This is a genomic window from Pseudomonas aphyarum (assembly GCF_028657055.1).
GTDB classification, from domain to species: Bacteria; Pseudomonadota; Gammaproteobacteria; order Pseudomonadales; family Pseudomonadaceae; genus Aquipseudomonas; species Aquipseudomonas aphyarum.
The window spans coordinates 57,672-99,281 of sequence record NZ_JAMDGS010000018.1 but is presented as its reverse complement, the minus strand read 5'-3'; the positions used below and the strand labels follow the sequence as shown (position 1 = coordinate 99,281).

The following is a 41,610-nucleotide window of genomic DNA, read 5'->3' as shown; positions in this document are numbered from 1 at the left end:
ATGCCCTGCTCCCTTTCCCCCTCGCCCCCCCTGGGGGAGGGGGCTGGGGTGAGGGGGTAGGCTTTTGACTTTGATCTGGCATCGGAGAGGACTACAATCCCCACCCCGCCTCGATGGCCGATCTGCCCCGCCCATGCTGACCTGTTCCGTACACCCGCTGCCCTACCGCGCCAACCCCGCCGACTATTTCGCGGCCGTCCGCCATGCGCCCGGCGCCGTGCTGCTCGACAGTGGCCGGCCGAGTGCCGACCGTGGCCATTACGACCTGCTCAGTGCCTGGCCGCTGGAACAACTGGCGGTGTTGCCGGACGAGCGCGGCGACGATTTCCTGCAACGTCTGCGGGACAATCTGACCCGCTTGGGCGACGCGCAATTACCTGACGGGGACGAATTGCCCTTTGCCGGCGGCCTGATCGGTTACCTGAGCTACGACTTCGGCCGGCATCTGGAAAACCTGCCGAGCCAGGCCCGGGATGACCTGCAATTGCCCGATGCGCGTTTTGGGCTGTACGACTGGGCGTTGATCAGTGACCACCAATCGGCCACCAGCCAACTGGTGTTTCACCCGTCGGTCAGCGCCAGCGAGAAACAGCGGTTGATCGATGTATTCAGCCAACCGGTGGGTGCCGAACTGACCCCGTTCAAGCTGAACAGCCCGATGGCGGCAGATCTCTCAGCCGACGAGTACCGTCAGGCATTCGAACGCATCCAGCATTACATCCAGGCCGGCGACTGCTATCAGGTCAACTTCGCCCAGCGTTTCCGCGCGCCGTGCCAGGGCGATCCATGGCTGGCCTACTGCAAATTGCGTGAGGCCTGCCCGACGCCGTTTTCCGGTTTCCAGAGCCTGCCCGACGGCAACGCGGTACTGAGCCTGTCGCCCGAGCGCTTCGTCAAAGTCAGCCAGCGTCAGGTGGAAACCCGCCCGATCAAGGGCACCCGCCCCCGTGGCGCGACCCCGGCCGAAGACGCGGCGAACGCCGCCGAACTGCTGGCCAGCCCCAAGGATCGCGCGGAAAACCTGATGATCGTCGACCTGCTGCGCAACGACCTGGGCCGCACCTGCCGCATCGGCTCGGTGCGGGTGCCGGAATTGTTCAGCCTGGAAAGTTATCCGAACGTGCATCACCTGGTCAGCAGCGTGACCGGTGAACTGGCGGAAGATCGCGACGCCCTGGACCTGATCGCCGGCAGCTTCCCCGGCGGCTCGATCACCGGCGCACCGAAGATTCGCGCGATGCAGATCATCGACGAACTGGAGCCGACCCGACGTGGGTTGTATTGCGGTTCGTTGCTGTATCTGGACGTGCGCGGCGAGATGGACAGCTCCATCGCCATTCGCAGTCTGCTGGTGAAGGATGGACAGGTGTGCTGCTGGGGCGGTGGCGGGATCGTCGCCGATTCGGACTGGCAGGCGGAGTATCAGGAGTCGATTACCAAGGTCAGGGTCCTGCTCGAAACCCTGCAGAACCTCTGACGTTTGTGGCGAGGGAGCTTGCGCCCTCGCCACAATGTGACTTACAGGCTCAATTCGCGATTCGAAGCCTTGAGAAACTCCTGCTTCAACTCGGCAAACGTATGCACCGCCGGAAACTGCGGAAACTCGCGAATCACGTTATCCGGCGCATGGAACAGAATCCCCGCATCCGCTTCGCCCAGCATGCTGGTGTCGTTGTACGAATCCCCCGCCGCAATCACCCGGTAATACAGACTTTTGAAGGCCAGAACCGACTGGCGTTTCGGATCTTTCTGACGCAACTGGTAGCTGGTCACCCGCCCCGTGTCATCGGTAATCAGTCGATGGCAAAGCAAGGTCGGAAAGCCCAGCTGACGCATCAGCGGCTGGGAAAACTCGTAGAACGTGTCCGACAGAATCACCACCTGAAACCGCTCGCGCAGCCAGTCGACGAACTCCACCGCGCCGTCCAGCGGCTTGAGGGTGGCAATCACTTCCTGAATGTCCGAAAGCTTCAGGCCATGCTCGTCGAGGATGCGCAGGCGCTGCTTCATCAGCACGTCGTAGTCGGGAATGTCCCGGGTGGTGGCCTTGAGCGATTCGATTCCGGTTTTTTCGGCGAAGGCGATCCAGATTTCCGGTACCAGCACCCCTTCAAGATCAAGACAGGCAATTTCCACAAGACACTCCCGTTTGTAATGTTTATTGAGCCGAGCGAGCCCGAACTCTAGCGGCTCGACCTGGACCGCGCAACGCAGAGGCCGCCCCGGCGGCCGTTGCTTTTTGTTAACATCGCCGCCATATAGAGCGCCCAGCGCCACCGACCTGTAGGAAGCCGCCCTGATGAGCCCAACGTTCGACGTCGTGGAACTCGCCACGACCTATGCCAACAAATCCGCGCAGGACATCCTCAAACTCGCGTTCGCCGAGTTCGGCGATGACCTGTGGATATCTTTCAGCGGCGCCGAGGATGTGGTGCTGGTGGACATGGCCTGGAAGCTGAACAAGAACGTCAAGGTGTTCAGTCTCGACACCGGCCGCCTGCATCCGGAAACCTACCGCTTCATCGATCAGGTGCGCGAGCACTACAAGATCGACATCGAACTGGTCTCGCCGGACTACACGAAACTTGAACCGTTCGTGAAGGAAAAAGGCCTGTTCAGTTTCTACAAGGACGGCCATGGCGAATGCTGCGGCATCCGCAAGATCGAGCCGCTGCGCCGCAAGCTGTCCGGCGTCAAAGCCTGGGCCACCGGCCAGCGCCGTGATCAAAGCCCTGGCACCCGCAGTGCCGTGGCGGTGATGGAAATCGATACAGCGTTCTCCACCCCGGAGCGCACCCTGTACAAGTTCAACCCGCTGGCGCAGATGACCAGCGAGGAAATCTGGGGCTACATCCGCATGCTGGAGCTGCCGTACAACAGCCTGCATGAGCGCGGCTTCATCAGCATCGGCTGCGAACCGTGCACCCGCCCTGTCCTGCCGAACCAGCACGAGCGCGAAGGTCGCTGGTGGTGGGAAGAAGCGACCCAGAAAGAATGCGGGTTGCATGCCGGGAATATCATCAGCAAGGCCTGATTTTCCAGCCCCGATGATGCGACTGTGGGAGCAAATCAGCTCCCACAGTGTTACCTACCCGTCTTGAAAAATGTGTACACACGAATGTCACCATCGGTGCCATTTATGTGTGCACTTTTCATTTCTACGCCCTGAAAAGTTACATCAAGCTCCAAAAACACTCCCTCCCGATGCTCGCCAAAATCCCTCCCGAAAAATAAATACCTGTTCGAACGGTCAATTTATATCGCCCGTATTTCAGCGACTTAGCGCTCTTCAATAACTTTTCGAAATCAGCGGTGATTTTCATAGATCGCCGGCTGGCACAGATCTGGCTTTAGTGCATACATGTTTTGTATACAAAACCGCAAAACATGAACCCACACTTTCGATCCGCAAGCCTGAAGCGCCCTATCCCGTACAGGCTGCAGATGCCCCGTAACCAGTGATGTTTTCACCGCCGCGACGAAGATCTGCCGAGCCCGAACGCTCATGCACAGTCATCGTGGCTCGAACATCAGGAGCCTGCCGGAATGCGTACGAGTCTCTCCAATAACAACATCGCGCTGAATCTGCCCGCCTCTTCCACCCTCGACCACAGCGTGCCCGGTGATGGCATCGCCGAACCGCTGCAACTGAGCCCGCGTCTGCACAACAGCGACCTCGCGCCGACCAAGGTCGAAGGACGGCGCTGGGGCAAATACAGCATCTTTGCCCTGTGGACCAACGATGTGCACAACATCGCCAATTACTCGTTTGCCATCGGCTTGTACGCCCTGGGCCTGGGCGGCTGGCAGATTCTGCTGTCGCTGGGGATCGGCGCGGCACTGGTGTATTTCTTCATGAACCTGTCCGGCTACATGGGGCAGAAAACCGGTGTGCCGTTTCCGGTGATCAGCCGGATCAGTTTCGGCATTCACGGGGCGCAGATTCCTGCATTGATCCGGGCGGTGATCGCCATTGCCTGGTTCGGCATTCAGACGTACCTGGCGTCGGTGGTGTTTCGCGTGTTGCTCACGGCGATCCATCCCGGATTCGCCGAATACGACCACAACTCGATCCTCGGCCTGTCGAGCCTGGGCTGGGTGTGTTTCGTGGCGATCTGGTTCGTGCAGTTGGCGATTCTCGCCTACGGCATGGAAATGGTCCGCCGCTACGAAGCCTTCGCCGGGCCGGTGATTCTGCTAACCGTCGCCTGCCTCGCCGCGTGGATGTACACCCAGGCCAACGCGACCATCGCCTGGTCGATCCGCGAACCGCTGACCGGCGGCGAGATGTGGCGCAACATCTTTGCCGGCGGCGCCTTGTGGCTGGCGATCTACGGGACGCTGATCCTCAACTTCTGCGACTTCGCCCGCTCTTCGCCGTGCCGCAAGACGATCAAGATCGGAAATTTCTGGGGCCTGCCGGTCAATATTCTGGTGTTCGCCGGGATCACAGTCCTGCTGTGCGGTGCGCAATTTCAGATCAACGGCCGGATCATCGAAAGCCCGACCGAAATCATTGCGTCGATCCCCAACACGTTCTTTCTGGTGCTCGGCTGCCTGGCGTTCCTGATCGTCACCGTGGCGGTGAACATCATGGCCAACTTCGTCGCCCCGGCCTTCGTACTCAGCAATCTGGCGCCTAAATATCTGACCTTTCGCCGCGCCGGGCTGATCAGCGCAACGATTGCGGTGCTGATCCTGCCGTGGAACCTCTACAACAGCCCGCTGGTGATCGTGTACTTCCTGTCCGGCCTCGGCGCTCTGCTCGGCCCGTTGTACGGCGTGATCATGGTCGACTACTGGCTGATCCGCAAAGGCCGGATCCACGTACCGCAGCTGTACAGCGAAAACCCGAACGGCGCGTATTACTACAGCCGCGGGGTCAATCTGCGGGCGGTGGCGGCGTTCATTCCGGCCGCGTTGATCGCGATCGTTCTGGCACTGGTGCCGGGCTTCCACAGCGTTTCGCCCTTCTCCTGGCTGATCGGCGCCGGCATTGCCGGGATGCTCTACCTGATCATTGCCAAACGCCAGCCGCACTACGCCGATGTCGACGGTGAAGCCATCGCCGTCGACAACGTCAGCCACTGAATCTTTTGGCGGCCCTTCGCGGGGCCGCAGAACCAACCGTAATAAGGACTTCCCATGCGAATTCTCGTGGTCAACGTCAACACCACCGAATCCATTACCCAGGCCATCGCCCGCTCGGCGCAGGCTGTCGCTTCCCCCGGCACCGAGATTGTCGGCCTGACGCCGTACTTCGGCGCCGATTCAGTCGAAGGCAATTTCGAAAGTTACCTGGCCGCCATCGCCGTGATGGACCGGGTGATGTCCTACGACCAGCCGTTCGACGCGGTGATCCAGGCCGGCTACGGCGAGCACGGTCGCGAAGGTTTGCAGGAATTGCTCAACGTGCCGGTGGTGGACATCACCGATGCGGCGGCCAGCACCGCGATGTTCCTCGGCCACGCCTATTCGGTGGTCACCACGCTGGATCGCACTGTGCCGTTGATCGAGGATCGGCTGAAACTGTCCGGCCTGTGGGATCGCTGCGCCTCGGTACGCGCCAGTGGTCTGGCGGTTCTGGAGCTGGAACACGAACCGCAACGGGCGCTGGAAGCCATCGTCCATCAGGCGGAACTGGCGGTGACTCAGGATAAAGCCGAAGTGATCTGCCTGGGTTGCGGCGGCATGGCCGGGCTCGACGAGAAGATCCGTCAGCGCACCGGAGTGCCGGTGGTGGATGGCGTCACTGCGGCCGTGACCATCGCTGAATCACTGGTGCGACTGAGCCTGTCGACGTCCAAGGTGCGGACTTATGCGACGCCACGGCCGAAAACCATCATCGGCTGGCCAGCACGTTTTGCGCGTTGAAACGTTCGGCGAGGCCCAGGGTTGAAAACTGCTCGATGACAAAATCGACGAACGCCCGGGTCTTGCCCGGCAGCAGTTTGTGTTCGGCGTAATAGATGGAGATGTTGCCGTCGTCGACGTACCAGTCGGGCAAGACTCGCTGCAACGTCCCCGCCTCAAGATAGCCGACGGCAAACGGCATGCTCACCAAAGCAATTCCCAACCCCTGCGCCGCCGTGGTGCAGGCGGCTTCGGAATCGCTCATGGTCATTCGTGCCTTGAGGGTCAGCGGGCTGTGTTGCCGGGTGCGATGCGTCAACTGCCAGGAGCGCACGCGACCGGTCTGCGGTGAGCGGATCAGGATGCCGTCGTGCAGCTTGAGGTCGTCCGGTTCGCTGATCGGCGCGTACCGATCCAGATAATCCGCAGAAGCCACCAACACCCGATGCGCCGGTGTCAGCCTGCGCGCCACCACGCCTTGGGGCAGTTCGAAGCCGCCGCCAATCGCCGCATCGAAACCCTGGCCGATCAGATCGACCTGGCGGTTATCGAAGTGCCAGTCCGGATTGATCGCCGGAAACCTTGTCAGGAACTCCCCCAGCAACGGCACGATGTACAAACGGCCGAACACCGTGCCCATGCTGACTTTCAGCGTGCCGGCCGGTTGGCCTCCGGCGCTGGCCAGATTGTTCACCGCGTTCTGGATGGTGGTCAGACTGCCGCTGACCTCACTCAGAAACAGTTGCCCCGCTTCCGTCAGGGTCAATCTTCGAGTGCTACGCTGGAACAGCCTCACGCCGAGGCGCGCTTCCAGTTTCGCCACGCTTTTGCCCACGGCGGCCGGTGTCAGGCTCAGGCGTCGTGCGGCCTCGGCAAAGCTGCCGACTTCGGCGCTGCGCACGAAGCATTCGATACTGCTGAAGGTTTCCATGGCCGCCACTCTAAACTTTTGGTTTACACAGACTATAGCAACCACGGTCTACTCGCCTGGTGGCGAGGGGCAGATACTCGACACCACACCAAGGCAGCCTGCCTTGAAACTTCTGGAGATCGAACATGACCACTCAAAACCTCAGCGGTAAAGTCGCTCTGATTCAAGGCGGCTCTCGCGGCATCGGTGCCGCCATCGTCAAACGCCTGGCCGCTGAAGGCGCCGCAGTTGCCTTTACCTATGTCAGCTCGGCCGCCAAGGCTGAAGAACTGCAAAACAGCATCACCGCCACCGGCGGCAAAGCCCTGGCGATCAAGGCCGACAGCGCCGACGCCGGTGCCATCCGCCACGCCGTAAGCGCCACTGTCGAAACCTTTGGCCACCTCGACATTCTGGTCAACAACGCCGGCGTGCTGGCCGTCGCCCCGCTGGAAGACTTCAAACTGGAAGACTTCGACCAGACCCTGGCAATCAACGTGCGCAGCGTGTTCATCGCCAGCCAGGAAGCCGCCAAACACATGGGCGAAGGCTCGCGCATCATCAACATCGGCAGCACCAACGCCGACCGCATGCCCTTCGCCGGTGGCGGCGTGTATGCGATGAGCAAGTCCGCGCTGGTGGGCCTGACCAAAGGCCTGGCCCGCGACCTCGGCCCACGCGGCATCACCATCAACAACGTGCAGCCCGGCCCGGTCGATACCGACATGAACCCGGCCCACGGCGAGTTCGCTGACAGCCTGATCCCGCTGATGGCGGTGGGTCGCTACGGTAAAGCCGAGGAAATCGCCAGCTTCGTGGCCTACCTCGCCAGCCCGGAGGCCGGTTACATCACCGGTGCCAGCCTGACCATCGACGGTGGTTTCGGCGCCTGATTGATCAGATAGTCGATAACCAAAAACGCCGCCCCTCCTTTAATAGAGGGGCGGCGTTTTTTTGTCGGCGGTTTGATCAGGCCCAGTCGAGCGCCGGCAATCCGCATGCACTCGGCGTGAACGCTTTCAACGTACGAAGAATCCCGTCGGCGTGTGCGTATTTTTCATCGGCCATGGCGGCATCGGGAATCGCGATGGCGGTCATGCCGGCTGCTTTCGCCGCCGTCACGCCGAATGGCGAGTCTTCGAACACCAGACAATCTTCCGGCGCTACACCCAGGCGGCGCGCGGCGGTGAGGAAGATGTCCGGCGCCGGTTTGGCCGCGCCGACTTCCGGGTCGTCAGCGGTGACGATGAAGTCGAACAGTGCAAACCAGTCGCGATGCAAGGTGGTTTTCTGCCCGAACGACTGACGCGACGAACTGGTGCCGACGGCAATCGGAATGTTGTGCGCCTTGAGGTGGCGGATCAGTTCCTCGGCGCCCGGCATCGCTTGCGCGGTGGGAAAACGCTCGCGCATCAGCGGCTCGCGGATCACCAGAAACTCTTCGGCGGTGATCGGCAGGTCCAGAGCTTCAACCACATAACGGGCCAGATCGCCGGCGCCACGGCCGATGATGTTCTGCTTGATGCTCCAGTCGAAGGTGCGCCCGTACCGCTCGGCAATCAGCGAGGTGACCTCGGTGTAAATGCCCTCGGTGTCCAGCAGCAAACCGTCCATATCGAAAATCACGGCCTTGATCGGGCCGAACGCCTTCAGCGGTGCATTCATCATCGGATCCGTTATCAAAGACATCCCGGGCGGCGTGGATAGCGCCGCTGCTCGGATCTGATTAAAGGGTTCAGCAGCATAACGAGCCCGGCCGAGGTTGAGCAACGGGCAATGTCGGTTGTCCGCCGAACGCCCTCCCGCAGATTTAGAGAATCGCCCTACAGACATCGCCTACTCGGCTGACTTCTTTCCTGTTTGATCCCCCGCACAGTTTCGCGCCATTCCCCTGATGCGCGCGAGTGACTGCGAATGCTTCCATCTGACCAACTCCTGAAACTGAACAACAGCATTGGTTTGCTGGTGGTCGCTGCGCTGAACCCTGATCAGCCCGACGTCGAAAAGCTGTTTAAGGAGTTTCGTCTCTGCCTCAACAACTATGACACCTGGGCCGAGCAGTTCTGGACGGGCACCGCGCTGGCTGTCGAGCAAGTGTTCCAGGTCGGCAACGATGTCCGACTCAGTGCGCCGGTTGCCAGCCGCAAACCCATCAGTTCCTCCGTCGCCATGTGTTCCGCCAGCGGCTCCCTGACGCTGGTGCACATGTTCGAAGCCGCGCGGTTTGTGCCGATCGGTGATACGCCGGTGATCCTTGAACCGGTCATTTCCGATGTCGACGGTGTTCTCGGTTTCGGCGAACCGCTGCATTACACCATCGGCCCCAGCGGCATTCTCAAGGTCGAGGACTGCGACCGGGGCCAGCGTTATCGCATCACCTTCTTTCCCGATGTTTCCACCGCGCATATCCAAATGTTGTACGCCTCGTATCAGGGCCTTGTTGATGGCCTGGAAGGCTGGCTGCGTGAGGAATGGAAAGGGTTTCAACCGCAGTGGACGGAGTTTTCCAGCGCCGGTTTCACCGAGCGTTACGGGCAGTTGCAACGGGCTGACTGGCATGGCTTCGAATCCGCCCTGAATGGTGTCTGGGATGACGTGAAGCAGCTGTTTGCCCTGCTCGCCGATTTGCAGGCCAACAGCGAAAAGCTTCTGCAATACCTGTCCAGCGTTGAACTGGATGCCTTGCTCGAGGCGTCCAGCGAGGCCATTGCCAATGGCCTGCTGATGCTCGGCGATGAGCCGTTGCTGTTCATTTATCTGGCGGCCTTTACCAGTTGGCTGAAGATGTTGCCGCCGCAGTATCTGGCCGAGGTAGTGGCTGAGGTTCGGGCCGAGCTGCTGGTCAGTTTTCTGCTGATGTGTGTGTCGGGTGGCATGGGTGTGCCGCTGCGGTTGAGCACCAAGGTACTGGGCAAGATCAAGTCGCCGCGTGCGCGGGAATGGCTGGCGGCGTCGGCGTTGAGGCTGGCGGAGATGACCTCGGCGCCTGACCTGACCCGACATGCGAGCGCTTTAAAACCGTTGATGGTCAATGCGCGGCAGGCGCCGTTGCGGCCGACACCGGCTGTCCCGCTGGAGGTTCGCACGGCGGATGCGCTGGAGCTGACGGTGCCCAATCCGGCGGCCATTGCCCGCGACAAATCCCACGGCATGACGCGAATGGAACGGCATGAGCCTCGCGATGACGCTTCGGATCAGGCGAAAAATCCCAACGGTGACAGTGCTGATTGTGCGCCGCTGACCTGCACCAACGGGTGCCCGGTGTCGATGGTCACCGGCGAAGAGCTGCTGACGCTGACCGATGGCGTGCTCGATGGGCTGTTGCCGTTCGAGTTCAGCCGGTTGTACCGCACCAGCGCGGCCGAGATCGATGTCGGGCTGGGGTTTGGCTGGAGTCATTCGCTGGCGCATCGGCTGGAGGTTGATGGCGATGGCGTGGTCTGGGTTGACCATGAGAACCGGCGCACGCGGTTTCCGTTGCCGAGCGTCGAGCGGCCGGCGATCCACAACAGCTTGTCGCGGGCGGCGATCTTTCTCGGGGATGAGCCTGAGGAGCTGATTGTTGCGCTGGCGGGGGACGCGGCGCGGTTTTATCACTTTCGGGCTGGGCGTCTGACTGCTGTCAGCGATGCCTACGGCAATCGTCTGACGGTGCATCGGGATTTTTCCGACCGGATTCAGCGGCTAGATAACGGGGCTGGTCGTTCTCTGTTGCTGCGCTATGAGCGAGCGCATCTGGTTGCGGTCGATTATCAGGTTTTTCGGGAGTCTGCCTGGCGCACCGAGCAGACGCTGGCCAGTTACCGCTTTGATGCCCGCCATCGGCTGATAGAAGCGGCGAACGCGGTCGGCGAAAGCGAGCGTTACGACTACGACGATCAGCACGTCATCCTGCAACGGCAACTGGCCGGCGGCGCGAGCTTCTTCTGGGAGTGGGAGCGTGCCGGCAAGGCGGCGCGTTGCGTGCGGCACTGGGCGTCGTTTTCGCAGATGGATACGCGTTACGTCTGGGATGATGCCGGCCGTGTCACCGTGCATTACGTCGATGGGACTGAGGAAACTTACGTCCACGACGACACCGCGCGGCTGGTGCGGCTGGTCGCCGCCGATGGTGGTGAACAGCTCAAGGCCTATGATTCGGCGGGTCGGCTGGTCGCCGAGCAGGATGCACTGGGGGCGGTTACCGAGTACCGCTACGACGATGCCGGACGGCTGATCGCGCTGATTCCGCCGGACGATGCACCGACGTCCTACGAGTACCGCAATGGTTTCCTGCACAGCCGTTCGCGTGGCGATGCGGTGTGGACCTACCGGCGTAATGCTCAGGGGGATATCACCGAGGCGGTCGATCCGGACGGTCACGTCACCCATTACCACTACGACGCGCAGGGGCGGTTGCTGTCGATCCGTTATCCGGATTCCGGTCGCCATGTGTTTGTGTGGAACGACCTCGGCCAACTGGTCGAGGAAAGCTTGCCGGACGGTGGGGTTCGGAAGTTTTCCTACGACGCTTTGGGGCGGCGGATTACTGCGCAGGATGAACACGGTGCGGTCACTCGTCAGGCCTGGGACGCTGTTGGCCGGCTGATTCAGACCAGCTCGCCTACCGGGGCGACACGAGCGTTCAGTTACAGCGCCTACGGCCAGATCACCGCCGAACGCGATGAACTGGGGCGCATCACCCGCTACGAATATGACGACGACCTGCACCTGGTCAGCCGGCGGATCAATCCCGACGGCACGCGGCTGCAATACCGCTACGACCATGCGCAGCTGCTGCTCACGGAAATCGAGAACGAGTCCGGCGAAAAGTACCTTCTGGACTACACGCCCACCGGACTGATCCGACAGGAAACCGGCTTCGATGGCCGGCGCACCGCCTACGCCTACGACCACAACGGCCACCTGCTGGAAAAGACCGAGTACGGCGACGACGGCTCGACACTGGTCACCGCTTATGAGCGCGACAGCGCCGGGCGCCTGCTGCTCAAGACCCTGCCGGACGGGACCGAGGTCAGCTACCGCTATGACCGTCTCGGTCGGCTGGTCGGGGTGGATGACGGCCAGGATCACCCGCTGGCCTTCGAATACGATCTGCAGGATCGGCTGGTGCGCGAGCATCAGGGCTGGGGCACCTTGCGTTATGCCTACGACGCCTGCGGCCAGCTCACCCGCCTGCGCCTGCCGGACAACAGCAAGCTCGACTACCACTACGCCAAGGGCGGCGCGCTGACCGCGATCGACCTCAACGGCGCCTTGCTCACCCGCCACGTCTACCAGAACGGCCGCGAACAGCAGCGCCAGCAAGGCCTGCTGCTCAGCGAATACGCCTACGACGAACAGGGCCGGTTAAGCGCCCACGCCGTAGGCCATCAGCGCAACTCGCTGTACCGCCGCGACTTTGCCTACAGCGCCAACGGCAACCTCGAACACATCGCCGACACCCGCCACGGCCAGCGCAGCTACACCTACGACGCCCTCGACCGGCTGATCCGCGTACGCCACACCCGCGACGATGTGCCGGAAAACTTTGCCCATGACCCGGCCGGCAACCTGCTGATGCAGGACCGTCCCGGCCCGACACAGATCAAAGGCAACCGCCTGCTGATGCAGGGCGACCGCCACTACGACTACGACGCTTTCGGCAACCTGATCCGCGAACGCCGCGGCCGCGCGCAAACCCTCGTGACCGAATACCGCTACGACAGTCAGCACCGCCTGATCGGCCTCACCCGCCCCGACGGCACCACCGCCACCTACCAATACGACGCCTTCGGCCGGCGCATCCGCAAAACCGTCGACGGCCAGACCACCGAGTTCTTCTGGCAAGGCGACCACCTGATCGCCGAAAGCAGCCCGACCCAGCACCGCAGCTTCATCTACGAACCCGGCACCTTCCGCCCCTTGGCGATGCTCGACGGCAAAGGCCCGAAACGCGCCTGCCCGTTCTACTACCAACTCGACCACCTCGGCACCCCGCAGGAGCTGACCGACTACAGCGGCGACATCGTCTGGTCCGCCAAATACAGCGCCTACGGCAAGGTCACCTCGCTGGAACTGGCGAGCGAGGATTACCTGAACCAGCCGCTGCGCTTTCAGGGGCAGTACTTCGATGACGAAAGTGGGCTGCATTACAACCGGCACCGGTACTACGACCCGGACGTGGGACGGTACCTGACGCCGGATCCGGTGAAGCTGGCGGGTGGGCTGAACCAGTACCGGTACGTGCCGAATCCGACGGGGTGGGTGGATCCGTTGGGGTTGACGTCCAATTGTCCGCCGCCGAATAGGCCGGGTTGTGAGATTCCAGATGGAAGTAATGGGGTTAAGGTTGAAGAGGGAGAGCCGAATCTACCGACCATTGCTCACAATATAGATCCAAAAATCTTGAAGCGAGTACATACAATAGAGGGAAAAGCCTCAACCAAAAAAGTCGACGACTATAAAAACAGAATGCGTGACGGATACAACCCAGCATATCCCATTGACGTTATAGAATATGACGGCAACCTATACATTCTGGACGGACACCATCGTGCAGCGGCTGCACGGCAAACTGCGACCAATGTGACAATTAGACTTATAACCAACCTCAACACATACAACGGGTCTCTAAAAAGTATTGAGGACGTATTAGACTCAGCAAATAATGTAGGCCTAGACAGATTGGAGCACCGGAGAAGAAGATGAGCGATAAAAATGAAGCTTTGGAAATCCTGATAAATGACTTCATCTCCACGGTGGAGTCCGGCACCTTGTTTTTTGAGCGTGAATTTGGCACTCGAGATATTCGAAGGCTTTGGCATACAAAGGCGATAAAGCGATGCGGGAAAGTCACTGGAGGCGTTAAGTATGAATTACATGGCATCGGATGCTTTATCCACTTGCCGAAAGAAACCGTAGATTTTGACTATGGCCCTAACTGTGAAATTAATGGATTTGATATTTGGCGCCTATACAACTTTTCCTGCGACAGACCATCCAAATATAAAAAATACTGCGACGAAGAAACTGTTGAAAGAGAATTCAAAGAATATGTAAAACTGGAAAAAATCAAAAAAATGTCAGCCATAAGCAATCTTTATGTATTGGCTGACTCGGGAGATACAGATTAAGCGCCACCACAAAAAATGGCCTGTTGACTCAGGCCCTCAAAACCAATCCAAACTCTCCTCCCTCACTGCGCATCCAAGATGCTATCTAAACGGGCAGTACGTGAAAATTACTGCAGAAAATATTTAAGTCTCATTCGGTGTGCACCAATCTCGGTGAAGTGAGTGCCCCATCACTCATCATCATCAAAATCCTCATACTCAAGCTCTTCCTCACCCTCCAAAAGCGGAACCGTCGCATCATCCATCAACGATCCCGGATCTTCATTCCCCGGATCATTGATAAACGGCAATCCGCTCGGGCCTTTTTCTTCCTTGCCTTCGGTTTCGGGAGTCATGGCGCACCTCGTCAATCGCATTCGTATAGGACGTTCGAAAAGTATGGTCGCCATTCGTTCCTGCGCATGACGCGCAGGTACAAAAAACCCGGCATAAAGCCGGGTTTCCGTAGAACCGGTCACTCAACGATGACGGTTCTTGTGTTTGTTCTTGTGCTTGTGGCCGCCCCCGGAGTGCGACTTGCCGCCATCGTCACCCAGGTTGTTGCCGACCGCACCACCCGCTGCGCCGCCCAATCCTGCGCCGATAGTCGAACCGGTGGAGCCGCCGAGGCTGTTGCCGACCACCGACCCGCCTGCGGCGCCGAGGCCACCGCCAATGGCGGCTTCCGTGCGGTTGCGTTTGTTTGCGCCGACGGCACTGCCGGCCGCACCGCCAACGCCTGCACCCACCGCAGCGCCGGTGCTGCCGCCGAGCTGGCCGCCGACCACATTGCCCAGCGCGCCACCCAATCCACCACCCACGGCGGCTGTGCCATCACCGGCGGCCATGGCGCCTTGGGCCACGAACAATCCCAAAACCAATGCGGATAATGTCAATCGCATACAGACCTCACAGGTCCCGAGTCGGGACGGTACGCCCGCGGAGGGGGCTATGTGGCATTGGAGGCGTATCCGGGAAAAACGTTCAGCAACGAAAAGGCCCGGCATAAAGCCGGGCCTTTTCAGTCACGCGCTGGCAATCAGTGACGCTTGTGGCCCTTGGACAGATTGCTGCCCACCGCGCCACCGGCTGCGCCGCCCAGGCCAGCACCGATGGTGGCGCCAGTCTTGCCACCCAGGCTGTTACCGATCACCGAACCACCTGCCGCGCCGACGCCGCCGCCGATGGCCGCTTTGGTACGGGCACCTTTCTTGGCAGCCAATGCACTGCCGGCAGCACCCGCTACACCAGCACCAATCGCTGCACCGGTGCTGCCGCCCATTTTCTGGCCAACCACGTTACCCAGCGCACCGCCCAGACCGCCACCCAGTGCGGCGGTACCGTCGCCAGCCATTGCACCTTGAGCAACCAGAAGCCCCAGAACCAGAGCAGGCAGAGTTAAACGCATGACGAAAACCTCAACAGAAGGGATAAAAAAAGGGCGCAGATTGAATGCTGTTGTCGCGGCAATGTCCAGCGTTGCAGCGCACTTGGCGCCGATTGGACAGCGAATACGGAAAAGGTTTTATGACGGGCAAAAAAAAGCCCGCTGGGGAGACGGGCTGGAGACTTGCTTTCTAACGGATGGCTTCACCCTACTCAGCCGGGTGTGAAAAGTTTGTGAAAGAGACCAGACGAATCCGCAATTTCTGTAGGACGCTTCTCAAAAAATAGAAACAAAAAGCCCCGCTCAATGGCGGGGCTGTGTGGAATCCGATTACTTCCTGGAACGTGCTGTCACCTTGGGCAGAAATTTTGCTTTAGGCCCCTTGGGTGCTGCCGACTTGATCTTGCCGGTCTGCACCGGGTCCTCGCCGAAGCCGGCCTGATACTCCGTCTGGCCGCAGCGCACGCAATTGTTGAATGGAAATTCAGCCCCGTCGTCTTCGATGTACGGATCAGTCATCTCTTCACCCCTTTTCAAATGCGGGCCGACACCGGCAAACCCTTTTGCCTGAAAAAATATCGACCTCCAAGGCTTTTGAGACTAGCCGGTCATTCCTGGACTTGTGATTCAGATCGCCCGAAGCCCGACGAATGGCCTACAGAAACTAAACACAATGAGGAACCGTTGGTCTCACGCGGCTAAAGATTCCCGGCGACCGGCCGCTGCCCTTTTTCCTACGCAATGAATCTCAAGGAGAGAACATGGAAATCAAAGGATTCCCACCGATGCCTGTTGTAAAGCTCACGGACGAGCAGATCGCCGCTGGTAAAGCCGGGGCGGAGAAATTCAAGGAAAAAGTCGCTTCAGGTGAAATCGTCATCAAGCAGCCGACCGGCCCGAGCCCGTTGCAGCCTGGCGTCATCTACCACCCGGACCCGGTTCAGCCAGTTCAACCAGGCGATACCCCGCCTCTCGTCGCCATCGATACGCCGCTGACCTACGACTCGAAAGGCACCATCCTGCTCAAACCGCAGGGCTGATTGTCAGCAACGAGCCCATTCCGTTGAATGGGCTCACAAGCGCAAACCAATGCTCAGCGCAACTTGACCGCCGTGCCAGTCGCAAACACCACCACCATGCCACCCTTCCCTGCCGGCATGCTGATCTCGAAATCCACCCCGACCACCGCATCCGCCTGCAAGGCCCGCGCGCGCTCCTTGATCTCGTCAGTCGCCTGAACACGCGCCTCCTTCAACGCCCGCTCCAGTGTCTGCGAACGCCCGCCGAAAAAGTCCCGCATGCCCGCGAACATATCGCGTATCACATTCACGCCCTGCACCGACTCGGCACTGACGATGTCCAGATACGCCGTGATCTGCCGGCCTTCGATGGAATGGGTGGTGGAAATGATCATGGAGGTCGTCCTTTTACATGCCGGATAAAACCGCGATTGTAATGCCCTGGCAAAAAGAAGCCGAACCGATCTCTGTGACCAAAAAAATCCGGACGCCAGAATGCACAAAACCCCTGGCTTCTTTCGAAACCAGGGGTTTTGTTTACATCGAATTTGGCGGTGAAGGAGAGATTCGAACTCTCGATACAGTTTCCTGTATACACACTTTCCAGGCGTGCTCCTTAAGCCACTCGGACACTTCACCGTATCTCTTCAAACATGTTCTGTCTGTCGAGGCGCGCTAATGTAGTCGAAAGCTTTTCTGATGGCAAACTTTTTTTCAGAATTTTCATGCGGTTAAGAGAAAAAGTCGCTTCCACCTTCTAGGGGCCATGGCAATCCGGCCAATCTCGGGTGGGCGCAGCCCTTCTATATAGGTGCGCAGGCGTCAGGCGCGGGGCGTGTTGCAGTGCATCGGCCGGTTAACGGTGACTGGCGGGTCAGTCACAGTGCTTTACCTGACCGGCGACGGTGGGTAACGTCTGCCCATCTTTCTTATAAGGAATTGCGCCATGAGCGACCTGATTGCCTACCACCTCGAAGACGGTATCGCGACCCTGACCCTGAGCAACGGCAAGGTCAACGCCATTTCCCCGGACGTGATCGCGGCCTTTAACGCGGCGCTGGATCAGGCGGTGGCGGATCGCGCCATTGTGATCATCACCGGTCAGCCGGGCATTCTCTCTGGCGGCTATGACCTGAAAGTGATGACTGCCGGCCCTAAAGAAGCCGTGTCCCTGGTGACTGCCGGTTCGACCCTGGCCCGTCGCCTGTTGTCGCACCCGTTCCCGGTGATTGTTGCTTGCCCGGGGCATGCCGTCGCCAAGGGTGCATTCATTCTGTTGTCCGCCGATTACCGGATCGGTGTCGACGGCCCGTTCAGCATTGGTCTGAACGAAGTGCAGATCGGCATGACCATGCACCACGCCGGCATCGAGCTGGCCCGTGATCGCCTTCGTCGCTCGGCCTTCCATCGCTCGGTGATCAACGGCGAGATGTTCGATCCGCAAAGCGCAGTGGATGCCGGCTTCCTCGACAAAGTGGTCGCGGCTGAGGAACTGCAAGGCGCTGCCCTCGCCGCTGCGCGTCAGTTGAAGAAGATCAACATGACCGCGCACAAGAACACCAAGCTGAAAGTGCGCAAGGCGCTGCTGGAAACCCTGGACAACGCCATCATCCAGGATCAGGAGCATCTGGGCTGACACCCGGCTCATACCGATTCAGAAAAGCCCGACCGTTGTGTCGGGCTTTTTCTTACGCGACCTGTTGAAAACTCCGCGGCAGCTCTAGGACGCCTCTGACCAACAAGTCGGAAACATGCGCTTAAACATCGCCCATCTCCGGACTCTATAGCGGCAATTGCCGAAAACAGTGCACATCCGTACACTGCGCCACCTTTTGTCCCGATGGGCCTGAAAATGCTGTTTGTGTTTCGTATGTTATTGATGGGCCTGCACTTTATTCTGGCGGGGATCCTCGGAGTGATCCTCGGGCTGTGCCGGCCATTCAATCCGGACAACAGTCGCCTGTGCGCCCGCCTCTATGCGCTGCCAGCGATGTGCATTTTGCGTCTGCGAGTGAAGGCCGACGTCGGCCCGTTGATGAACAAACCCGACAGCTGCGTGATCATCGCCAACCATCAGTCCAACTACGACCTGTTCGTGTTCGGCAACGTGGTGCCACGCCGGACTGTGTGCATCGGCAAAAAGAGCCTGAAGTGGGTGCCGCTGTTCGGGCAGCTGTTCTGGCTGGCGGGCAATGTGTTGATCGATCGTGGGAACGCGCACAAGGCGCGCCAGTCGATGCTGACCACCACCGACACCTTGCAGCACAAAGACACCTCGATCTGGGTGTTCCCGGAAGGCACGCGCAACCTGGGTGAGGAACTGCTGCCATTCAAGAAAGGCGCGTTCCAGATGGCCATTGCCGCCGGGGTGCCGATCGTTCCGGTGTGTGTCAGCAGCTACATCAAGCACATGCGTCTGAATCGCTGGCACAGCGGGAAAATCCTCATACGCTCGCTGCCGGCAATTCCTACCGCCGGCCTGACCATGGACGACATGCCCATGCTCATCACCCAATGCCGCGAGCAGATGCGCGAGTGCATCGAAGCGATGGATCGGCAGCTGCAAGCCGCATGAAAAAAGAAGCCCGCCCTGTGCGGGTTTTCTTTTGCCCGGTGAACTGTGCAGATTTCACTGACTCTCAAGCAGCGACACGGCTAAGCTGAAGCCATGTCTCCCCTGCCATCTGCCAAGAAGAAGTGAATCACCACCATGGGTCGAGTTGTTGCTGCTGCGGTTTACAGCGCCGGTAAGAAAGTCACCAATATTTCCCTCGACGAAGGCGCGGCCTGGGCCGCCAAGACCGGCCACTTCGTCTGGATCGGCCTCGAAGAGCCGAACGCCCAGGAACTCTCCAACCTGCAACGCCAGTTCAACCTGCACGAACTGGCCATCGAAGACGCCCTGGAAAAGCACAGCCGGCCGAAGCTGGAAACCTTTGGCGACGCACTGTTCATCGTCACCTATTCGCCGGTGCGCGAACACGGGATTCTGCAGTTCATCGAAACCCACATCTTTGCCGGCAAGGGCTACATCATCACCGCCCGCAACGGACACTCGGCGTCCTACGCCCACGTCCGCCAACGCTGTGAGGCGCGGCCGCTATTGCTGGAGCACGGGGAAGATTTCGTACTGTATGCGCTGCTGGATTTCGTGATCGAAAACTATCAGCCGGTGGGCGAAGCGATTCACGCCGAGATTGATGAACTGGAACGCAACGTGTTGTGCAGCGCATTGAATGAATACGACATCCAGAAGCTGCACGGCCTGCGTCGCGACGTCCTGCGCCTGCGCCGTTACGCCGCGCCGATGGTGGAAATCGGCGAGGAACTGCAGAAGCTGAGCTTCCCCTTCATCGACAAGAACATGCGCCCGTACTTTCGCGATGTGCAGATCCATGTCACGCGGCAGATGGAAGACCTGACTACGCTGGCCGACATCGCCAGCCAGACCATCGAAATCGGCGTGTTGCTGGAGGCGTCACGCCAGAGCGTGGTGCAGCGCAAATTCGCGGCATGGGCGGCGATTCTGGCGTTCCCGACGGCGGTGGCGGGGATTTACGGGATGAACTTCCAGAACATGCCGGAGCTGAGCTGGCACTACGGCTATTTCGGCGTACTGGGCTTTATCACGGTCGGCTGCGTGAGCCTGTGGGCGAGCTTCAAGAAATCGGGCTGGTTATAAGAAAAAACGCCCCCGTGCAAAACACGGGGGCGCCTGGATTCAAGCAGCGGTCGGCTTGTGCGCCACGAAACGCATCATCCATTCCGCAACAGTGGTGCCGTGGTGCTGATGCTCCAGGCTGGCCACACCCTTGCTGTACACCTGCTCACCCAGCGCTTCCTGACGCAGATCCAGCAGCGCTCGCGAATAGTCGTGAATGAATTCCGGATGCCCCTGGAAGCACAGCACCTGATCGTTGATGTGGTACGCGGCGAACGGGCAGAAATCGCTGGAAGCAATCACTGTGGCGTTTTCCGGCAACGCCGTGACCTGATCCTGGTGGCTGATCAACAGCGTCAGCTCCTCGCGCACCGGGCTCATCCACGGTGCCTTGGCCGCCAGTTTGTAGTTGTGGATGCCGACACCCCAGCCTTGCGTGGCGCGTTCGCTCTTGCCGCCCAGCAGCAGCGCCAGCAACTGATGGCCGAAGCACACGCCGAGCAGTTTGTCGCCGCGCTCATAGCGGTTCAGCAGGTATTGCTTGAGGGTCTGGATCCACGGATCAGTGCCGAACGAGTCGGCCTTGCTGCCGGTGACCAGGTACGCATCGAAAGTCAGGTCATCACTCGGATAATCGCCTTGCATCACGTTGTACACCGTGAACTCGGCGGCAATCGGCTGTTGCGAGAACAGGCGCTGGAACATCTGCCCGTAACCCTGATATTCATCGACCAGTTCCGGACGCAGGATGTCGGTTTCCAGAATGCAGATGCGTAGCGACATAAAAAATACCTGACACGTGATGGGAATAATGCACACCCCAGAGCCTGCCTTGAAACCACCCGGCAAGGCAAGCCCCCGAAATGCGTCCCCGCCCCGTTAGAACAACTCGCCTTTCGCGGCCTTTTCCAACAGCAGCGCAGGCGGTGCGAAACGCTCACCGTACTGCTCCGCCAGGTACTGCGCCCGCGCGACAAAGTCCTTCACGCCATATTGGTTGATGAACTGCAACGCGCCGCCCGTCCAGGCCGCGAAACCGATGCCGAAAATCGAGCCGACGTTGGCGTCCGCCGTCGATGTCAGCACGCCCTCTTCCACACAGCGCACGGTCTCGATGGCCTGCACGAACAACAACCGATCGCGCACATCCTTCGGCGAAATCTGCCCGTCGGCTTTCTCGAAACGGGTTTTCAGTTCGGGCCACAGATGTTTCTGCCCACCCGCCGGGTACTCGTAAAAACCGCCTCCCGCTGCCTTGCCCGGCCGCTTGTATTCGTTGAGCAGCAAGTCAATCACGGCGAACGCCGGGTGCTCAATCAGCGGTTTCCCTTCTGCTTGAAGGTCTTTGGCCGTTTGCTGACGGATATGGCTCATCAGGCTGAGGGAAACTTCGTCAGAGATCGCCAGAGGCCCGACAGGCATGCCGGCCTTGCGCGCTTCAGTCTCGATCATCGGCGCGCTGACGCCCTCACCCAGCATCGCGATGCCTTCATTGGTGAAGGTGCCGAACACCCGCGACGTGAAGAAGCCGCGACTGTCGTTGACCAAAATCGGGGTTTTCTTGATTTGCAGTACGAAATCGAACCCGCGCGCGAGGGTTTCGTCGCTGGTTTGCGCGCCCTTGATGATTTCCACCAGCGGCATTTTTTCCACCGGGCTGAAGAAGTGCAGGCCGATGAACTTGCTTTGATCCGGTACTGCGGTCGCCAGGCCAGTGATGGGCAAGGTCGACGTGTTGGAAGCAATCACCGCGTCAGCCCCGACCACCTGTTGCGCTGCTGCCGAGACCTTGGCCTTGAGTTGACGATCCTCGAACACCGCCTCGATGATCAGATCGCAACCTGCCAGATCGGCGTCACTTTCAGTGGTCTGGATACGCGCCAGCACTGCTTCACGCTGCTGCGCAGTCATCTGCCCGCGAGCAACTTTCTTGTCCAGCAGCGCCGCCGAATGCGCCTTGCCCTTTTCCGCGGCAGCAAGGTTGATGTCCTTGAGCACCACGTCGATCCCGGCCGATGCGCTGACATAGGCGATGCCGGCGCCCATCATGCCCGCGCCGAGGACGCCCACGCGTTTCGTCACATAAGGCGCAAAACTCTGCGGCCGCGAACCGCCGGCATTGATTTCATTGAGCTGGAACCAGAACGTGCCGATCAGGTTTTTCGAGATCTGGCCGGTGGTCAGTTCGGTGAAGTAGCGGGTTTCGATCAGGTGCGCCGTGTCGAAATCCACCTGCGCGCCTTCCACCGCCGCACACAGAATCTTCTCCGGTGCCGGCAACGTGCCCTGGGTTTTAGTGCGCAGGATCGACGGCGCAATCGCCAGCATCTGCGCGACTTTCGGATTGGATGGCGTGCCGCCGGGAATCTGATAACCCTTCACATCCCAACGCTGCACGGCCGCAGGATTGGCCAGAATCCAGGCCCGGGCCTTGGCCAGCAGCTCATCGCGATCCGCCGCCAGCTCATCGATCAACCCGGCGTGCAACGCCTGCTGCGGACGGACTTTCTTGCCTTCGAGCAGATACGGCAAAGCCTTTTCGATGCCAAGCATGCGCACCATGCGCACCACGCCACCGCCGCCCGGCAACAGGCCGAGGGTCACTTCCGGCAAACCGAGTTGCACCGACGCATCGTCCAGCGCCACGCGGTGGTGGCAAGCCAGGCAGATTTCCCAGCCGCCGCCGAGCGCCGCGCCGTTGATCGCTGCGACCACCGGCTTGCCGAGAGTTTCCAGAGTACGCAACTGGCCCTTGAGGGTCAGCACCATGTCGTAGAACGCCTTGGCTTCGGGCTTGCCGACCTTGATCAGTTCATTCAGGTCGCCGCCGGCGAAGAAGGTTTTCTTGGCCGAAGTGATGATCACCCCGGCGATGTCATCTTTTTCCGTCTGTAAACGGGCGACGCTTTCAGCCATGGCTTCGCGGTACACCGCGTTCATGGTGTTGGCGCTCTGGCCCGGCATGTCGATGGTCAGGAGGACGATGCCGTCCTGGCCCTTTTCGTAACGAATGGCTTGGGTCATGACAGGATTCCTTGGGGTCAGAGGCGTTCGATGATGGTGGCGATGCCCATGCCGCCGCCGACGCACAGCGTCGCGAGGCCGTAGCGCAGGCGCCGGGCTTCCAGTTCATCGAGCAAGGTGCCGAGAATCGCGCAGCCGGTGGCGCCCAGCGGGTGGCCCATGGCGATCGAGCCGCCATTGACGTTGACCTTGTCCGGGTCGACGGCCATGTCCTTGATGAATTTCAGCACCACCGAGGCGAACGCCTCGTTGACTTCAAACAGGTCAATGTCCTCCACCCGCAGCCCGGCCTTGGCCAATGCCTTGCGAGTGGCTGGCGCCGGGCCGGTGAGCATGATGGTCGGGTCGGTGCTGGTGACCGCCGTGGCGACAATCCGCGCCCGGGGTTGCAGGCCCAACGCGCGCCCCTTGGCTTCGGAGCCGATCAGCATCAGCGCCGCGCCGTCAACGATCCCCGAGCTGTTGCCCGGCGTGTGCACATGGTTGATCCGCTCGACATGGCTGTAGACCCGCAATGCCGTGGCGTCGAAGCCCATCTGGCCGATCATCTCGAAGCTCGGCTTGAGTTTGCCCAGGCCATCAAGGGTCGACTCGGCGCGAACGAACTCATCGTGATCGAGCAGGATGATGCCGTTCTGATCCTGCACCGGCACCAGCGACTTGCTGAACGAACCGTCGGCCCTGGCGCGAGCGGCTTTCTGCTGCGAGTGCAGCGCGTAGGCATCGACGTCCTGCCGGCTAAAGCCTTCAAGGGTGGCGATCAGGTCGGCGCCGACGCCTTGAGGCGTGAAATGGCTGTGCAAGTTGGTCTGCGGGTCCAGCGCCCAGGCGCCGCCGTCGCTGCCCATCGGCACACGGGACATGGATTCGACGCCACCAACCACCACCAGGTCCTCGAACCCGGAGCGCACTTTCATCGCCCCCAGGTTCACCGCTTCCAGCCCCGAGGCGCAGAAACGGTTGATCTGCACGCCCGCAACGCTGACGTCCCAATCGGCCACCTGCACAGCGGTCTTGGCGATGTCCGAGCCCTGATCGCCAATCGGCGTGACGCAGCCGAGCACCACGTCATCGACCTGGCTGGTGTCCAGCGCCGTGCGCGCTTGCAAAGCGGTCAGCAGCCCTGCCACCAGGTTCACCGGTTTAACACTGTGCAGCGAACCGTCGGCCTTGCCCTTGCCACGGGGCGTGCGTAACGCGTCGAAAATCAAAGCTTGGGTCATGACGTCCTCGAACCTGTGCGGTGAGTGAAATTCGTGCTGTCACTGTTGTCTTCGCAGGCCATCGATTCAATGACCACAGCGCTCAATGACGTTGACGCGCACGCTCAGACGGACGGTCATCCGTGGCTTGATTAACCGGTTCAGGTGCGCGAGCTGTCTAGCAAACGGGCGGCAAAGAAGCTGGCAATGGGCCTCATGCCTTTTTAATCGCGACGGGTAGCAAATACATACGAAATGGATCTAAGCCAAGCGTGACGCGGGCCCTAAGGTGAAGATGTACGTCGTTGTCGTCGGGTTTTGCCGAGACAGGCGTTCGCTACAGGAAGTGCAGCGCTTGCCGTCATGGATATGCAGGCAGGCATCAGGAAATAACAAAAAAGGCGGTCAAGCCATGTTCAAACAACCGAAAGTACGGCAAGCAGGGCTCATTCTTTTCGCCACGACGCTGTTGTTGATTCTGCCGAACCTGACCAAGGTCATCGGCTGATTCAAGCGGCAGGTATTGTTTATCGCCACTGAAAATGTGACTGGCCCGCTACCCGGGCCAGCATGGCTGTGCCAACCTTTGCGCACTTCCACGACACGGACGGCGATCACTTGAAAACGCTCATTCTGTTCGGGGCCATGCTGCTGAGCATGCCCCTGTCTGCCGCGCAGCTGAACCTGGAGCTGGGCGCGAACAGCCGCACCTGGCAGACCGAGGAATTGCTCAAGCATCCTCAGGTACAAACCCTCACGATCAACAATGACGTGTCCTACAAGAAGGACATGACTTATCGCGCCGTGCCGATGGCCGCGCTGCTGACCGGCATCAAACCGGACGATCACCTGCAAGCCGTAGCGCTGGACGGTTTTGCCGCCGAACTGTCCGCCGCGCCGCTACTGAATAACAAGGGTTCCCGTGCCTGGCTGGCCATCGAGGATCCGGCGCAGCCCTGGCCGCCGCTGTCGGAAGGCAAGCACAGCGCCGGGCCGTTCTATCTGGTGTGGACCGATCCGCAGGCCGGCAATATCAGCCCGGAACAATGGCCGTTCGAAGTGGCGAGCATCAAGCGCATGGCGCCGGTGGCCGAGCGCTTCCCTGCTCTGCTGCCGGATCCTGCATTGAAGGCCGATGACCCGGTGAATCAGGGCTTTGCGCTGTTCCAGAAGAACTGTCTGGCCTGCCATCGCCTGAATGGCGCGGGGGATGCGCAGTTCGGGCCGGATCTGAATATTCCGTACAACCCGACCGAGTACTTCGGCGCGGACTTCCTCAAGCGTTATATCCGCGATCCGCAGAGTCTGCGTCAGTGGCCGCAGGCGAAAATGCCGGGGTTTACCGCCGAAGTGTTGCCGGACGCGGATCTGCAGAAACTGATCGGGTATTTGCAGCACATGGCCGGGCGCAAGGTTGCGCCGGCCAAGTAATCCAATTCCGCCGCTTACTGCTGCTGCACCGAGATGATTGGCGCTGGTGTCGGCGACACCAGCACTTTCGCGTGCATCTGCTCTGAACCGCCGCCCCGGCGCATGCCGCGCACCGGGCAGGCATCCAGATAATCCAGACCCACCGCCAGTTTCAGGTGCCGCTCCGGCCGCGCCAGTTCATTGGTCACGTCAAAGCTGTACCAGGCGTCATCGATCCAGGCTTCGGCCCAGGCGTGGCTGGCCAGATGTTCGCAATCCTCGCTGTACAGATAACCCGACACATAACGTGACGGCACCCCAAGGCTGCGCGCGCAGGCCAGAAACGCGTGAGCGTGATCCTGGCAAACACCCGCCCGACCGGCAAACGCTTCGGCGGCGCTGGTATCGACTTCGGTGGCGCCCGGCTTATAGGTCATGTGCTGGTTCAGCCCATGCATCAGGTCGATCAGTGCATTGCGGTCGCGTCGTTGCTTGCAGGATTTCTCGGCAAACGCCCGCAGCGCCTCGTCAGCTTCGGTGAGCCGGGTGAAACGCAGGAACGGCAGCGCCGACTGGCTCTCGTGCTCCGCTTCGCGCAACTCGTCGATATCGACCTGCCCCCGGGCGCCGATGATGATCGCTTCGTGAGGCTCGTCCATGGTCAGCACGTGCAGGATGTTGCCGAACGGATCGAGCTGGGCGCGCACCGGGCGCGGCAGGTCGAGCTGCCAGCTCAGCACGTGCTGACGCTCGCTGTCGTGGGGCGTCAGGCGCAGGTACTGGATGCTCGCGCGCACCTGATCTTCGTAGTGATAGGTGGTCTCGTGGCTGATGGAAAGTCTCATGCGGCCTCCAGGTAGGAACTGTGAATGGCGTTGCCCAGCTGGCGCACCAGCGGGATGAATTCGGTGAGCCAGGCGTGCAGCCCTTCCTCAAGAATTTCTTGAATGCCGGTGTAACGCAGACGCGCGTCCATTTCCGCCGCCAGTCGTTGCGCAGGACGACCGTTGGCCCCTGGCAGTTGCGCGAGGATCTGGTCGATCTCTTCGGTGCAGGCCCGTAGCGAACGCGGCACGTCGGCGCGCAACAGCAGCAGCTCGGCCACATGCCGGGCGCCCGGCGCATCGCGATAGATCTCGGTGTAGGCCTCGAACGATGACAGCGCCCGCAACAGCGCACTCCACTGATAATAGGCGTGAGCGGTGCCGTCGCTGACTGCTTCCGCCTGATCGCCGGCCATTTCGTAACGCGCATCGAGCAGGCGCAACGTGTTGTCCGCCCGCTCGATAAACGTGCCCAGGCGAATGAAACGAAATGCATCGTTGCGCATGATGGTGCCGTAGGACGCGCCCCGAAACAGGTGCGAACGCTCCTTGATCCACTCGCAGAAACGGCTCATGCCGTAGCGGCTGAGGCCCTGATTGGCGATCCCGCGAATCTCCAGCCAGGTGGCGTTGATGTTCTCCCACATGTCGGCAGTGATTCGCCCGCGCACCGCATGAGCACTGGCCCGCGCCGCGCCGAGGCAGCTGTAGATGCTCGCCGGATTGGCCGCGTCGAGGGCGAAGAAATGCAGCAAGCGCTCGGCATGCAGCTCGCCGTGGCGTTCCAGGTAATCGTCCAGCGTGCCGGTGATCAACAGCGGCATCGCCAGTTCGTGCAGACCGTCGCCACGGCCGTCCTGCGGCATCAGCGACAGCGAATAGCTGACATCGAGCATCCGTGCGAGGTTTTCCGCCCGCTCCAGGTAACGCGACATCCAGTACAGATCCGAGGCAGTTCTACTTAACATGGCAGGCTTCCTTCAATCCTCGACCACCCAGGTGTCCTTGGTTCCACCGCCCTGGGATGAATTCACCACCAGAGAGCCTTCACGCAGGGCGACACGGGTCAAACCGCCGGGTACGACCCGGGTTTCGCGGCCGGACAATACGAACGGGCGCAGGTCGATATGGCGCGGCGCAATGCCGTTTTCGACAAAGGTCGGACAGGTCGACAGCGACAGCGTCGGTTGCGCGATGTACGCGTGGGGCTTGGCCTTGATCCGCTCGCGGAACGCATCGATTTCCGCGGTCGTCGCCGCCGGCCCCACGAGCATTCCGTAACCGCCGGAGCCCTGGGTTTCCTTGACCACCAGATCCGGAAGATTGGCCAGTACATGGGAAAGTTCAGACGGATTGCGGCATTGCCAGGTCGGCACGTTCTTCAGGATCGGCTCTTCGTCGAGGTAGAAACGGATCATCTCGGTAACGAACGGATACACCGATTTGTCATCCGCCACACCGGTGCCGATGGCATTGGCCAGCACCACGTTGCCGGAGCGATACGACGACAGCAGCCCCGGCACGCCGAGCATCGAATCCGGGCGGAACGCCAGCGGATCGAGGAACGCGTCGTCGAGGCGGCGGTAGATCACGTCCACCGCTTTCGGGCCGTCGGTGGTGCGCATGAAGACCTTGTCGTCACGCACGAACAAGTCCGCGCCCTCCACCAGCTCCACGCCCATTTCCCGCGCCAGAAACGCATGCTCGAAAAACGCGCTGTTGAACCGCCCCGGTGTCAGCACCACCACACTCGGGTCGTCGATCGGGCTTGAGCTTTTCAGGGTGTCGAGCAGCAGGTTCGGGTAATGGTCGATCGGGGCGATGCGCTGGGCCGCGAACAGTTCGGGGAACAGGCGCATCATCATCTTGCGGTCTTCGAGCATGTAGCTCACGCCGCTCGGCGTGCGCAGATTGTCCTCGAGCACGTAATACGTGCCGTCGCCGTCGCGCACCAGATCGACGCCGGAGATGTGTGAATAGATATCGCGGTGCAGATCCAGCCCCTGCATCGCCAACTGGTATTGCTCGTTGGCCAGCACCTGCTCGGCAGGAATGATCCCGGCCTTGATGATGCGCTGCTCGTGGTAAAGGTCGGCGAGGAACATGTTCAGCGCCTTGACCCGCTGAATGCAGCCGCGCTCGACGATCCGCCACTCGCTGGCGGGAATGCTGCGCGGAATGGTGTCGAAGGGAATCAGGCGTTCTGTCCCTTGCTCGTCCCCGTAGAGCGTGAAAGTGATCCCGGCACGATGGAACAGCAGATCGGCCTCGCGTCGCCGTTGGGCCAGCAGTTCGTCAGGCGTTTCGGCCAGCCAGCGGGCAAACTCCCGGTAATGCGGGCGAACCTGGCCGCCGGCATCGTACATTTCATCAAAATAGGTGCGGATCATGCCGTACTCCTTGTCACCCCGGACATACAGGCCTTCGCAAGGCCCGTGCCATCGGCATAAACGCTTTGATTTCAATCGGTTGGATATTCACGCCACACGCACCGCACCATTCCTGTGCGGCAAATGCCCCAACCTGATCGCCCCCGCTTCATTGCGACGCAGTCCCGTCGCCTATCACCAGCATAGTCAGAGTTGATTTCACTGCCCGCCGACCGCTGCGGATAATCCGCGCATCCGCTGCAAAAACGTCGCTGACGAAGTACGCAGCCCCACTGATCCGGCTTGCCTCGGCAGCCCTCCCGGCCGTAACCCTGACCGGTTTCCTCTCCTTCCGGTCTTCCCTTTCAGCCACCTTTTCAGGTGGCTTTTTTTTGCGCCGGTTTCTTGTTTCAGGGTTTTGCCATGCGCTTTCGGGGCAGCAGAAACGACAACGGCCGACCCGAAGGTCAGCCGTAGCTCGATGTGTTGCGAGAGTGATCAGTTCAAACGGTGCCGGTTGCGGATCTCCTGTTTCACGCCCCAGCCTTCGATGATGCCGCCCAGGGGCTCGACCACCGCCGAAAAGCCCTGCTCGAAATCGCCAATGTCGTCGTAGGTTGCGTACATCACCTTGCTCAATTCCAGAGACCAGGCGCCGTCGTCGCGCGCACTGACCTGAGCATTGATGGATTCACCGCGAAATTTGCCTGCCGCCCTGCGCGCCCGCTCCTCGTCCGGGAAAATGGCGTAGAACTCGATGGGATGGAATCGGGAAAAATCGAAACCGCCTTCTTTCATGCGGCGCAGCACGCTGCTGCTGATGTCTTCTTGATAGGCTGTGCTCATGAATCGTCCCCCTCGCATAGATGGATAGACTTTCCGTATTCCCTGCACTGGCCCACAGGGCCCGGGTGCTTACGGCAACCGCGTTGCCGGCGGGAAACAAGCATGTAGCTGACAAGACCAGACCTTAGCGATCCGTTCGCTGATCTCGCTTGCAGAGTAGCCCCAAGATAGAGCCGCTGCCAAGGCCTGGTAAGCAATGTAAAGGAAGATTCAGATTGGGGTGATGCTGCGGATTTCGATGCTGTTCTGGGTTTTCAGGCTTTTCACGCCGGCATCGGCGGTGCGCCCTTCCAGATCGTTCAGGTCAAGCTCGGCGGCGACCGGCAGCAACCGTTCCTTGATGAGGCGGGCTGCCCGTTCATGACTGGGGCATTCCTCGCACTCGAAGACTTCGTCGATCGTTTCACCATGATCGTCCACGAAAGTGACTTTCCACTTTGACATCGGAGCCTCCTCGATCAAACCCGCAAATGGGCTTACACCTATCTCGACTTTTGTCAGGATTGATCGTTCAAAAGGTTTACACCGATGCAACATGAAAAAAGCCGAGGCCGGTGTGTTTTCGCACACCGGCCTCGGCTTTTTCTGACCCGCGGACGATCAGTCGTTGCTTGGCTTGTTCACCGCTTGCAGCACGTATTGCGGCAAGGCGAAAGCGCCGATGTGGATTTCCGGGTTGTAGTAGCGGGTGACGATGCCGCTGCCGATGAAGCGCTGTTGCAGCACTTCGCGGCTCAGCTTGCGGTAGGCCGGGTTGGTCGAGCCCCACGCGAAGGTCATCGAACCGCCGATGTAGGTCGGCACGGCCGCCTGATAGAAGTGCCAGTCCGGAAACAGGCTGCGCAGGCGGCCAGCGGTGGTTTTCACTTCTTCGATCTGCATGAACGGCGTGCCGTTCTGGGTCACGAGGATGCCGCCCTCGTTCAGGCAGCGGTGGCAGGCCTGGTAGAAGTTTTCCGAGAACAGCACTTCGCCCGGGCCGATCGGGTCGGTGGAGTCGGAAATGATCACGTCGAACTTTTCGGTGGTGGTCGCGACGAAACGCATGCCGTCGTCGATCACCAGGTTCAGGCGTGGATCGTCGTAGGCGCCCTTGGAGTGGTTCGGCAGGAACTCCTTGCACATGTCGACCACGGTGCCGTCGATTTCGACCATGGTAATGTGCTCGACGCTGGCGTGTTTGGTCACTTCGCGCAGCATGCCGCCGTCGCCGCCGCCGATGATCAGCACGCGCTTGGCGGTGCCGTGGGCAAGGATCGGCACGTGGGTGAGCATTTCGTGGTAGATGAATTCATCGGCTTCGGTGGTCTGGATCACGCCGTCCAGCGCCATCACCCGGCCCATGCGCGGGTTCTGGAAAATCACCAGGTGCTGGTGTTCGGTGCGCACTTCGTGCAGCAGTTTTTCCATGCGAAAACGCTGGCCGTAGCCTTCGTAGAGGGTTTCCAGGTATTCGCTGGTCTTGGTGACGGTCATGGTGAAGTGCTCCGATGAATGCGCGGGCGCCAATCGTCAGGTTCGATTGCCCGGGAAAGGCGCGCATTCTACGTTGCCGAAGATGACAGGTCGAACCTCAGTTCATCGGCCCGACCCAATCAGGGTGCGAACGGTCAGATCCGCACATTGCCCCGCGGCCCGGCAATCGCCCAGATGATCAGGCCCAGCACCGGCAGGAGGATGATCAGCAGCACCCAGAGGATTTTCATCCCGGTCTCGGCGCCACTTTTCAGCACATTGATGATCGCCCAGATGTCGAGCGCAAGAATGATCAGGCCGACCAGGCCGTTGAACGTGGAACCCATGGTGTCGCTCCAGAATAGTGGCATGCACTTTTAGGATAGACGGTCGCGCACAGGGTTCCCTTTTATTGCGTTCAGACGTGAACGGCGACCTTCAGGGCTTCCAGCGACGGCGCGGCGGCAATGCCGACTTCGGCGCACAGTTCCAGCACGCGCGGCACGTCGTTGCCGTAGACCAGCACCACTTGCAGCTCGTCGTCGAGCAACTGGCTGAAGTTCATCAGCGTGTAACCGCCGTTTTCCTTGTTCAGGCTGCTCATCTGCACCTGGATGCGGTTGAGCGCGGTCAGCGCCTCGGTCTTGGCCAGTTGCTTGGGCTTGAGGTTGAAGTCGACGCCCGGGCCGAACGAGGCAACGATCTGCGCGAACAGGTCGGCGTAGGTGTCGGCCTGGAACAGCACGGTCTCCGGCAGGCTGCCGACCACGACCCACTCGCCCAGCGGAATCGGGAAAGTGTCGTCGTAGTTGATGTCCGGGTTGGCGGTCAGAAATGCGTCGGCATCGGCGTAGGCCTGTGCCGCTTCATCAGCGACCTTCAGGATCTCGTCTTCGCCCATGCAGCCGGAGCTGATTTTGCTGATGAGTTCGGCGAGTGCGGCTTTCATGGGGGCGGATCCTGTGGCGAAGGGAATTTTGAGGGCGCGAAGGATAGCGCATTCTCGCCTTCGCCACAGAGCGGGTTCCGGCCAGCGGCGTCAGCCCAGCAGTTTTTCCAGCTGCGCGGTGGTGTCCACGGCGCCCATGGTGCGGGCCGCGTCCAGCGCGGTGATGCCGTTGGCATCCTTGGCTTTCGGGTCGGCGCCCTGGTCGATCAGGAAGTCGACGATTTCAACCCGGTTGAACATCGCCGCCATCATCAACGCCGTGCGGCCGTCGAAGGAGGCGCCTTCGATCTGCGCCCCGCCGGCGACCAATGCCTTGACCACGGCCAGGTCACCTTTGAACGCCGCGCCGGCAATCGGGCTCTGGCCGTTGCCGTTGCGTTGTTCCGGATCGGCCTTGTGCTTGAGCAGCACTTGCACCGCGTCCACATGCCCGTAGTAACTGGCGAGCATCAGCAGGGTGTCGCCCTTGCTGTTGGTCAGGTTCACCGGCAGACCGGCAGTGATCAGGCGATCCAGCATCACCGCATCGCCCTCGCGCGCCTTGTTGAATACCTGCTCGGTGAATTCGGCAGCTTCTTCGGGGGTCATCTGGCGGCTTTGGTCGGACATGGGGCAACTCCACTTTCGGTCAATCGGAAAGCCGATAGTTTCCCGAGCGCGGCGATAGCTGTCATCCCCTTTTTTCCAAGACCGCCGATAGCCAATATCAATAACGGAACTTGCCTGCCCGGATGTCTGCAAGGATTTCATCCGAGACCTGCACATAGGTTTCGGTCCCCGGCAGCCAGGCATAAATCGGGTCATCGCCCGTCTGGCCGGGGTCGAAACCTTCGTTTTTCAGGCGGGTTTTCTGGTATTTGAAGGTGCCCGTGGTTTCCATCTTCACCTTGACCCGCAAGAACAGCGGCACCGCGTAGGCCGGCATGCGCTGGCGCGCGAAAGCCAGCAGCTCGGCGAAATCCAGGGTCGCCAAAGACTCGGCCGGGGTGATCGCCGCCATCCCGGCGCGGCCGTTGGTGTTGGGGATTTCCACGCCATAGGCCACCGCTTCGGAAATGTGCGGGTGCTGGAGCAGCAGATTTTCGACCTCGGTGGTCGAGACGTTCTCGCCCTTCCAGCGGTAAGTGTCACCGAGGCGATCAACAAACTGCGCGTGACCGAAACCGATGTTGCGCAGCAGATCGCCGGTGTTGAAGAAGTGATCGCCCTTGGTGAACACGTCCTGCAGCACGACCTTGGCGGTTTTCTGCGGATCGGTGTAGCCATCCAGCGGCGCCTTGTCATCGATACGCGCCAGCAACAGGCCCCGCTCGCCCCGGCCGACCTTGCGCATGAATCCGTCATCGCCGCGAATCGGTTCGCCGCTGTCCTGGTCGTAGGCCACCAGTTCCCAGGCCATCAGCGAGAAACCGATGGTGTTGTCGAAATTGAGGATGTTGGTGAAGCCGATATTGCCGTCGCTGGCCGCGTACAGCTCGCAAATGTGATCCACGCCGAAGCGGGTCTTGAACTCGGCCCACGCGCCGGGCCGCAGACCGTTGCCGATCATCTTGCGCACGTCGTGACGGCTGTCGTCGGTGCTGAGCGGCTGATCCACCAGATACCGGCACAACTCGCCGACGTAACCGATGGTGGTTGCGCGATAGCGGCGCACATCGCTCCAGAACTGCCGGGCGCTGAATTTGCGGCGGATGGCGAAACCCGACGCGCCATTGACTGCCGAACCCCAGCACACGCAAAGCCCGGTGGCGTGGTACAGCGGCAAGGTGCAATAGACGATGTCGTCCGGACGCATGTCGAGGGCGATCATGCCGAAGCTCGCCGAGCTGCGCATCCAGCGTCCGTGCTTGAACACGCCGGCCTTGGGCAAACCGGTGGTGCCTGAGGTGTAGATATAGAAACAGGGATCGTCGAAGAAAATCTGCCGGCTGCTGGCCGGGTTGTCGCCCGAGGCGTCGGCACTGGCGCTGATCAGGTTGATGTAGCCCTCGGGCGCGATGCCCGGATGGCTGAAGGTATCCTGATCGGCGACAAACCAGGCGCGCGCTGCCGGGATCGACACTTGCTCGCGTACCGCCGCAAACGCCGGCAGCAATTCTTCACCGACCACAATCGCCGCCGGTGTCACCAGATTGATGCTGTGGATCAGCGTATCGCGGGTCTGCGAGGTATTGAGCAGCGCGCTGACGGCGCCGACTTTGGCCAGCGCCAGAATCGTCACCAGCAGTTCCGGACGGTTCTCGATGAACACCGCCACCACATCGCCCTTGCCGATGCCCTGCCCGATCAAATAGTGGGCGATGCGATTGGCCCACTGGTTGACCTGTGAATAACTCAGCACCACCTCGCCCGACAGCAGCGCGGGGCCTTCGGGATTGCGCAGGGTCGCTTGCTCGAATGTCCAGCCCAGGCCACAGGTTTGGGTCGGATCCTTGACGTTGGCCACCTTCATGCCTTTCACCACCCGGGGGATGGCTTTGGCAATCATCGGCAGTTTGCGGAGCATCATGCCCCAGGTAATCGTGTCGCTCGGCGCGTGGCGCATGGCAGCTCCCGTTCGACCTTGACGTGCAGGCCGGATTTTTATTGTCGGGCAATCGGGTGAGGCAACCGGCGCTTCTTAAGCGAGGGTCGAGGCCGAAAATACGTCAGGGCTTCGCGGACTGTACACGCGGTTTTTGCAATGTTTTGTATCCGCCAGCGCTACAAGGCGAAGGGGATTGCGGCCCGCCGGAATGGTTCCATCGGATCGACAGCGATCCCGCAAAATGCAGGATGCACGATGGCCATTCATGCAGATTGCACGACAGCCTAAACGAACCAATTTTATAACTTATTGATTTATAACGATTTTTAAAAACATAAATACTGGCACAATCGCTGCAACTCCCTACGCATGCTTGCCATTCAAGTGCATACGGAGCTGAAAGACATGAGCCTGATCCAAGAAAAATTTACCTCCCTGTTCTCCAACTTCAACGTCACCACTGCGCCACGTCCCGATGGCGGGATTCTGCTGACGCTGAAGAGTGCCGACGGCAAAGTGTTCAAACGTGCGCTGACCTATCAGCAACTGCATGCCGGCGATCAACTGTCGTGGGCGATCAGCGCAATCCGTCGTGATCTGGCGGAACAAGCCAGCGAGCTGCCGCAGATCGGCATGCTGCAAAGCCAGCAGCGTTTTGCCCTGCCGACCTATCACTCGATGTAATTCGAACACCGTCTAAACAGACAGGCCGTGGAGCTTTCGCTTCACGGCCTGTTTTTTTGCGCGGCGATTGTGTGTAATCAGAACGCTTCCGGTTCGATCCCGGTGAAGCTGTCGACGGTCACGTGGCCTTCCAGCTCCCCGCCCTCACGGGCCAGCCCGCAGGTTTGCAGGCCGGCGACCTGGGCGGCGTCGAGTTCCTGAACGATGTCGGAAAGGAACAGGATTTCCTGTGGCTCGACCCCGATGGCCTGCTGAATATTGCTGTACGACTGCGCTTCGCGCTTCGGGCCCGACGTGGTGTCGAAGTAGCCGCTGAACAACGGTGTCAGATCTCCCGCCTCCGAGCAGCCGAAGATCAGCTTCTGCGCCTGGATCGAACCGGACGAGTAAACGAACAGTTGATAACCGGCCTGATGCCAGCGCTGGAGCGCTTCGACAGCGTCCGGGTAAACATGGCCTTTCAACTGCCCGGCCTGATAACCCTGTTCCCAGACCATGCCCTGCAACGCTTTCAGCGGCGTGGCCTTGCGGTCTTCGGCGATCCAGGCCAGCAGAATTTCCACGACCCGCTCGACGTCAGCCTGCGGTTCGTTGCTGTCGCGGCGCACGGCGTCCAGTTGCTCGGCAACGTCGGCGCGCTGAGCGTTCTGGCGAACAAAATCCGGCAGGTGTTTGGCGGCGTACGGAAACAGCACGTCGAACACAAAACTCACCGCGCTGGTGGTGCCTTCGATGTCGGTGAGAATGACCTTGATCGACATCGGCTCAGTCCTCCAGACGCGGGAAACGGCCGGCGATGTCTTCGCCGGTGAAGTTGGCGACCCAGCCTTCAGGGTTGTTGAACAGGCGGATCGCCACGAAATGCGGGTTCTCGCCCATGTCGAACCAGTGCTTGGTGCCGGCCGGCACCGAAATCAGGTCGTTCTTTTCGCACAGCACGGCGTAGACGTAATCGTCGATGTGCAGGGTAAACAGGCCACGACCGGCGACGAAGAAACGCACTTCGTCTTCACCATGGCGATGTTCTTCGAGGAACTTGGCGCGAAATTCGGCTTTTTGCGGGTGGTCGCTGTTGAGGCTGATCACATCGACAGTGATGTAGCCGCGTTCGGTCATCAGTTTGTCGATCTGCTCTTTATAGGCACCGATCACTTCTTCCTGGCTGGCGCCGGGCTGGATCTTCGCGGCGGCTTGCCAGCGGTCGAAGCGCACACCCTGCTCGGCCAGGGTCGAGGCGATGTCTTCGAAATGGGTCAGCACCTTGTTCGGAATCTCGGGGCTGGAAACGTGATAGACGGACAGGCTGCTCATGGGGCATTCCTCGGTATCGGCCTTGCCGTCCGGTTCTTCGAGACCGGTCGGGCACTGCATTCATCAGGCAAATGGGCTGGTTCTGGTGAAGTCAGCCTTGGCGGTTCATGACGCTGCGGGTCTTCAACTCGCATTCAAACAAAAATTCAAAGGCCTCGATCTGGCGCAACGCGTCGCTCATCTGCGCGCCCCAGGTGTAGAGGCCGTGGCCGCGAATCAGATAACCGACGCAATCGGGATGGGCGTCGAGCCAAGGCTGCACCTTGGCGGCGAGGCGCGCAATGTCCTGATCGTTGTCGAAGATCGGCACCCGAACCCGGGATTCGTGGGTCGAAATGCCGCTGAAGGCTTTTTGCAGTTCGTAGTCTTCGAACTCGATGAAATCTTGCGGCGTCAGGCGCGACAGCACCGTGGCATTCACCGAGTGGGTGTGCAACACCGCGCCGATCTCCGGACGCCAGCTGTAGAGCTGGGTGTGCAGCAGGGTTTCGGCGGACGGCTTTTTGCCGGGTTCCAGGCTGTTGCCGGACAGGTCGGTGGCGAGCACGTCGTCCAGGCCCAACTGGCCCTTGTGCTTGCCGGACACGGTCAGCAGCGCTTCGCTCGGCGACAGGCGCGTCGAGTAATTGCTGCTGGTGGCCGGCGACCAGCCGCGACCATAAAGAAAACGCCCGGCGTCGACAATTTGCTGGGCAAGCTGTTCACGGGTAAGGCTCATGGCCTGTCCTCTTGCATTCGAATGGCAATGATAACGGCAGCGGCGAGCGCTGCGAGACTGGCAATACTAAAGGTCAATGTCGCGCCGAGGGCATTCCAGCTGTAACCGGAATACAACGCGCCGAGCGCACCGCCGGTACCGGCCAGCGCGGCATACAACGCCTGGCCCTGCCCTTGCTGGCGCGCGCCGAAGCTACGTTGCACGAACGCGATGGCAGCCGCATGAAAGCTGCCGAACGTCGCCGCATGCAGCACCTGGGCAAACAGCAAGACCCACAGGAACTCGGCGAACGAACCTAGCAGCAACCAGCGCAGCGCCGCCAGCAGAAAACTCGCCATCAGCACCCGCCGCAGGGAAAAACGCGCGAGGATCCGGCTCATGGCCATGAACATCAGCACTTCCGCCACCACGCCGACCGCCCAGAGCACGCCGATCACGCCACGGCTGTAGCCCAGTCGTTCGAGGTGCAGGGTCAAAAACGTGTAATACGGCCCGTGGCTCATCTGCATCAGCGCCACGCAACCGTAGAACGCCAGCACCCCGGGATTGCGCAACTGCTTGAGAAAGCCCTCGCCCGTCGGCCGGTTGCCCTGAGGCGGTTGCGCATTCGGCACCCACAAACTGCTGAGGACGATGCCGGCCATGATCAACACCAGCGCCGCCGGGTAGATGTCGAGGCTGAGCCATTCGAACAGGCGACCGAGGGCGACCACGGTGATGATGAAACCGATCGAGCCCCAGAGGCGGATCTGGCTGTAGCGGGAGGTCTGGCCCTGCAAATGCGCCAAGGTGATGACTTCGAACTGCGGCAGCACCGCGTGCCAGAAGAACGCGTGCAAGGCCATGACCATCGCCAGCCAGGCGTAGGTCTTGCTGACGAAAATCAATGAGAACGTCAGCAGCGTACACACCGCGCCGAAGCGCACGATGGCCAGGCGTCTGCCGGTGTAATCGCCGAGCCAGCCCCAGATGTTCGGCGCCACGCAGCGCATCAGCATCGGGATCGCCACCAGCTCGCCGATGCGCGCCGCACTGAATCCGAGGTGATCGAAGTACAGCGCCAGAAACGGCGCCGTCGAACCGAGCAAGGCGAAATAGAACAGATAGAAACTGGACAGCCGCCAGTACGGGAGCGCCGCCACGGTCAGACCGCGGCGGCTTTGAGATCACCCATCAAAGCTGACCCAGCACCGGAGTGCTCACGCGCACATCGGCGTTCTGGCCACGGTGACGCAGCAGGTGATCCATCAGCACGATGGCCATCATCGCCTCGGCAATTGGCGTGGCGCGGATGCCGACGCACGGATCGTGGCGGCCCTTGGTGATCACTTCGACCGGGTTGCCGTCGATGTCGATCGAACGGCCCGGGGTGGTGATGCTCGAGGTCGGTTTCAACGCCAGGTGCGCGACGATCGGCTGACCCGAGGAGATCCCGCCGAGAATGCCGCCGGCGTTATTGCTGAGGAAGCCTTCCGGGGTCAGCTCGTCACGGTGTTCGGTGCCGCGCTGGGCAACGCAGGCGAAACCGGCGCCGATTTCCACGCCTTTGACCGCGTTGATGCTCATCAGCGCGTGGGCCAGTTCGGCGTCGAGACGGTCGAAGATCGGCTCGCCCAGGCCCGGCATCACGCCTTCGGCAACCACGGTGATTTTCGCCCCGACGGAGTCCTGATCGCGACGCAACTGGTCCATGTAGGCTTCCAGCTCCGGCACTTTGTCCGGGTCCGGGCTGAAGAAGGCGTTCTGCTCGACCGACTCCCAGGTCTTGAACGGGATTTCGATCGGGCCGAGCTGGCTCATGTAGCCGCGAATGACGATGCCCTGGCTGGCCAGGTATTTCTTGGCGATGGCGCCGGCCGCGACGCGCATGGCGGTTTCCCGCGCGGAGCTGCGACCGCCGCCGCGATAATCGCGCTCGCCGTATTTGTGGTGGTAGGTGTAGTCGGCGTGGGCCGGGCGGAACAGGTCCTTGATCGCCGAGTAGTCCTTGGACTTCTGGTCGGTATTGCGGATCAGCAGGCCGATGGAGCAGCCGGTGGTGCGGCCCTCGAACACGCCGGAGAGAATTTCGACTTCGTCGGCTTCCTGGCGCTGGGTGGTGTGGCGGCTGGTGCCCGGCTTGCGACGGTCGAGATCGCGTTGCAGGTCCTCAAGGGAAATCTCCAGGCCCGGCGGGCAGCCGTCGACAATGGCGACCAACGCCGGACCATGGCTTTCGCCCGCGGTGGTGACAGTGAACAGCTTGCCGTAGGTATTGCCGGACATGCAGGACGCTCCGTGAAATCGAACCCAAATTCGTGATGCGCGCCAGTATACGCAGGCTAACCGAGTAGTTCATCCTCGAACCTTAGCGGTGTGGGTGAGTCCAACCGGCACCTTGGCAAATGATGGCGTGATGATGCTGCGAGTTTTGATCTTGAGCCTTTCCCTGTTTACCGGCTTTGTTCAGGCGACTGTCCTGCAACGACCGGTCACGTTGACTACCGACAACGGCGAACTTTTCGGCTCGCTGTTGCTGCCGAAATCCGACAACCCCGTGCCGGTTGTCCTGATCCTTTCCGGCTCGGGTCCTACCGATCGTGACGGAAACAACCCCGATGGCGGACGCAATGACAGCCTCAAGCGACTGGCCTGGGTGCTGGCCAAACACAATGTAGCCAGCGTGCGTTTCGACAAGCGCGGCGTGGCCGCCAGCCTGGCGGCAACCCCGGACGAGCGAAACCTGTCGGTGGAAGCCTACGTGGCGGACGCCGTGGCCTGGGGTCAGAAGCTGAAAGCCGATCCGCGCTTCGGCCCGTTGATCCTGCTCGGCCACAGCGAAGGCGCGCTGATTGCCAGCCTGGCGGCGCCAAAGGTCGACGCGGCGGCGGTCATCTCGCTCTCCGGCACAGCCCGACCGATCGATCAGGTGCTGCGTCGGCAACTGGCCCGCAGCCTCCCTCCTCCGCTGATGCTGCGCAGCAACGAACTGCTCGACAGCCTCAAGGCCGGGCATACCGACGACAATGTGCCGGCGCCGTTGCAGGTGATTTTCCGTCCGAGTGTGCAGCCGTACCTGATTTCGCTGTTCCGTCAGGATCCGGCAGCGGCCTTCGCCCAGCTGAAAATGCCGGCGCTGATTGTGCAAGGCAGCAACGACATTCAGGTCCAGGTCGATGATGCGAAATTGCTCAAGGCCGCCAAACCGGACGCGCAACTGGCGCTGATCGAAGGCATGAACCACGTGTTGCGCATCGTGCCCAATGACGTGAAGCGGCAACTGGCCTCCTACAAGGACCCGAATTTGCCCCTGGCGGCTGAACTGGGGACACGCGTCCTTGAATTTATTGACGGACTTCGCACCCGTTGAGCTCTTTTACCCTCCAGTCTTGAAAAAAACGGCCGATAAGCCTTTGTCGCCAGCGTACTGGCTGGCGGCAAGCAGCTTGGACAGGATCTCGCCGTTATGACTGATACCCAGACTTCACCCGACACCACCGCTGAAAAAGACGCACCGCCAGCGGTCGAGCTGCCATGGGCGGATGTCCACGTCGAGCACCACAAGATGCTCCGCCTGGCGCCGTTGCAGACCGACCGCAACACCGGCGGGCGGCCGCTGCGCTTCGTTGAATTCGGTTACGCAGAACGCAACGGCAAAGAACACAGCCTGATGCGCATGGCGATCAAGTTGCCCGCTCAGCGCGTGCGTAAAGAACAGAATCACCTGGACGTGTGGGTCGATCACACGACCAAACGCGTGCATTTCGGCCCGGACAGCGGTTTGCAGATCGAACCGATGAACCGTGGCATCGGCCGTTTCATGGCTGCCCAAGGCATCAACTGGGCGAAAAAGCGCTGGCCCACCTACACCGTCGACGGCATGGACTTGAACAACAAGGACGCGCTGAACGAAGACACTCGCCTGCGCCGCGATCACTTTCTGCGGGTGCACGGCTTTGATGTGGTTTACGCCGACGCCCAGCATTTGAAGGGCAGCGTCAAGGAAGTGCAGGTCGGCGACTTGCTGGGCGACTGGAACAGCGAAAAGCTGCAGATCGTCGAGATTCTCGAAGCTGCGCAGATGTTGCAACAGGCCGAGCAGAATCTGGCCGAGCAGGAAGTGAAGCTGAAGAAGCAGGAAGACAAGGTCAGCAAGTTCAAACGTGAAGATGCCGGGTTGCGTTTCACCATTACTTGCTTGGTGGCGTTTGCGGTGTTTCAGGCCGGGTTGCTGATCTGGATTGCGACGCACCGGTAAAAACTTCAGACCGAGGCGCCCCCATCGCGGGCAAGCCACGCTCCCACAGGTTTTGTGTCGTATCCGGACGTTGCGGCACACACGGAAACTGTGGGAGCGGGCTTGCCCGCGAAGCTTTTAAGGGTCAGAC

At 60.6% G+C, this 41,610-nt stretch carries 42 protein-coding genes and 1 tRNA gene (1 of these 43 cut by a window edge); 15 read left to right on the top strand and 28 right to left on the bottom strand.

The genetic code is table 11. The features are described from left to right. Positions 1-133 precede the first annotated feature (133 nt). Positions 134-1,477: an aminodeoxychorismate synthase component I gene (pabB, locus tag M5G18_RS26730; RefSeq protein ID WP_273900143.1), complete on the top strand. Its 1,344-nt coding sequence runs from the start codon at positions 134-136 to the stop codon at positions 1,475-1,477. A 41-nt stretch (positions 1,478-1,518) separates the two neighbouring features. On the opposite strand, the gene thrH is transcribed toward pabB, so the two are convergent. Then, positions 1,519-2,136 carry a bifunctional phosphoserine phosphatase/homoserine phosphotransferase ThrH gene (gene thrH, locus M5G18_RS26725; protein WP_273900144.1) on the bottom strand — a complete coding sequence of 206 codons (618 nt, stop codon included), beginning with the start codon at positions 2,134-2,136 and terminating at the stop codon, positions 1,519-1,521. A 163-nt stretch (positions 2,137-2,299) separates the two neighbouring features. Here thrH and M5G18_RS26720 point away from each other — a divergent pair, with 163 nt between their 5' ends. The 3 genes from M5G18_RS26720 (at position 2,300) to M5G18_RS26710 (ending at position 5,874) form a co-directional block, all read left to right on the top strand. Further along, positions 2,300-3,034 (top strand): phosphoadenylyl-sulfate reductase, encoded by a 735-nt coding sequence (locus M5G18_RS26720; protein WP_007960132.1) that lies wholly within the window; start codon positions 2,300-2,302, stop codon positions 3,032-3,034. A gap of 512 nt (positions 3,035-3,546) precedes the next feature. Beyond that, entirely contained in the window at positions 3,547-5,091 is a 1,545-nt protein-coding gene (locus M5G18_RS26715; protein ID WP_273900145.1) for an NCS1 family nucleobase:cation symporter-1, read from the top strand. Positions 5,092-5,145: 54 nt separating this feature from the next. Next, positions 5,146-5,874 carry an aspartate/glutamate racemase family protein gene (locus tag M5G18_RS26710; protein ID WP_273900146.1) on the top strand — a complete coding sequence of 243 codons (729 nt, stop codon included), beginning with the start codon at positions 5,146-5,148 and terminating at the stop codon, positions 5,872-5,874. Here M5G18_RS26710 and M5G18_RS26705 read toward each other — a convergent pair. Further along, a complete protein-coding gene (locus M5G18_RS26705) occupies positions 5,843-6,784 on the bottom strand; it encodes a LysR family transcriptional regulator (RefSeq protein ID WP_273900148.1) in 942 nt (313 codons plus the stop codon). The two genes, M5G18_RS26710 and M5G18_RS26705, sit on opposite strands and share 32 nt — an antisense overlap. A gap of 125 nt (positions 6,785-6,909) precedes the next feature. Between M5G18_RS26705 and M5G18_RS26700 the strand changes: the two genes are divergently transcribed. Then, positions 6,910-7,656 (top strand): 3-oxoacyl-ACP reductase family protein, encoded by a 747-nt coding sequence (locus M5G18_RS26700; protein WP_273900149.1) that lies wholly within the window; start codon positions 6,910-6,912, stop codon positions 7,654-7,656. Positions 7,657-7,732: 76 nt separating this feature from the next. Here the strand turns inward: M5G18_RS26700 and M5G18_RS26695 are convergent, their stop codons facing one another. Then, positions 7,733-8,428, bottom strand: coding sequence for an HAD-IA family hydrolase (locus M5G18_RS26695; protein WP_007960113.1), 696 nt, complete (start codon positions 8,426-8,428; stop codon positions 7,733-7,735). Positions 8,429-8,677: 249 nt separating this feature from the next. On the opposite strand from M5G18_RS26695, the gene M5G18_RS29065 reads away from it, so the two are divergent. Together M5G18_RS29065 and M5G18_RS26670 are read left to right on the top strand one after the other, a co-directional pair. Continuing rightward, a complete protein-coding gene (locus M5G18_RS29065; RefSeq protein ID WP_420793902.1) occupies positions 8,678-13,453 on the top strand; it encodes an RHS repeat-associated core domain-containing protein in 4,776 nt (1,591 codons plus the stop codon). Further along, complete coding sequence (locus M5G18_RS26670) at positions 13,450-13,878, top strand: DUF6896 domain-containing protein (RefSeq protein WP_273900151.1); 429 nt, start codon at positions 13,450-13,452, stop codon at positions 13,876-13,878. Before M5G18_RS29065 ends, M5G18_RS26670 begins: the two co-directional genes overlap by 4 nt. Before the next feature lie 170 nt (positions 13,879-14,048). On the opposite strand, the gene M5G18_RS26665 is transcribed toward M5G18_RS26670, so the two are convergent. The 4 genes from M5G18_RS26665 to M5G18_RS26650 form a co-directional block, all read right to left on the bottom strand. After that, a complete protein-coding gene (locus tag M5G18_RS26665) occupies positions 14,049-14,213 on the bottom strand; it encodes a hypothetical protein (protein ID WP_007952178.1) in 165 nt (54 codons plus the stop codon). Positions 14,214-14,336: 123 nt separating this feature from the next. Next, on the bottom strand, positions 14,337-14,759 hold the full coding sequence (locus M5G18_RS26660; RefSeq protein WP_007952177.1) for a glycine zipper domain-containing protein: 423 nt from the start codon (positions 14,757-14,759) through the stop codon (positions 14,337-14,339). 137 nt (positions 14,760-14,896) lie between these two features. After that, positions 14,897-15,265, bottom strand: coding sequence for a glycine zipper domain-containing protein (locus M5G18_RS26655; protein ID WP_039769955.1), 369 nt, complete (start codon positions 15,263-15,265; stop codon positions 14,897-14,899). Positions 15,266-15,574: 309 nt separating this feature from the next. After that, on the bottom strand, positions 15,575-15,763 hold the full coding sequence (locus M5G18_RS26650) for a hypothetical protein (RefSeq protein WP_102718270.1): 189 nt from the start codon (positions 15,761-15,763) through the stop codon (positions 15,575-15,577). 242 nt (positions 15,764-16,005) lie between these two features. On the opposite strand from M5G18_RS26650, the gene M5G18_RS26645 reads away from it, so the two are divergent. Then, positions 16,006-16,284 (top strand): hypothetical protein, encoded by a 279-nt coding sequence (locus M5G18_RS26645; RefSeq protein ID WP_273900153.1) that lies wholly within the window; start codon positions 16,006-16,008, stop codon positions 16,282-16,284. Between the two features lie 53 nt (positions 16,285-16,337). Here the strand turns inward: M5G18_RS26645 and M5G18_RS26640 are convergent, their stop codons facing one another. Both M5G18_RS26640 and M5G18_RS26635 read right to left on the bottom strand, forming a co-directional pair. Continuing rightward, positions 16,338-16,658: a YbjQ family protein gene (locus M5G18_RS26640; protein ID WP_007959944.1), complete on the bottom strand. Its 321-nt coding sequence runs from the start codon at positions 16,656-16,658 to the stop codon at positions 16,338-16,340. 154 nt (positions 16,659-16,812) lie between these two features. Further along, a tRNA-Ser gene (locus M5G18_RS26635) sits at positions 16,813-16,902 on the bottom strand. A gap of 307 nt (positions 16,903-17,209) precedes the next feature. Between M5G18_RS26635 and M5G18_RS26630 the strand changes: the two genes are divergently transcribed. From M5G18_RS26630 to M5G18_RS26620, 3 genes are all read left to right on the top strand, one after another. Beyond that, a complete protein-coding gene (locus tag M5G18_RS26630) occupies positions 17,210-17,899 on the top strand; it encodes a crotonase/enoyl-CoA hydratase family protein (RefSeq protein ID WP_011333225.1) in 690 nt (229 codons plus the stop codon). Between the two features lie 216 nt (positions 17,900-18,115). Next, positions 18,116-18,838, top strand: coding sequence for a 1-acylglycerol-3-phosphate O-acyltransferase (locus tag M5G18_RS26625; protein WP_273900154.1), 723 nt, complete (start codon positions 18,116-18,118; stop codon positions 18,836-18,838). A 135-nt stretch (positions 18,839-18,973) separates the two neighbouring features. Continuing rightward, positions 18,974-19,945 carry a magnesium and cobalt transport protein CorA gene (locus M5G18_RS26620; protein WP_207985505.1) on the top strand — a complete coding sequence of 324 codons (972 nt, stop codon included), beginning with the start codon at positions 18,974-18,976 and terminating at the stop codon, positions 19,943-19,945. Between the two features lie 39 nt (positions 19,946-19,984). Here the strand turns inward: M5G18_RS26620 and M5G18_RS26615 are convergent, their stop codons facing one another. The 3 genes from M5G18_RS26615 to M5G18_RS26605 form a co-directional block, all read right to left on the bottom strand. Next, positions 19,985-20,707, bottom strand: a complete 723-nt coding sequence (locus M5G18_RS26615; RefSeq protein WP_085608794.1) for an amidotransferase — start codon at positions 20,705-20,707, stop codon at positions 19,985-19,987. A gap of 96 nt (positions 20,708-20,803) precedes the next feature. Beyond that, positions 20,804-22,948 (bottom strand): 3-hydroxyacyl-CoA dehydrogenase NAD-binding domain-containing protein, encoded by a 2,145-nt coding sequence (locus tag M5G18_RS26610; protein ID WP_273900155.1) that lies wholly within the window; start codon positions 22,946-22,948, stop codon positions 20,804-20,806. A gap of 17 nt (positions 22,949-22,965) precedes the next feature. Next, positions 22,966-24,171, bottom strand: coding sequence for an acetyl-CoA C-acetyltransferase (locus M5G18_RS26605; RefSeq protein ID WP_273900158.1), 1,206 nt, complete (start codon positions 24,169-24,171; stop codon positions 22,966-22,968). Positions 24,172-24,720: 549 nt separating this feature from the next. Between M5G18_RS26605 and M5G18_RS26600 the strand changes: the two genes are divergently transcribed. Further along, positions 24,721-25,581 (top strand): c-type cytochrome, encoded by an 861-nt coding sequence (locus M5G18_RS26600; RefSeq protein ID WP_273900159.1) that lies wholly within the window; start codon positions 24,721-24,723, stop codon positions 25,579-25,581. Positions 25,582-25,595: 14 nt separating this feature from the next. Here M5G18_RS26600 and M5G18_RS26595 read toward each other — a convergent pair whose 3' ends face one another. The 10 genes from M5G18_RS26595 to M5G18_RS26550 form a co-directional block, all read right to left on the bottom strand. After that, entirely contained in the window at positions 25,596-26,405 is an 810-nt protein-coding gene (locus M5G18_RS26595) for a transglutaminase family protein (protein WP_007959971.1), read from the bottom strand. Further along, positions 26,402-27,352 carry an alpha-E domain-containing protein gene (locus M5G18_RS26590; protein WP_007959974.1) on the bottom strand — a complete coding sequence of 317 codons (951 nt, stop codon included), beginning with the start codon at positions 27,350-27,352 and terminating at the stop codon, positions 26,402-26,404. Before M5G18_RS26590 ends, M5G18_RS26595 begins: the two co-directional genes overlap by 4 nt. A 12-nt stretch (positions 27,353-27,364) precedes the next feature. Next, positions 27,365-28,774 carry a circularly permuted type 2 ATP-grasp protein gene (locus tag M5G18_RS26585; RefSeq protein WP_085690507.1) on the bottom strand — a complete coding sequence of 470 codons (1,410 nt, stop codon included), beginning with the start codon at positions 28,772-28,774 and terminating at the stop codon, positions 27,365-27,367. 477 nt (positions 28,775-29,251) lie between these two features. Next, positions 29,252-29,599, bottom strand: a complete 348-nt coding sequence (locus M5G18_RS26580; RefSeq protein WP_007959978.1) for a ribonuclease E inhibitor RraB — start codon at positions 29,597-29,599, stop codon at positions 29,252-29,254. A gap of 210 nt (positions 29,600-29,809) precedes the next feature. Next, the gene (locus M5G18_RS26575) at positions 29,810-30,043 is read right to left on the bottom strand and encodes a hypothetical protein (protein WP_007959980.1); all 234 of its coding nucleotides are present in this window, start codon (positions 30,041-30,043) and stop codon (positions 29,810-29,812) included. Positions 30,044-30,199: 156 nt separating this feature from the next. Further along, entirely contained in the window at positions 30,200-31,075 is an 876-nt protein-coding gene (gene speE / locus M5G18_RS26570) for a polyamine aminopropyltransferase (RefSeq protein ID WP_007959983.1), read from the bottom strand. Between the two features lie 134 nt (positions 31,076-31,209). Next, positions 31,210-31,401 (bottom strand): PLDc N-terminal domain-containing protein, encoded by a 192-nt coding sequence (locus M5G18_RS26565; RefSeq protein ID WP_007959984.1) that lies wholly within the window; start codon positions 31,399-31,401, stop codon positions 31,210-31,212. Between the two features lie 71 nt (positions 31,402-31,472). Continuing rightward, entirely contained in the window at positions 31,473-32,003 is a 531-nt protein-coding gene (locus M5G18_RS26560; protein WP_262158048.1) for a hypothetical protein, read from the bottom strand. Positions 32,004-32,093: 90 nt separating this feature from the next. Beyond that, positions 32,094-32,612: an ankyrin repeat domain-containing protein gene (locus M5G18_RS26555; RefSeq protein WP_085608799.1), complete on the bottom strand. Its 519-nt coding sequence runs from the start codon at positions 32,610-32,612 to the stop codon at positions 32,094-32,096. A 97-nt stretch (positions 32,613-32,709) separates the two neighbouring features. Further along, positions 32,710-34,548, bottom strand: a complete 1,839-nt coding sequence (locus tag M5G18_RS26550) for a long-chain-acyl-CoA synthetase (RefSeq protein ID WP_273900160.1) — start codon at positions 34,546-34,548, stop codon at positions 32,710-32,712. A gap of 387 nt (positions 34,549-34,935) precedes the next feature. Here M5G18_RS26550 and M5G18_RS26545 point away from each other — a divergent pair, with 387 nt between their 5' ends. Continuing rightward, on the top strand, positions 34,936-35,214 hold the full coding sequence (locus M5G18_RS26545) for a DUF3509 domain-containing protein (RefSeq protein WP_007959992.1): 279 nt from the start codon (positions 34,936-34,938) through the stop codon (positions 35,212-35,214). A gap of 77 nt (positions 35,215-35,291) precedes the next feature. Here the strand turns inward: M5G18_RS26545 and mtnC are convergent, their stop codons facing one another. The 5 genes from mtnC to aroC form a co-directional block, all read right to left on the bottom strand. Further along, positions 35,292-35,975: an acireductone synthase gene (gene mtnC, locus M5G18_RS26540; RefSeq protein WP_273900161.1), complete on the bottom strand. Its 684-nt coding sequence runs from the start codon at positions 35,973-35,975 to the stop codon at positions 35,292-35,294. 4 nt (positions 35,976-35,979) lie between these two features. Further along, the gene (locus tag M5G18_RS26535) at positions 35,980-36,525 is read right to left on the bottom strand and encodes a 1,2-dihydroxy-3-keto-5-methylthiopentene dioxygenase (RefSeq protein ID WP_007959995.1); all 546 of its coding nucleotides are present in this window, start codon (positions 36,523-36,525) and stop codon (positions 35,980-35,982) included. A 91-nt stretch (positions 36,526-36,616) separates the two neighbouring features. Next, positions 36,617-37,243, bottom strand: a complete 627-nt coding sequence (locus M5G18_RS26530) for a methylthioribulose 1-phosphate dehydratase (RefSeq protein ID WP_007959997.1) — start codon at positions 37,241-37,243, stop codon at positions 36,617-36,619. Then, positions 37,240-38,385 carry an MFS transporter gene (locus M5G18_RS26525; protein WP_273900162.1) on the bottom strand — a complete coding sequence of 382 codons (1,146 nt, stop codon included), beginning with the start codon at positions 38,383-38,385 and terminating at the stop codon, positions 37,240-37,242. The genes M5G18_RS26530 and M5G18_RS26525 overlap by 4 nt, the downstream gene beginning before the upstream one ends. A gap of 31 nt (positions 38,386-38,416) precedes the next feature. Further along, the gene (gene aroC, locus M5G18_RS26520) at positions 38,417-39,508 is read right to left on the bottom strand and encodes a chorismate synthase (protein WP_102718276.1); all 1,092 of its coding nucleotides are present in this window, start codon (positions 39,506-39,508) and stop codon (positions 38,417-38,419) included. A 130-nt stretch (positions 39,509-39,638) separates the two neighbouring features. Between aroC and M5G18_RS26515 the strand changes: the two genes are divergently transcribed. Together M5G18_RS26515 and M5G18_RS26510 are read left to right on the top strand one after the other, a co-directional pair. Then, positions 39,639-40,592, top strand: coding sequence for an alpha/beta hydrolase (locus M5G18_RS26515; RefSeq protein ID WP_273900163.1), 954 nt, complete (start codon positions 39,639-39,641; stop codon positions 40,590-40,592). 96 nt (positions 40,593-40,688) lie between these two features. Continuing rightward, a complete protein-coding gene (locus M5G18_RS26510) occupies positions 40,689-41,480 on the top strand; it encodes a hypothetical protein (RefSeq protein ID WP_007960006.1) in 792 nt (263 codons plus the stop codon). Between the two features lie 124 nt (positions 41,481-41,604). Here the strand turns inward: M5G18_RS26510 and prmB are convergent, their stop codons facing one another. Beyond that, positions 41,605-41,610: the end of a 50S ribosomal protein L3 N(5)-glutamine methyltransferase gene (gene prmB, locus M5G18_RS26505; RefSeq protein WP_273900164.1), read on the bottom strand. 903 nt of this gene lie beyond the right edge of the window; only the last 6 of its 909 coding nucleotides appear in the window; the start codon falls outside the window, past its right edge — the gene reads right to left on this strand; it ends in the stop codon at positions 41,605-41,607.

Bases quoted from the DNA above. Each gene is read 5' to 3' on its own strand.
- M5G18_RS26660 (WP_007952177.1), bottom strand. From the start codon at position 14,759: ATGCGATTGACATTATCCGCATTGGTTTTGGGATTGTTCGTGGCCCAA.
- M5G18_RS26575 (WP_007959980.1), bottom strand. From the start codon at position 30,043: ATGTCAAAGTGGAAAGTCACTTTCGTGGACGATCATGGTGAAACGATC.
- M5G18_RS26620 (WP_207985505.1), top strand. From the start codon at position 18,974: ATGGGTCGAGTTGTTGCTGCTGCGGTTTACAGCGCCGGTAAGAAAGTC.
- M5G18_RS26655 (WP_039769955.1), bottom strand. From the start codon at position 15,265: ATGCGTTTAACTCTGCCTGCTCTGGTTCTGGGGCTTCTGGTTGCTCAA.
- M5G18_RS26595 (WP_007959971.1), bottom strand. From the start codon at position 26,405: ATGAGACTTTCCATCAGCCACGAGACCACCTATCACTACGAAGATCAG.
- M5G18_RS29065 (WP_420793902.1), top strand. From the start codon at position 8,678: ATGCTTCCATCTGACCAACTCCTGAAACTGAACAACAGCATTGGTTTG.
- M5G18_RS26670 (WP_273900151.1), top strand. From the start codon at position 13,450: ATGAGCGATAAAAATGAAGCTTTGGAAATCCTGATAAATGACTTCATC.
- M5G18_RS26610 (WP_273900155.1), bottom strand. From the start codon at position 22,948: ATGACCCAAGCCATTCGTTACGAAAAGGGCCAGGACGGCATCGTCCTC.
- M5G18_RS26555 (WP_085608799.1), bottom strand. From the start codon at position 32,612: ATGTCCGACCAAAGCCGCCAGATGACCCCCGAAGAAGCTGCCGAATTC.
- M5G18_RS26565 (WP_007959984.1), bottom strand. From the start codon at position 31,401: ATGGGTTCCACGTTCAACGGCCTGGTCGGCCTGATCATTCTTGCGCTC.
- M5G18_RS26615 (WP_085608794.1), bottom strand. From the start codon at position 20,707: ATGTCGCTACGCATCTGCATTCTGGAAACCGACATCCTGCGTCCGGAA.
- M5G18_RS26560 (WP_262158048.1), bottom strand. From the start codon at position 32,003: ATGAAAGCCGCACTCGCCGAACTCATCAGCAAAATCAGCTCCGGCTGC.
- M5G18_RS26530 (WP_007959997.1), bottom strand. From the start codon at position 37,243: ATGAGCCTTACCCGTGAACAGCTTGCCCAGCAAATTGTCGACGCCGGG.
- aroC (WP_102718276.1), bottom strand. From the start codon at position 39,508: ATGTCCGGCAATACCTACGGCAAGCTGTTCACTGTCACCACCGCGGGC.
- M5G18_RS26585 (WP_085690507.1), bottom strand. From the start codon at position 28,774: ATGATCCGCACCTATTTTGATGAAATGTACGATGCCGGCGGCCAGGTT.
- M5G18_RS26665 (WP_007952178.1), bottom strand. From the start codon at position 14,213: ATGACTCCCGAAACCGAAGGCAAGGAAGAAAAAGGCCCGAGCGGATTG.
- M5G18_RS26650 (WP_102718270.1), bottom strand. From the start codon at position 15,763: ATGACTGATCCGTACATCGAAGACGACGGGGCTGAATTTCCATTCAAC.
- M5G18_RS26630 (WP_011333225.1), top strand. From the start codon at position 17,210: ATGAGCGACCTGATTGCCTACCACCTCGAAGACGGTATCGCGACCCTG.
- M5G18_RS26590 (WP_007959974.1), bottom strand. From the start codon at position 27,352: ATGTTAAGTAGAACTGCCTCGGATCTGTACTGGATGTCGCGTTACCTG.
- mtnC (WP_273900161.1), bottom strand. From the start codon at position 35,975: ATGTCGATCAAGGTCATTCTCACCGACATCGAAGGCACCACCAGCGCG.
- M5G18_RS26625 (WP_273900154.1), top strand. From the start codon at position 18,116: ATGCTGTTTGTGTTTCGTATGTTATTGATGGGCCTGCACTTTATTCTG.
- M5G18_RS26700 (WP_273900149.1), top strand. From the start codon at position 6,910: ATGACCACTCAAAACCTCAGCGGTAAAGTCGCTCTGATTCAAGGCGGC.
- speE (WP_007959983.1), bottom strand. From the start codon at position 31,075: ATGACCGTCACCAAGACCAGCGAATACCTGGAAACCCTCTACGAAGGC.
- M5G18_RS26695 (WP_007960113.1), bottom strand. From the start codon at position 8,428: ATGAATGCACCGCTGAAGGCGTTCGGCCCGATCAAGGCCGTGATTTTC.
- M5G18_RS26600 (WP_273900159.1), top strand. From the start codon at position 24,721: ATGGCTGTGCCAACCTTTGCGCACTTCCACGACACGGACGGCGATCAC.
- M5G18_RS26640 (WP_007959944.1), bottom strand. From the start codon at position 16,658: ATGATCATTTCCACCACCCATTCCATCGAAGGCCGGCAGATCACGGCG.
- M5G18_RS26545 (WP_007959992.1), top strand. From the start codon at position 34,936: ATGAGCCTGATCCAAGAAAAATTTACCTCCCTGTTCTCCAACTTCAAC.
- M5G18_RS26720 (WP_007960132.1), top strand. From the start codon at position 2,300: ATGAGCCCAACGTTCGACGTCGTGGAACTCGCCACGACCTATGCCAAC.
- M5G18_RS26645 (WP_273900153.1), top strand. From the start codon at position 16,006: ATGGAAATCAAAGGATTCCCACCGATGCCTGTTGTAAAGCTCACGGAC.
- M5G18_RS26515 (WP_273900163.1), top strand. From the start codon at position 39,639: ATGATGCTGCGAGTTTTGATCTTGAGCCTTTCCCTGTTTACCGGCTTT.
- M5G18_RS26710 (WP_273900146.1), top strand. From the start codon at position 5,146: ATGCGAATTCTCGTGGTCAACGTCAACACCACCGAATCCATTACCCAG.
- M5G18_RS26580 (WP_007959978.1), bottom strand. From the start codon at position 29,599: ATGAGCACAGCCTATCAAGAAGACATCAGCAGCAGCGTGCTGCGCCGC.
- M5G18_RS26705 (WP_273900148.1), bottom strand. From the start codon at position 6,784: ATGGAAACCTTCAGCAGTATCGAATGCTTCGTGCGCAGCGCCGAAGTC.
- pabB (WP_273900143.1), top strand. From the start codon at position 134: ATGCTGACCTGTTCCGTACACCCGCTGCCCTACCGCGCCAACCCCGCC.
- M5G18_RS26715 (WP_273900145.1), top strand. From the start codon at position 3,547: ATGCGTACGAGTCTCTCCAATAACAACATCGCGCTGAATCTGCCCGCC.
- M5G18_RS26510 (WP_007960006.1), top strand. From the start codon at position 40,689: ATGACTGATACCCAGACTTCACCCGACACCACCGCTGAAAAAGACGCA.
- M5G18_RS26535 (WP_007959995.1), bottom strand. From the start codon at position 36,525: ATGAGCAGCCTGTCCGTCTATCACGTTTCCAGCCCCGAGATTCCGAAC.
- M5G18_RS26550 (WP_273900160.1), bottom strand. From the start codon at position 34,548: ATGCGCCACGCGCCGAGCGACACGATTACCTGGGGCATGATGCTCCGC.
- M5G18_RS26605 (WP_273900158.1), bottom strand. From the start codon at position 24,171: ATGACCCAAGCTTTGATTTTCGACGCGTTACGCACGCCCCGTGGCAAG.